This window comes from Mesorhizobium bavaricum (genome assembly GCF_056781655.1).
The window spans coordinates 3,572,272-3,629,942 of sequence record NZ_CM165566.1 but is presented as its reverse complement, the minus strand read 5'-3'; the positions used below and the strand labels follow the sequence as shown (position 1 = coordinate 3,629,942).

At 63.5% G+C, this 57,671-nt stretch carries 48 protein-coding genes (1 of these 48 running past the window's edge); 12 read left to right on the top strand and 36 right to left on the bottom strand.

Annotation, left to right across the window (positions count from 1 at the left end; translation table 11 throughout):
- Nucleotides 1-70 precede the first annotated feature (70 nt).
- Nucleotides 71-973, top strand: a complete 903-nt coding sequence (locus tag AC1RZR_RS17750; RefSeq protein WP_481825440.1) for an EamA family transporter — start codon at nucleotides 71-73, stop codon at nucleotides 971-973.
- Between the two features lie 5 nt (nucleotides 974-978).
- Here the strand turns inward: AC1RZR_RS17750 and AC1RZR_RS17745 are convergent, their stop codons facing one another.
- Nucleotides 979-1,866: a dienelactone hydrolase family protein gene (locus AC1RZR_RS17745; protein ID WP_481825439.1), complete on the bottom strand. Its 888-nt coding sequence runs from the start codon at nucleotides 1,864-1,866 to the stop codon at nucleotides 979-981.
- A 428-nt stretch (nucleotides 1,867-2,294) separates the two neighbouring features.
- On the opposite strand from AC1RZR_RS17745, the gene AC1RZR_RS17740 reads away from it, so the two are divergent.
- Nucleotides 2,295-2,732: an HU family DNA-binding protein gene (locus AC1RZR_RS17740; protein WP_481825438.1), complete on the top strand. Its 438-nt coding sequence runs from the start codon at nucleotides 2,295-2,297 to the stop codon at nucleotides 2,730-2,732.
- Nucleotides 2,733-2,772: 40 nt separating this feature from the next.
- Here AC1RZR_RS17740 and AC1RZR_RS17735 read toward each other — a convergent pair whose 3' ends face one another.
- The gene (locus AC1RZR_RS17735; RefSeq protein ID WP_481825437.1) at nucleotides 2,773-5,088 is read right to left on the bottom strand and encodes a glucose/quinate/shikimate family membrane-bound PQQ-dependent dehydrogenase; all 2,316 of its coding nucleotides are present in this window, start codon (nucleotides 5,086-5,088) and stop codon (nucleotides 2,773-2,775) included.
- Between the two features lie 193 nt (nucleotides 5,089-5,281).
- Between AC1RZR_RS17735 and AC1RZR_RS17730 the strand changes: the two genes are divergently transcribed.
- A complete protein-coding gene (locus AC1RZR_RS17730; protein ID WP_481825436.1) occupies nucleotides 5,282-6,109 on the top strand; it encodes a DUF2059 domain-containing protein in 828 nt (275 codons plus the stop codon).
- A gap of 81 nt (nucleotides 6,110-6,190) precedes the next feature.
- On the top strand, nucleotides 6,191-8,848 hold the full coding sequence (locus AC1RZR_RS17725; RefSeq protein WP_481825435.1) for an ATP-dependent helicase: 2,658 nt from the start codon (nucleotides 6,191-6,193) through the stop codon (nucleotides 8,846-8,848).
- Nucleotides 8,849-8,850: 2 nt separating this feature from the next.
- Here the strand turns inward: AC1RZR_RS17725 and AC1RZR_RS17720 are convergent, their stop codons facing one another.
- The 6 genes from AC1RZR_RS17720 to AC1RZR_RS17695 all read right to left on the bottom strand — a co-directional run bounded on the left by AC1RZR_RS17720 (nucleotide 8,851) and on the right by AC1RZR_RS17695 (nucleotide 15,932).
- Nucleotides 8,851-10,698, bottom strand: a complete 1,848-nt coding sequence (locus AC1RZR_RS17720; RefSeq protein WP_481825434.1) for a P-loop ATPase, Sll1717 family — start codon at nucleotides 10,696-10,698, stop codon at nucleotides 8,851-8,853.
- A 271-nt stretch (nucleotides 10,699-10,969) separates the two neighbouring features.
- Nucleotides 10,970-12,013 (bottom strand): ABC transporter permease, encoded by a 1,044-nt coding sequence (locus tag AC1RZR_RS17715; RefSeq protein WP_481825433.1) that lies wholly within the window; start codon nucleotides 12,011-12,013, stop codon nucleotides 10,970-10,972.
- Nucleotides 12,010-12,807 carry an ATP-binding cassette domain-containing protein gene (locus AC1RZR_RS17710; protein ID WP_477274633.1) on the bottom strand — a complete coding sequence of 266 codons (798 nt, stop codon included), beginning with the start codon at nucleotides 12,805-12,807 and terminating at the stop codon, nucleotides 12,010-12,012. Before AC1RZR_RS17710 ends, AC1RZR_RS17715 begins: the two co-directional genes overlap by 4 nt.
- 72 nt (nucleotides 12,808-12,879) lie before the next feature.
- Nucleotides 12,880-13,887, bottom strand: coding sequence for a substrate-binding domain-containing protein (locus AC1RZR_RS17705; protein WP_481825432.1), 1,008 nt, complete (start codon nucleotides 13,885-13,887; stop codon nucleotides 12,880-12,882).
- Nucleotides 13,888-13,992: 105 nt separating this feature from the next.
- Nucleotides 13,993-14,898, bottom strand: coding sequence for a sugar phosphate isomerase/epimerase family protein (locus AC1RZR_RS17700; protein ID WP_481825431.1), 906 nt, complete (start codon nucleotides 14,896-14,898; stop codon nucleotides 13,993-13,995).
- Nucleotides 14,898-15,932 carry a Gfo/Idh/MocA family protein gene (locus tag AC1RZR_RS17695; RefSeq protein ID WP_481825430.1) on the bottom strand — a complete coding sequence of 345 codons (1,035 nt, stop codon included), beginning with the start codon at nucleotides 15,930-15,932 and terminating at the stop codon, nucleotides 14,898-14,900. The genes AC1RZR_RS17700 and AC1RZR_RS17695 overlap by 1 nt, the downstream gene beginning before the upstream one ends.
- Nucleotides 15,933-16,129: 197 nt before the next feature.
- Here AC1RZR_RS17695 and AC1RZR_RS17690 point away from each other — a divergent pair, with 197 nt between their 5' ends.
- Entirely contained in the window at nucleotides 16,130-17,155 is a 1,026-nt protein-coding gene (locus tag AC1RZR_RS17690) for a LacI family DNA-binding transcriptional regulator (RefSeq protein WP_481825429.1), read from the top strand.
- Between the two features lie 31 nt (nucleotides 17,156-17,186).
- Here AC1RZR_RS17690 and AC1RZR_RS17685 read toward each other — a convergent pair whose 3' ends face one another.
- From AC1RZR_RS17685 to AC1RZR_RS17670, 4 genes are all read right to left on the bottom strand, one after another.
- The gene (locus tag AC1RZR_RS17685) at nucleotides 17,187-17,501 is read right to left on the bottom strand and encodes a ferritin family protein (protein WP_477274623.1); all 315 of its coding nucleotides are present in this window, start codon (nucleotides 17,499-17,501) and stop codon (nucleotides 17,187-17,189) included.
- Nucleotides 17,502-17,555: 54 nt separating this feature from the next.
- On the bottom strand, nucleotides 17,556-18,311 hold the full coding sequence (locus tag AC1RZR_RS17680; RefSeq protein WP_481825428.1) for a bestrophin-like domain: 756 nt from the start codon (nucleotides 18,309-18,311) through the stop codon (nucleotides 17,556-17,558).
- A 106-nt stretch (nucleotides 18,312-18,417) separates the two neighbouring features.
- The gene (locus tag AC1RZR_RS17675) at nucleotides 18,418-19,971 is read right to left on the bottom strand and encodes a trimethylamine methyltransferase family protein (RefSeq protein WP_481825427.1); all 1,554 of its coding nucleotides are present in this window, start codon (nucleotides 19,969-19,971) and stop codon (nucleotides 18,418-18,420) included.
- A 12-nt stretch (nucleotides 19,972-19,983) separates the two neighbouring features.
- Nucleotides 19,984-22,395 carry a GcvT family protein gene (locus tag AC1RZR_RS17670; protein ID WP_481825426.1) on the bottom strand — a complete coding sequence of 804 codons (2,412 nt, stop codon included), beginning with the start codon at nucleotides 22,393-22,395 and terminating at the stop codon, nucleotides 19,984-19,986.
- 312 nt (nucleotides 22,396-22,707) lie between these two features.
- On the opposite strand from AC1RZR_RS17670, the gene AC1RZR_RS17665 reads away from it, so the two are divergent.
- Nucleotides 22,708-24,189 carry an esterase-like activity of phytase family protein gene (locus AC1RZR_RS17665; RefSeq protein WP_481825425.1) on the top strand — a complete coding sequence of 494 codons (1,482 nt, stop codon included), beginning with the start codon at nucleotides 22,708-22,710 and terminating at the stop codon, nucleotides 24,187-24,189.
- Nucleotides 24,190-24,277: 88 nt separating this feature from the next.
- On the opposite strand, the gene AC1RZR_RS17660 is transcribed toward AC1RZR_RS17665, so the two are convergent.
- Nucleotides 24,278-25,066: a L,D-transpeptidase gene (locus AC1RZR_RS17660; RefSeq protein WP_477274613.1), complete on the bottom strand. Its 789-nt coding sequence runs from the start codon at nucleotides 25,064-25,066 to the stop codon at nucleotides 24,278-24,280.
- 135 nt (nucleotides 25,067-25,201) lie between these two features.
- Here AC1RZR_RS17660 and AC1RZR_RS17655 point away from each other — a divergent pair, with 135 nt between their 5' ends.
- Nucleotides 25,202-26,674, top strand: a complete 1,473-nt coding sequence (locus AC1RZR_RS17655; protein ID WP_481825424.1) for an MATE family efflux transporter — start codon at nucleotides 25,202-25,204, stop codon at nucleotides 26,672-26,674.
- Nucleotides 26,675-26,744: 70 nt separating this feature from the next.
- The gene (locus AC1RZR_RS17650; RefSeq protein ID WP_481825423.1) at nucleotides 26,745-27,320 is read left to right on the top strand and encodes a TMEM175 family protein; all 576 of its coding nucleotides are present in this window, start codon (nucleotides 26,745-26,747) and stop codon (nucleotides 27,318-27,320) included.
- A gap of 88 nt (nucleotides 27,321-27,408) precedes the next feature.
- Here the strand turns inward: AC1RZR_RS17650 and AC1RZR_RS17645 are convergent, their stop codons facing one another.
- Nucleotides 27,409-27,690, bottom strand: coding sequence for a hypothetical protein (locus AC1RZR_RS17645; protein ID WP_109668212.1), 282 nt, complete (start codon nucleotides 27,688-27,690; stop codon nucleotides 27,409-27,411).
- 237 nt (nucleotides 27,691-27,927) lie between these two features.
- Here AC1RZR_RS17645 and AC1RZR_RS17640 point away from each other — a divergent pair, with 237 nt between their 5' ends.
- A complete protein-coding gene (locus AC1RZR_RS17640; RefSeq protein WP_481825422.1) occupies nucleotides 27,928-28,794 on the top strand; it encodes an SDR family NAD(P)-dependent oxidoreductase in 867 nt (288 codons plus the stop codon).
- 34 nt (nucleotides 28,795-28,828) lie between these two features.
- Here AC1RZR_RS17640 and AC1RZR_RS17635 read toward each other — a convergent pair whose 3' ends face one another.
- The 3 genes from AC1RZR_RS17635 to AC1RZR_RS17625 all read right to left on the bottom strand — a co-directional run bounded on the left by AC1RZR_RS17635 (nucleotide 28,829) and on the right by AC1RZR_RS17625 (nucleotide 30,799).
- Nucleotides 28,829-29,254, bottom strand: a complete 426-nt coding sequence (locus AC1RZR_RS17635) for a low affinity iron permease family protein (protein WP_477274605.1) — start codon at nucleotides 29,252-29,254, stop codon at nucleotides 28,829-28,831.
- A gap of 325 nt (nucleotides 29,255-29,579) precedes the next feature.
- A complete protein-coding gene (locus AC1RZR_RS17630) occupies nucleotides 29,580-30,221 on the bottom strand; it encodes a DapH/DapD/GlmU-related protein (RefSeq protein WP_477274603.1) in 642 nt (213 codons plus the stop codon).
- A 71-nt stretch (nucleotides 30,222-30,292) separates the two neighbouring features.
- Nucleotides 30,293-30,799 carry a CreA family protein gene (locus tag AC1RZR_RS17625; protein WP_477274601.1) on the bottom strand — a complete coding sequence of 169 codons (507 nt, stop codon included), beginning with the start codon at nucleotides 30,797-30,799 and terminating at the stop codon, nucleotides 30,293-30,295.
- 189 nt (nucleotides 30,800-30,988) lie between these two features.
- Between AC1RZR_RS17625 and AC1RZR_RS17620 the strand changes: the two genes are divergently transcribed.
- From AC1RZR_RS17620 to AC1RZR_RS17610, 3 genes are all read left to right on the top strand, one after another.
- A complete protein-coding gene (locus tag AC1RZR_RS17620) occupies nucleotides 30,989-31,564 on the top strand; it encodes an SCO family protein (protein ID WP_477274599.1) in 576 nt (191 codons plus the stop codon).
- 8 nt (nucleotides 31,565-31,572) lie between these two features.
- Complete coding sequence (locus tag AC1RZR_RS17615; RefSeq protein WP_481825421.1) at nucleotides 31,573-32,445, top strand: 50S ribosomal protein L11 methyltransferase; 873 nt, start codon at nucleotides 31,573-31,575, stop codon at nucleotides 32,443-32,445.
- Nucleotides 32,446-32,587: 142 nt separating this feature from the next.
- Nucleotides 32,588-34,432, top strand: coding sequence for an aminopeptidase P family protein (locus AC1RZR_RS17610; protein ID WP_481825420.1), 1,845 nt, complete (start codon nucleotides 32,588-32,590; stop codon nucleotides 34,430-34,432).
- Nucleotides 34,433-34,616: 184 nt separating this feature from the next.
- On the opposite strand, the gene AC1RZR_RS17605 is transcribed toward AC1RZR_RS17610, so the two are convergent.
- The 19 genes from AC1RZR_RS17605 to AC1RZR_RS17515 form a co-directional block, all read right to left on the bottom strand.
- Nucleotides 34,617-34,913, bottom strand: coding sequence for an AzlD family protein (locus AC1RZR_RS17605; RefSeq protein ID WP_477274593.1), 297 nt, complete (start codon nucleotides 34,911-34,913; stop codon nucleotides 34,617-34,619).
- Nucleotides 34,910-35,638 (bottom strand): AzlC family ABC transporter permease, encoded by a 729-nt coding sequence (locus AC1RZR_RS17600; RefSeq protein WP_477274591.1) that lies wholly within the window; start codon nucleotides 35,636-35,638, stop codon nucleotides 34,910-34,912. Before AC1RZR_RS17600 ends, AC1RZR_RS17605 begins: the two co-directional genes overlap by 4 nt.
- A 211-nt stretch (nucleotides 35,639-35,849) precedes the next feature.
- Nucleotides 35,850-36,542, bottom strand: a complete 693-nt coding sequence (locus tag AC1RZR_RS17595) for a DUF2461 domain-containing protein (protein ID WP_477275009.1) — start codon at nucleotides 36,540-36,542, stop codon at nucleotides 35,850-35,852.
- Nucleotides 36,542-38,746 (bottom strand): NAD-dependent DNA ligase LigA, encoded by a 2,205-nt coding sequence (gene ligA / locus AC1RZR_RS17590; protein ID WP_481825419.1) that lies wholly within the window; start codon nucleotides 38,744-38,746, stop codon nucleotides 36,542-36,544. Before ligA ends, AC1RZR_RS17595 begins: the two co-directional genes overlap by 1 nt.
- A 112-nt stretch (nucleotides 38,747-38,858) precedes the next feature.
- Nucleotides 38,859-40,532, bottom strand: a complete 1,674-nt coding sequence (gene recN, locus AC1RZR_RS17585) for a DNA repair protein RecN (RefSeq protein ID WP_481825418.1) — start codon at nucleotides 40,530-40,532, stop codon at nucleotides 38,859-38,861.
- A 202-nt stretch (nucleotides 40,533-40,734) separates the two neighbouring features.
- A complete protein-coding gene (locus tag AC1RZR_RS17580; RefSeq protein ID WP_477275007.1) occupies nucleotides 40,735-41,607 on the bottom strand; it encodes an outer membrane protein assembly factor BamD in 873 nt (290 codons plus the stop codon).
- Between the two features lie 264 nt (nucleotides 41,608-41,871).
- Nucleotides 41,872-42,822 (bottom strand): UDP-3-O-acyl-N-acetylglucosamine deacetylase, encoded by a 951-nt coding sequence (gene lpxC / locus AC1RZR_RS17575; protein ID WP_477274585.1) that lies wholly within the window; start codon nucleotides 42,820-42,822, stop codon nucleotides 41,872-41,874.
- Between the two features lie 282 nt (nucleotides 42,823-43,104).
- On the bottom strand, nucleotides 43,105-44,784 hold the full coding sequence (gene ftsZ, locus AC1RZR_RS17570; RefSeq protein WP_379106734.1) for a cell division protein FtsZ: 1,680 nt from the start codon (nucleotides 44,782-44,784) through the stop codon (nucleotides 43,105-43,107).
- 66 nt (nucleotides 44,785-44,850) lie between these two features.
- Nucleotides 44,851-46,158, bottom strand: coding sequence for a cell division protein FtsA (ftsA, locus tag AC1RZR_RS17565; protein ID WP_481825417.1), 1,308 nt, complete (start codon nucleotides 46,156-46,158; stop codon nucleotides 44,851-44,853).
- Nucleotides 46,155-47,096 carry a cell division protein FtsQ/DivIB gene (locus AC1RZR_RS17560; protein WP_481825416.1) on the bottom strand — a complete coding sequence of 314 codons (942 nt, stop codon included), beginning with the start codon at nucleotides 47,094-47,096 and terminating at the stop codon, nucleotides 46,155-46,157. Before AC1RZR_RS17560 ends, ftsA begins: the two co-directional genes overlap by 4 nt.
- Nucleotides 47,084-48,010 (bottom strand): D-alanine--D-alanine ligase, encoded by a 927-nt coding sequence (locus AC1RZR_RS17555; RefSeq protein ID WP_379106731.1) that lies wholly within the window; start codon nucleotides 48,008-48,010, stop codon nucleotides 47,084-47,086. The genes AC1RZR_RS17560 and AC1RZR_RS17555 overlap by 13 nt, the downstream gene beginning before the upstream one ends.
- A 299-nt stretch (nucleotides 48,011-48,309) precedes the next feature.
- Nucleotides 48,310-49,275 carry a UDP-N-acetylmuramate dehydrogenase gene (gene murB, locus AC1RZR_RS17550; RefSeq protein ID WP_477274579.1) on the bottom strand — a complete coding sequence of 322 codons (966 nt, stop codon included), beginning with the start codon at nucleotides 49,273-49,275 and terminating at the stop codon, nucleotides 48,310-48,312.
- Nucleotides 49,272-50,678, bottom strand: a complete 1,407-nt coding sequence (gene murC / locus AC1RZR_RS17545) for a UDP-N-acetylmuramate--L-alanine ligase (protein ID WP_477274577.1) — start codon at nucleotides 50,676-50,678, stop codon at nucleotides 49,272-49,274. Before murC ends, murB begins: the two co-directional genes overlap by 4 nt.
- Nucleotides 50,675-51,802, bottom strand: coding sequence for an undecaprenyldiphospho-muramoylpentapeptide beta-N-acetylglucosaminyltransferase (gene murG, locus AC1RZR_RS17540; RefSeq protein WP_481825415.1), 1,128 nt, complete (start codon nucleotides 51,800-51,802; stop codon nucleotides 50,675-50,677). The genes murC and murG overlap by 4 nt, the downstream gene beginning before the upstream one ends.
- A gap of 1 nt (nucleotide 51,803) precedes the next feature.
- The gene (ftsW, locus tag AC1RZR_RS17535) at nucleotides 51,804-52,955 is read right to left on the bottom strand and encodes a putative lipid II flippase FtsW (RefSeq protein WP_379106723.1); all 1,152 of its coding nucleotides are present in this window, start codon (nucleotides 52,953-52,955) and stop codon (nucleotides 51,804-51,806) included.
- Entirely contained in the window at nucleotides 52,955-54,355 is a 1,401-nt protein-coding gene (gene murD, locus AC1RZR_RS17530; RefSeq protein ID WP_477274572.1) for a UDP-N-acetylmuramoyl-L-alanine--D-glutamate ligase, read from the bottom strand. The genes ftsW and murD overlap by 1 nt, the downstream gene beginning before the upstream one ends.
- Before the next feature lie 8 nt (nucleotides 54,356-54,363).
- Nucleotides 54,364-55,446 (bottom strand): phospho-N-acetylmuramoyl-pentapeptide-transferase, encoded by a 1,083-nt coding sequence (mraY, locus tag AC1RZR_RS17525; RefSeq protein WP_013894667.1) that lies wholly within the window; start codon nucleotides 55,444-55,446, stop codon nucleotides 54,364-54,366.
- A 19-nt stretch (nucleotides 55,447-55,465) separates the two neighbouring features.
- A complete protein-coding gene (locus AC1RZR_RS17520; protein ID WP_477274570.1) occupies nucleotides 55,466-56,896 on the bottom strand; it encodes a UDP-N-acetylmuramoylalanyl-D-glutamyl-2,6-diaminopimelate--D-alanyl-D-alanine ligase in 1,431 nt (476 codons plus the stop codon).
- A protein-coding gene (locus tag AC1RZR_RS17515) for a UDP-N-acetylmuramoyl-L-alanyl-D-glutamate--2,6-diaminopimelate ligase (protein WP_477274568.1) crosses the window boundary here: on the bottom strand, nucleotides 56,893-57,671 show its 3' portion. The gene runs 670 nt beyond the window's last position; only the last 779 of its 1,449 coding nucleotides appear in the window; its start codon lies beyond the right edge, outside the window; it ends in the stop codon at nucleotides 56,893-56,895. The genes AC1RZR_RS17520 and AC1RZR_RS17515 overlap by 4 nt, the downstream gene beginning before the upstream one ends.

The following is a 57,671-nucleotide window of genomic DNA, read 5'->3' as shown; positions in this document are numbered from 1 at the left end:
GGCGAAAGATAGCCAGAAGAGCCAACCATCATCCATGTAAATCAGCAAATCTGCCTGCGATACTGATCCGATGGACAACCAAACGCAAGCTCTTGAGGCAAGCCTTTCCCCTGCTGGCCATGTGCTTGGCGGGCTGGAGGCAAGGCTGCCGCCGCATGTCTGGTTCGGTGTCAGCGCCGTCTTCCACTATCTCGGGCCGGCCTTTGCCGTGCTGCTGTTCCCGCATGTCGGCGTGCTTGGCATGGCATGGCTGCGCATCGCCACGGCCGCGATGATCTTCGCGCCGTTGACCCGTCCATGGCGAACCTTCGCCCGCGCCGATCGCCCGACGCGGCTGCTGCTGCTGGCCTTCGGTGCCTGCCTGGCGGTGATGAACTGTTCTTTCTATCTGGCGCTCGACCGCTTGCCGATCTCGCTGGTGGCGGCGATCGAATTTGTCGGCACCATCGGCATTGCATTGATCGGCCTCAGGAGCCCGCGCAATCTTGCCGCCCTTGCCGTTGCCGTCACCGGCACTTTGCTGCTCATCGACATAAAGTGGTCGAGCGATCCGGTCGGGCTGTTCTGGGCCTTCCTCAACGGCGCGCTGTTCGTCGGCTACATCGTGCTCGGCCACCGCGTCGGCCGCGCAGGCGCAGGCGACGGCATCGCCAGCCTCGGCGCGGCCATGGCGATCGCCTTTGTTGTCGTGCTGCCGATCGGCTTCACCGATGCGCTGCCGGCCTTTTTCTCACCGTTGCTGCTTCTCGCCGCCATCGGCGTCGGCATCTGCTCGTCGGTCATTCCTTACATCTGCGACCAACTCGCCTTGTCGCGTTTGCCGCGGGCCAGCTTTGCACTGATGCTGTCGCTGCTGCCGGTCACCGCGACGCTGATCGGCGTCATCGTGCTGCGCCAGATTCCAAGCCTCAGTGATTGCCTCGGCATTGCGCTGGTGGTCGCCGGCGTTGCCTTCCACAAGCCGGCGCGCTGAAACAACTACGCCAGCTTCTCCTTCAGGAAAGCGATCGTGCGGCCCCAGGCTAGGTCGGCCGCTTTCTTGTCGTAGCGAGCCGCCGAGGTGTCATTGTTGAAGGCGTGGTTGGCGCCTTCGTAGACAAAGACCGTGTATTGGACATGCGCCGCATCGAGCTCCTTCTTGAAGGCGTCGATGCCGGCATTGGTGCGCTCGTCCAGCCCGGCATAGTGCAGCAGCAATGCCGCCTTGATCTTCGACACATCGGCGGCCTTCGGCTGCATGCCGTAATAGGCGACGCCGGCGCTGAGATCGGGTGCGTTGACGGCCAGCGTGTTGACCGTGCCGCCGCCCCAGCAGAAGCCGACGGCACCGACCTTGCCGTTGCCGTCCTTGTCGCCCTTGAGGAAAGCGACCGTTGCCACGCCATTGGCGGCCGTCTGCGCCGGATCGAGCTTGCCAAACATGTCCCGCGCCTTGTCCTCATCATCAGGCGTGCCGCCGAGCGGCGACAGAAAATCCGGCGCCAGTGCCACGAACCCTTCCAGCGCCACGCGTCGCGCCACGTCGCGGATATGTGGGTTGAGGCCCCTGTTCTCGTGCACCACGATGACGGTGCCGAGCTTGCCAGTCTGGTCGGCCGGCCTGACCAGATAGCCTTTCATGTCGCCGCCGCTGCCGGGATAGCTGATGTCCTCACCCTTCACGCGCGGATCGTTGTCGGCGACGATTGCCGCTTGCGCCGAATTCGCCGCCAAAAGCGGCGCGATCGCGGCGGCCGCCGCGCCCGACCCGGCAAGCCTGGTCAGCTGTTCCATGAAGCGCCGGCGGTCGAGCGTCAGATGCGTGTATTCGTCATAGGCGTCGATCATCGCCTGAGTGATGGCAGGCTTGGTGTTGACGTCGGTCATGGGGCGCTCCTTCGATCTCGGATCTCGACTTCGGTGTCCTTGTCGTCCGCAAGATAGGGGCGAGCTTCGCATCGTCCAGTCACGGCTCGGTGACGCCGTGTATCGCGATGGCCTGAAAGCGGTGGATCATCACATTTTGGTCATCGGCGACCAATCTTGATGGCGTTGCCACATTAGTGGGGGAGACTGCTGGACCTCGGCCGCGTCATGGCGCGCGGGTCACGGTCCTGATCTGAAATGCCGATCTGAAAGGAACGATGCCGATGACTATGCCTTCCCCGATCCTGGCAACCGCTGTCCTGGTTGCCGCGGCTACCATTCTGGCGCTGCGCGCGACAATCGTTGCCGCAAGCCGGAGGTCCATGGTCAAGGCTCGCAGCCGCCAGCGCCATCCGGCAAGCACGAAAACCCAAGGTTGAGGTCTGACCATGAACGTCCAGGATATCGTCAACACCGTCTCGCAAAAGACGGGCCTCGACCAGGCGACGACGGAGAAGGTCGTCGGCACAATTTTCTCGGTGCTCGAACACGAGACGGAAGGCACGAGCGCCTCATCGTTTTTCGCCAAGATCCCCGGCGCCGACGACCTTGCCCATCAATATGACGTCATGGCCGCCGCCCCGGCCGGCGGCGGCGGTGGCTTCCTGTCGTCGCTGCAAGGTGAGCTTGGCGGCGTTCTCGGCGAAAAAGCCGGCGCGCTGGTCAACGGCCTCGCCGCGCTCAAGGCATCGGGCCTCGACATGGCGCAGATCCAGAAGGCCGGCACGACGCTGATCCAGCAGGCCGAGGCGGCCGCCGGCCCCGACCTGACCAATGAGGTGCTCGGCTCGGTGCCCGGCCTGAAGAGCCATCTCGGGATTGGCTGAGGCGATGACCCAAGCCAAACTGGTCCTGAAGTAGCCTTCCCTATTTCGGCAGCGCGTAGGCCATCACATAATCCCCCGGCTTGGTGCCGACCGAGCCGTGGCCGCCGGCGACGATGACCACGAACTGGCGCCCGTCGGCGACCGTATAGGTCATCGGCGTGGATTGCCCGCCGGCCGGCAGCCTGGCCTGCCAGAGCTGCTTGCCGGATGTCAGGTCATAGGCACGCAGATAATCGTCAACGGCCGCGCCCAGGAACGCGACACCGCCGGCGGTGATCATCGGCCCACCGATGCCCGGCACGCCGACCTTCAGCGGCAACGGCAGGGGCGTCATGTCGTAGACGGTGCCGTTGCGATGCTTGTAGGCAATGGTGCCGGTGCGCAGATCCACGCCCGCGACATAGCCCCAGGGCGGTGCCTGGCAAGGGATGCCGAGCGGTGACAGGAACGGTCCCATCACCACCGCATAGGGCGCGCCTTCGTTGCGGTTCAACCCTTGCTCGCTGCCGCGCCCTTCGTCCGGCGGCGGCACCTGATCGCGCGGAATGAGCTGCGACTTGAATGCCAGGTAGGTCGGCATGCCGAACATCACCTGCCGCACCGGATCGACGGCGACGCCGCCCCAGTTGAAGGTGCCGAAATTCCCGGGATAGATCAGCGAGCCCTGTACGGACGGCGGCGTGTAGCGACCCTCATAGCGCAGGCCCTGGAATTCGATCCGGCACGCCAACTGGTCGAACATGGTGATGCCCCACATGTCGGCACCGGTAAGCGGCTTCGGATTGAACGAGAGATCCGATTCCGGCTGTGTTGGCGACGTGTGGTCGCCCTCGATGGCACCGCCGGGCGCCGGCACTTCCTTGACCCCAATCACTGGCTCGCCGGTGCGCCTGTCAAGCACATAGAGGTCGCCCTGTTTGGTCGGCCCGACCAGCGCCGGCACCACCGTGCCGTCGGCCTTGGTGATGTCGATCAGGCTAGGCTGCGCCGGCACGTCCATGTCCCAGAGGTCGTGGTGGACGGTCTGCCGCACCCAGCGCAACTGCCCGGTGTTGAGGTCGAGCGCGGTGATCGACGACGAAAATTTCTCGACATTGTCGCTACGCCCGGCGCCGAGCTGATCCGGCGTCTGGTTGCCGAGCGGCACGTAGAGCAGCCCAAGCTTCTCGTCGGCGCTTGGCGTCGACCACATGTTGGGCGAGTTGGCGGTATAGGTCTGGCCCGCCGCCAGCGGCGTCGTCTGGTCCGGGTTGCCGGAATCCCAGTTCCACACCAGGGCGCCGGTGCTGACATCATAGGCACGGATGACGCCCGACGGCTCCTGCGTCGAATAATTGTCGTTGACCGCGCCGCCGACGATAATCTTGCCGCCTGATATCAGCGGAGCCGAGGTCGAGTAGTAATAGCCCGACTTCGGATAGGGCATATTGGTCAAGAGGTTCAGCGTGCCGCCCTCCGCGAAGGCCGGGCAGACCTGCCCATTGGCGGCGTCGAGCGCGATCAGCCGCGCGTCCGAGGTCGGCAGGTAGACGCGGGTCGCGCAGGGCTGGCCGGCGGCGATGGCGGCATCGGCATAGTAGGACACGCCGCGGCAGGTCTGGTGCTGGCGGTCCTTGTCGAGCTTGATCTTGGGATCGTAGCGCCATTTCTCCTTGCCGGTCGCTGCATCGACCGCGATGGCGAAATTGTGCGGCGTGCAGATGTAGAGCGTGTCGCCGATCTTCAGCGGCGTCACCTGATAGGTGGTCTCGCCGATATCGTCCGGCCCCTTCACGTCACCGGTGCGGTAGGTCCAGGCCGGCTGCAGCTTGGCGACATTGTCCGGCGTGATCTGGTCGAGAGGCGAATAGCGCTGGCCAAACTGCGTGCGTCCGTAATAGTGCCACTCGCCGGCCGGCACATCGTTGCCGAGGTTGGCATTGGCGACCACCTTGTCTGTGCCGAGTTCGCCGGCAATGTCCTTCGGATCAGCGGTCATCGAATATCCGGCGACGGCAAGCGATGCGAGCACGGCAAGGATGAGCGGCGCACGCGCGTCGGGGCCGGCAAGACCCTGCCTTGCCCACGGCGTCAGCAGCCACAGCGCCACCAGCACGATGATGCCGCCGCGCGGCCCGAGTTCCCACCAGTCGAAGCCGGTTTCCCAGACAGCCCAGGCCAGCGTGGCGAGCACGATCGCTGCGTAGAGCCACAGCGCGGTGGATCGGCGCCGATAGAGCAGCCAGGCGGCGATCAGGAAGGCGAGACCAGCAATGATGTAGTACCAGCTGCCGCCCAGCGAAGCCAAGCGAATGCCACCGCCGCCAAGCGCCAGACCGATCAGGAAAAGGATGAGGGAGGTGATGGTGACAGCCAAGATGATACTCCTTCGACTGTTGCGCTTGCGACGCCCAAGGACAGCCCGATGCGCCGTTCCTGCCCTGGGCACAACTTTCTCCTGCCCGCCCCGCCTGTCAAGCTGGCCCACACGCCAAGGTGGCAATCCAGCTTGCCTGCAGTCGACTTTTCTAGCAGTCTCTTTTGGATCATTTCTACTCTGGAGCAAGCAAATGACGTCATTCGTTCCGCCGCTGACGCGCCTGGCGTTTGCGCTCTGCTGCCTTGTCTCCCTCACCGTGGCCGCGCCGGCGCAGACGCTGCATGAGATCAACAAGGCGAACGGCTTCCACGAGATGCTGACGGCTATCGGCCCGGGTTTCGTCGCGGCCGTGAAATCGGCGCCGGAAACGCCGCCGCAAAAAGTCCAGGACGCCCTGGCGGCGGCCATGGAAGGCGCCTTTGACGCGAACAAGATGGAAGCAGCCATCGAAGCGCGAATGGTGGACAAACTGCCCGCCAAGGACCTGTCCGACCTGGCCTCATTCTATGCGTCACCCCTCGGCAAACAGGTCACGGCGCTGGAAATTCAGGCCTCCACTCCGGCAGAAAGGGAACGCAAGACGATCGAAGGCCCCAAAATCCTGGGCGAGCTTCCGTCCAGGGATCCGGACCGGCTCGCACAGTACAGACAAATCGTCGATGATCTCAGCGCTGTCGACACCGGAGAAGCCGTGGCCTTGAACATGGGCTACGCGATGCTTTCCGAGATGTTGGGAGCGGCCGGAAAGGCCCTGCCCGACGACCAGATCATGGCCCTGCTGCGCCAGCGGTCCGAAGGGCTTCGCCATGACATTGAAACGGATGTCATGGTGTCGGTGGCCTACATCTACCGGGACCTGCCGCTTGACGATCTCAAGCTTTACGCGACGTTCCTGGCATCACCCGCCGGCCGCCACTATTACGACCAGATGCAGGTCGCCCTCGGCGCCGTGATGACGGACGAGGCGCGCTCGTTCGGACATCGATTTTTCGTCGCCCTCGGTTACCGCAAGGCCTGAACAGCCCATATCAGGCACTTTAGCGGAACAAAACGTAGACACTTCTGGCCTTTCGCCGCCGAATCACTACATTCGGGGGAGATGTCCGGCTTTTCCGAAGACATGCCCTTTTTCGACGAACCCAATGCGCGGCCCACGGCCCCGTCGGGCATTGCCGCGCGCGCCATGGCTGCCCGCAGCGGCCACACCAATGCGCCCGACTATCTGAAGGGGCTGAACCCCGAGCAGCGGCTGGCGGTTGAAACAACGGAAGGCCCGGTTCTGGTGCTGGCCGGCGCCGGCACCGGCAAGACGCGTGTGCTCACCACCCGCATCGCCCACATCCTCGCCACCGGCAAGGCCTTCCCCTCGCAGATCCTCGCCGTCACCTTCACCAACAAGGCCGCGCGCGAGATGAAGCAGCGCATCGGCATCCTGATCGGCGAAGGCAATGTCGAAGGCATGCCGTGGCTCGGCACCTTCCACTCCATCGGCGTCAAGCTCTTACGCCGCCATGCCGAACTGGCCGGCTTGAGATCCGACTTCACCATCCTCGACACCGACGATGTCGTGCGGCTGATCAAGCAGCTGATCCAGGCCGAGGGGCTGGACGACAAGCGCTGGCCGGCCAAGCAGTTCGCCCAGATGATCGACGGATGGAAGAACAAGGGGCAAGGCCCGGCCGACATCGCCGAGGGTGACGCCCGCGCCTTCGCCAACGGCAAGGGCCGTGAACTCTACAAGGCCTATCAGGCGCGGCTGCAGACGCTGAACGCCTGCGACTTCGGCGACCTTTTGTGCCATCCGATCCGCATCTTCCGTGCCAATCCGGATGTGCTGAAGGAATACCACAAGCGCTTCAAATACATCCTCGTCGACGAGTACCAGGACACCAACACCGCGCAGTACATGTGGCTGCGCCTCCTGGCGCAGCGGCCCGATGCCGGGCGCGCTTCAACATCTACGGATCTGCGACCGGCCGAAGGCCGCAAGCCCGACCGGGCGTCGGCCGGCCAGGCCGCCCCCGCGGAGGCCAGCGAGCAAAGCTCGCCTGCGGCCGTGAGCGACAACAAAGTCAACATCTGCTGCGTCGGCGACGACGACCAATCCATCTATGGCTGGCGCGGCGCCGAGATCGACAACATCCTGCGTTTCGACAAGGACTTTCCCGGCGCCACCATCATCCGGCTGGAGCGCAACTATCGCTCCACCGCGCATATTCTGGGGGCTGCCTCCCATCTCATCGCCTACAATGAGGGCCGCTTCGGCAAGACGCTGTTCACCGACCGCGACGAACCCGAGGACGACAAGGTGCATGTCCACGCCGCCTGGGATTCCGAGGAGGAGGCCCGCGCCGTCGGTGAGACCATCGAGGCCTACCAGCGCCAGAGGCACAATCTCAACGACATGGCCATTCTCGTCCGCGCCTCCTTCCAGATGCGCGAGTTCGAGGACCGCTTCGTCACGCTCGGCCTCAATTACCGCGTCATCGGCGGCCCGCGCTTCTACGAACGCATGGAAATCCGCGATGCGCTGGCCTTCTTCCGCGTCGTGGCGCAAGGCGCCGACGACCTCGCCTTCGAGCGCATCGTCAATGTGCCCAAGCGCGGTCTCGGCGAAACCACCATCCGCCAGATCCACGACACCGCGCGCGCGCTCCGCGTGCCGATGCTGGAAGCCGCCGCCAAGCTCGCCGAGAGCGACGAACTGAAGCCGAAGCCGCGCGCCGCACTGCGCGAAGTCGCGGCCAATTTCGAGCGCTGGCAGAAGGCGCTGGAAACCACGCCGCACACCGAACTCGCCGAGACTATCCTGGAAGAGAGCGGCTACACCGACATGTGGAAGAACGACCGCTCGGTCGAAGCCCCCGGCCGGCTGGAGAATTTGAAGGAGCTGATCCGCTCCATGGAGGAGTATGAGTCGCTTCGCTCCTTCCTCGAACATGTCGCCCTGGTCATGGATGCCGAGCAGAATGCCGAGCTCGATGCCGTCAACATCATGACGCTGCATTCGGCCAAGGGCCTCGAATTCGAGACCGTCTTCCTGCCCGGCTGGGAAGAAGGCCTGTTCCCGCATCAGCGCGCGCTCGATGAAGGCGGCCGCTCCGGGCTGGAGGAAGAGCGCCGCCTCGCCTATGTCGGCCTGACCCGCGCCAAGAAGAACCTGCATTTGTGGTTCGTCTCCAACCGCCGCATCCACGGCCTGTGGCAGTCGACCATCCCGTCGCGCTTTCTCGACGAACTGCCGGAAGCCCATGTCGAGGTCGCCGAAAGTGGCAACTCCTATGGCGGCTACGGCAATTCCTATGGCGGCGGTTCTTTTGCCTCCGGTCGCGGAGGCCGGCAAAACCCTTATGGCGCCTCGCGCTTCGACAATGTCGGCGCCGACACCGAAAAATCCGGCGCCTTCTCCAACACCTACGCGACGCCAGGCTGGCAGCGCGCCCAAGCCAACCGCACCGAGGCGACCGACCGCAACTGGGGCTCGCGCTCTGGCCATCAGGTCGAGCGCATCGGTTATGGCGAGACCGACTCCGGCTACGGCGCCGGCCGCACCTCCGTCAAAGGCCGCACCATCGATGGCGAACTGGTCGCCAAATCCGTCGCCGACAAGCCATCCCCCTTCAGCGTCGGCGACCGCGTCTTCCACCAGAAATTCGGCAACGGCAACATCTCAGCCATCGAAGGCAACAAGCTGACCATCGACTTCGACAAGGCCGGCCAGAAGCGCGTGCTGGACGGGTTCGTCGCGGCGGTGTGACATTAGCGCTCCCGCTTGACTGCGGTTGCTCTCGGTTTTGCGTACTTGGTGCTGACTTCAAACGACACTTTGTCCGCCAGTCGCATTTGAGATTTTCCAACGTAGTCCGCTATTTTGAAGTAGTAATCGGCATGGTTCTCACCACCGCGAATAAAGCCAAACCCCTTTTCAGGAACGAGGCTTATAACAGTGCCGATACTGCGAACCTTGTTTGATTTCCTTATTCTTATAGGCCGTCCGACGTTTAACGCTTTGCTTAGACCGTAGAAGATTTCGTACTCCATACCAGAGCGAACCTTAGGCGCTACGTTTGATAGCGTCCTCTCCCTAAAACACCATCGTATGAAAGGTTCTGACTCCTGCCGATCGTCTCCATCACGCTCTTTGTAGCAAATAACGTTTTGATCGTAAAGAAACTGCAGAAAGACACCTTCATTCTCAAAAAATTGCGGCAAAACCTTCCCGGAAGAGTCGCATTCAGATATAAATTCATTGAATGCAGCTAAATATTCTTCAAAAGTAAACTTCCTTTTCCCCTTCAAATAAAGAAAGAACTGCAAAAAAACATCGTATTCGTCTTGCGAATAGTAAAATAATAACTGATCCCTAATTTCTCCAAGCAAGTACTCAGCATGAGCGTCACGAAAAGAGGAATCGTTAAAATCAGCCTCCGATACATACTCAGATGGATTTGCCTTCTTTTTCAAAATATCCTGAATTGTCGCTATCATACTAGTAATGTCCCGAGGACGATAGTAACTAAAACGAAGAAACGAAAGGAACGAGTTCGTCCCGCTTTCCCCCGAGACCGATCCGGACTTAACGTTTTCTGCGAAGAAAGGAAAATAATGATCCCAAGCCTGCCCCAACTTCAATAATGGATCATCCTGCTGAGCAGATAAAAGGCGATCTGCAACCTTAAAAAGTAGTGAACTGCGATAATCCTTATATGTAGTCATCCAATTAAGAAAAACAGAATTATCTCTTAGTTTTGTATTTATGTTGTGTAGTCCAGTCCTAAGTAATATATCAGGCCTAACCAATAATACTACCTTAATTCTTCCTTTGCTGTCCTTTATATTCGAAAGGAAGTCGTTGTTGATAGACCATACGGCCTCCACCAGGCCTCTAACGCAGTCAAAATAGTCAGGATACGCAATGTCCGACGGCCTAACGTCGATGCCATCTATAAATATTATCATGTTTTCATCTAATTTTACGCCACTTAGCGCAGCTTCGAACGCTTTGCGTATCTTTAGTAGGTTCGTCTGAAAAACAGAATTTGAATCACCGGCCTGATAACCACTTTTTGCCGAAATACCAGATTCAATACCAGAGTATTTGGCCAACAGCGATGACGCTACCTCTCCAGACTCCACAAAAGTAAGCATTTTAACAATTTCAGGCACAAACGCTTTCTGGTAAAAATCGTCGATAACTTTCTTCAAAGCACCTAATTTTGTAAAACGTCGGAGAAATTCAGGCGTACCAGACTGCGAGATTACACTAGATGCGCTCGCCATAAGAAGCAGTGTACGCCAAACTTCGACATACTGGCTCAGAGGCAAGTGGCCTTGGCGCTTTAACTCGATGAATTTCTGATATTCTGTTTGACGGACATCGAACGTCGACACCCTATTATTTTTGTAAATATTGTTAGCCAAGTAGGTGGCATAGGCAGTTTTTCCAGTCCCCTTTTCTCCAACAACATAATATATATTAGGATCAATAATTCTATCTAAGAACTGATCTCCAACAAAATATTTTGATAACAGCGCTTTATTTTCCCGACGCCGATAGTTCTCAGCATTGCTAAATCCAACATTCAGATCCACAAATGGCTTGTACATGGGCATGATTCCGCCTCGTCGGTTTTGGAGAACGTGTCAGATGTTTGTCTGACTGTCAAAATTGCCACTCTGCGGTGACGTCCGACGGCTGTGTTGCACTCTTTGCCCTCACCAATCATTGCAAACAGACATGGCGGCATGCCGCCTGCGGGTCCTTCTCCACCTACATGCGCTGTTCGTACCAACTGATTGCTTCCACTTCGGGCTGTGACACCTTCCTAACTGTCGCCGACAAAGTCTCCGTTCACAATTCGGCCAAGATGGCGGCCCCTCACCGGTACCGCGCCTGGTTCCACTTATGCCCCAGCAGCGACAGGATGATGATCAGTCCGTTGAAGAACTGGACGTAGAAGCCGCTGAGGCCAGCCGCCACGACGCCGGTCTGGATGAACGACACGGTGACGGCGCCGATGGCGCCGCCGACGACGGTGCCGATGCCGCCCCAGGTCGGCGTGCCGCCGACGAACACCGATGCCAGCACCGGCAAGAGATAGCCATCCCCGGCGGTCGGCCACCAGGTGAAGTTGATCATCACCGAGAAGGTGCCGGCGATCGCCGCACCAATGCCGACGAAGACGAACACCTTCACCCGCACGCGCTTGACGTCGATGCCCATCTGCTGGGCGCTGTCGGGATTGTCGCCGACCACTCTCACCTGCGCGCCGAAGCGGTGGCGGTTGTAGAGCATCGCCGACAGCACGACGAAGGCTATGGCCCAGAAGATCTGCACCGGGATGCAATAAACCTGGCTGGAGAAGATTTTGTAGGCCCAGCTGTCGGCGAGGCCGGTCAGCGACATCGACTTGCCCTCGTTGACGATCTGGATCAGGCCGCGCAGCAGGAAGTTCATGCCGAGTGTGGCGATCAGTGACGACAGCCCGCCATAGACCACCAGCGAGCCGACCAGGAAGCCGAGCAGCATGCCGGTGACGAGTGCCGCGGCAATGCCGAGGAACGGATCGTAGCCGGCCTGCACGACCAGCGCGAAGACCCATGAAGCAAAACCCATCGTCGCCGGAAACGACAGGTCGATCTCGCCGCAGGTGACGACGAAGACCAGCGGCACCACCACGAACAGCGCCACCGGCAGGGTGGTCAGCACCGAGCTGTAGAGATACCAGGTGGTGAAGACAGTCGGGTTGGCGATCATGAACACCGCCATCATGACGATGAACACGCCGAGCGTGCCGAGCGAAGCGCGGTTGTCGAGGATGAAGCCGCGCAACCATTGATCGGACGGGTGCTTCCATTCTTTCTGCGAGCGAGGAATGGCGGCTGACGGTTCGTGCAGATCGGGTTCCATAGTCTTGCTCATCGCATTGCCCCCTCGGCGTCGCCGGTGTCGTGCAACCCGGCCAACCCGCCGGGGTGGGCGACATCCTCCATGAAGTTGATGAGGTCTTCCGCCGACTTGATCTCGCTGCGGTCGGCCGTCAGCGCCACCTTGCCGCGATCGAGCACCACGAAGCGATCGGCGATGTCGAAGACATGATGGATGTTGTGGCCGATGAACAGGATCGAGCGGCCGCTCGCCCGCACCTGGCGCACGAAATGGAAGACCTTGGCGGTTTCGGTCAGCGACAGCGCCGTCGTCGGCTCATCGAGGATGATCAGTTCCGCCTGCTTGTAGATGGCGCGAGCGATCGCCACACCCTGGCGCTCGCCGCCCGAAAGCTGCCCGACGATCGACTGCGGCGTGAACACTTTCGAGGTGAAGCCGATCTCGCGCATCAGCCGGCTTGCCTCCTCGATCTCCTTGTTGACCTTCAGCCAGCCGAGGAAGCCGGTGAGCTCGCGGCCCATGAAGATGTTGCGCACGATGGTCTGCTGCACGGCCAGCGCCCGGTCCTGGAACACCGTCTCGATGCCAGCGTCGCGCGAACGCGCGGCACTCCAGCCGGTCACCGGCTTGCCGCGCACGAGGATCTCGCCGCTGGTCGGTTTGACCACGCCGGACAAGATCTTGATCAGCGTAGACTTGCCGGCGCCATTGTCACCGATCAGGCCGACCACCTCGCCGCGGTCGACGCTGAGATTGACTCCCCCCAGCGCATAGACCTGACCATAGGACTTGCTGATGTCGCGCAGTTCGATGAGGCGTTCGGCCATGGCGATCCTCGCTTGGTTTGCCGATATTTTGCCGATCGGGATCGAGCCCGACCGGCATGCCGAGATCACAGGTCAGCGCAGCGCCTGCTTGGCGAGTTCGGCGACGATCTCGTAGTTCTCAGGCGTGACGAAGCCGGCGCCGGTGTCGACATTCATCGGCGCGAGACCCAGCACGACCTGCTGGCAGAGGCTGAGGATCGGCAGATAGCCCTGCAGGAAAGGCTGCTGGTCGGCCGTCAGCTGCACCCAGCCGCCCTTGAAGGCCTCGACGATCTGCGGGCTGGTGTCGAAACCGAAGTTGAAGATGTCGCCGGCCTTCCTCCCTGCGGCCTGCATGTAGGTCGGCACATTGCCGAGCATCTGCCCGCCGGGATAACCGACCGCCTTGACGGTGGGATTGTTGAGCAGCGCGGCGGTGATCACTGGGATCGCGAGATTCGGATCGGCAGCCCACTCGGGCACCGAATTGATTTGAATGACGTCGATGCCGGCCTCTTTCAGCGCCGCGACTGTGCCACGCTCGCGCGCGCCGCGACTTTCGTTATCGAACGGACCGATCATGATCGCCTTGTCACCGCCCTTCAGCTTGGCCAGCTTGAACGCCTCGGCGCCGAGCGCGCGGCCCTGCTGCTCCTGCTGGGCGCCGACATAGCCGCCACCGAACGCCGCCGTCACCTTCGGCACCGGCACGTTCTGGTACATCATCTTGATGCCGTCCTTATGCGCCTGTTCGGCCAGCGGCATGATCGCAGCGTCGCCCGGATGACCCATCATGGCGATGCCGCCAGGCTTGACCGCGACTGCTTCGCGCAATTGCTGCACCATCTTTTCGACGTCCCAGCCGGAGAAGATGTAGTCGACCTTGGGTCCGAGATCGGCCGCCGCCTGCTTGGCGCCATTGTAGACGATGGTGCCGAAGGCGTCGCCCTCGGCGCCGCCGACGAAGAAGCGGATGTGGACGTCCTTGCACCATTGGGCGTCGAGCGCCTGCGCTGGCAAGGTGGAGATCGCAGCGGCGAGTGTCGTGGCGGCGGCCACGATGGTCGAGCGCAGAAGTGTCCTTCTCATCGTCATGCTCATGCACTTATCCTCCCTTTTTTCCCTGGCCAAGCCGAGGGGTTTTCGACGATCGCTTCGGCAGTGCGCCGCAATCCTGGCTGGCCGGCACCTCCCGCCGGCCAGCCCTCACACCGGGTTGGGCAGGTAGCTGGCGCCTCCCCGGCATTGCTTCAGATAGTCGAGCGCGCGTACCTGCCCGGTGATCTCCAGCTCGTTGCGATAGACCGGGTCGTGCCAGCCCTCGATGTCGATGGCGCCCTTGTAGCCGGCCAGCCGCAATTCGCTGATCACCCGCGTCCAGTCGCTGTCGCCGAAGCCCGGCGTGCGCATCTGCACGAACGGCAGCCGGCCGAACACGCCGTGTTCGCGGATCACGTCCCAGCGCACCGTCGCGTCCTTGCCGTGGACATGGAAGATGCGCGGCGCCCATTTGCGGATCTGCGGCAGGGGATCGATCAGGTAGACGAGCTGGTGGCAGGGCTCCCATTCCAGGCCGAGATTGTCGTCCGGCAATTCGTTGAACATCAGCTCCCAGGCGTCCGGATTGTGGGCGATGTTCCAGTCTCCACCAGCCCAGTTGCCGTCCATCGCGCAGTTCTCGAAGGCGATGCGCACGCCCTTGTCAGCGGCGCGCCTGGCCAACGGCCCCCAGACTTCTTTGAAGCGCGGCAGGCTTTCGGGCAGCGGCTTGCCGCGGAGGCGGCCGGTGAAGCCGCTGACCATCGAGGTGCCGAACAGATGCGCGTTGTCGATCACCGTTTCCCAGGCCTGCAGCACGCCGCGATCGACATCGCCACCCTCCAGCGGATTGCCGAACACGCCGATCGAGGACACCGTGACGTCGGCATCGCCGATCGCCTCGTGGATCTGGCCGGCAAGCCGCGGCAAGTCCTTGCCGCCCAGCGTCTGCCAGAAGAAGGGCTGGATGCTCTCGAAGCCGAGCGGCAGGATCGCCTTGATATAGGCGGCAGGGTCATCGAGATTGGCCCTCACCATGGTGCCGATCCTGATGTCGAGAAGCGGGTTTGGCATCATTGTCCATCCTGTGTGGAGATCGCTACCCGGCGCCCGGTCTCGGCGCTCTCGATGGCGCCGAAGACCATGGCCAGGCTCTTTATGTTGTCGGCGCCGCATGTCTCCGGCTCGGTGCCGGTCTCTATGGCACGCATGAAGTCCTGGATGATGCCGAGATGGCCGCCGACACGGTCGGCGGGATCGAGCGACGGCACGGCGATCGGCTCGGTGCGGCCAAACAGGCCGTCGCGGTCGGATAGGAGTACCTCGGCCTTGAGATCGTCATTGCCGTCCCAGACCAGGCTGCCGCGCTCGGCAACGATGCGCCAGCTGCCCTCCCAGCTGGTGCGGAAGCCGTCGGCGCACCACGAGCCGGCATAGGTGAAGACCTTGCCGTCGCCGAGATCGAAGACCGCGCTGGCCGACGATCCCTGCCGGTACCAGGAACTGGCTGGCTCCCATTCCTGGCAATAGACGCCAGCCGGCTCGCCATTCACCATGTAGCGGGCGGCGTCGAAGGTGTGGATCGCCATGTCGAGCAGCAGCACATGGGCCATCTCCTCGCGAAAGCCGCCGAAATGCGGAGCGACGAAGAAGTCGGCATGGATGCTGGTCGCGGCACCGATGGCGCCGGAAGAGAGAAAGCGCCTGATGCGCCGGACATTGGCGACATAGCGGCGGTTCTGGACGACGGCATGAATGCGCCCGGCCAGGCGGGCGGCCTCGACAATGGCGCGCGCATTCTCCGGACTGTCGGCGAGCGGCTTTTCCGTCAGGAGATGGCAATGATGGGCAAAGGCGGAAAGCGCGACCTGGCGGCGGGCAGCGGGAACCACCACGTCGAAGACCACGTCAGGCCTGGTCTGGTCGAGCACGGCGTCGAGGCTGGTGCCGATGACGACATGGGTGAGGTTGTATTCGCGTGCCCTCGCCCGCGCCCTCTCTGCGTCGAGGTCGACAAGGCCGACAATGGCAAGCCCGTCGATCTGCCTAATGGCGTCGAGCCAGTGCTTGCTCATCGCTCCGCAGCCGACCAGGACGGCATTGATCATCCAGCACTCCTCCTCCGCTCGGTCCCTCCAGACCGATCGTCACGGCATTCACGGCATGACCGTAAACGTTTGCCCGTAAACGTTTACGAGAACACACCCGAAGGCGTAGAATGTCAATTGGCCGCTCGCGAAAATCGTCGTTGTCGCTTGGCCTGAGCGGCTACCGGTGCTAGCCAAGCAAGGGGGAGAACAGTCACTTGGCGTCCAGCATTCACGACCTTGCCCGTCACCTGAACATTTCGATCGGCACGGTGTCGCGCGCCCTCAACGGCCGCGCCGACGTCAATGCCGACACGCGCCAGCGCGTGCTCGAGGCCGCCAGGACGCTCAACTATTCGCCCAACCAGTCCGGCCGCAGCTTGCGGCAAGGCGCTACCCATTCGATCGCCTTCATGCTGCAGCCGCATCCGGGCGACCAGCAATATGGCGAGCCGTTCTTCATTCCGTTCCTGATCGGGCTGCAGGCGAAACTCGCCGAGAGCGGGCTCGACCTGATCGTCGTCATGGGCGCGCCTGGCGACTACCAGCAGGAGCGCCTGCGCCGTGTCGTCGAGACGCGCCGCGCCGACGCCGTGGTGCTGGCCTGGACGCGGCGCGAGGACGAGCGCATCGATTATCTTACGCAGGCCGGCTTCCCATTCGCCACGCTCGGTCGCAGCCGCTCCGGGGCCAAGTCCTACCCCTCACTCGATCTCGATTTCGAAAAGGCCGGCACTGAGGCGGTCGACCGCCTTGTGGCGCGCGGCCACCGCCGTATCGCCGCCATCCGCCCGTCGCTCGATCTCAACTTCGGCTACCTGTTCCTCGACGGCTATCGCAAGGAGTTGCGGCGGCACGGCATCGAAGTCGACCCCGAACTGATCGCGTCCGGCTTCATCAACGAGGCCGGCGGCTACGAGGTGACGCCGCAGGTCATGCGTTCCAGGAACCCGCCGACCGCCATCATATTCAACAATGATGCGATGGCGCTTGGCGGCTGCAAAGCGCTGGCCGAGATGGGCATCAAGCCGGGTCAGGACATGGCGGTGACTGTCATCGTCGACACGCCGCTCTGCCGCTATTTCTCGCCGGCGCTGACCGCCTTCCGCCCGGCGCTGGAGCCGATGGGGCAGCGGCTTGCCGAAATGCTGCTGGCCTCAATCCCGGCCTTCGCCGGCCCGGAAGGTCCACGCATCATCCGCGAGGTCTGGCCGCTGGAGTTGGTCGCGCGCGACAGCGATTGATCTGACGGGCGGTCGCCAAAGGCTCGTCGCCTCAATCCGCCTTCTTCTCGCCTCTCTCGCCGGCCTTCACGATGTCGCCCGTGGTGAACAGGATTTCCTTCAGTTCCGCCCGCCAGTCCTTCTTCTGGCGCAGCAGGAATTCGAGATCCATGCCGAAGTGCTTGAACTCCTCGCCCTGCGCGTTCTTCATGATGGCGCGCGCCTGCGGGTCCTTCTCCACCGACATGCGCTGTTCGTACCAGCCGATCGCTTCCGCCTCCTCGATCAGCGAGGTGATCATGCGAGCAAAGGTCCGCACCTTCTGCGACAGTTCTTCAGGCGGTTCGTGATACTGGTCGAAACCCATGTCGTCCTCCGTGGTTCATCCCATGAATGCCTGGGAATGCCGCCCGGTTCCGCATCATCGCTGCAATTCCGCCAACGCCCTTTCCAGCGGCACCGGCGAAATCTGGATCGGGCCGGAGAACGGAACGTCCATGTCAAGGATCAGGTAGATCGCCCCGGCGATCAGCGCGGCCGAAACAACGTAGGTTGCCAGGGTGATGGCATTTTTCGGCGCCCTGAACCCGAAACTGGCGAAGATGAGCACCAGCCATGCAACCAGCATCGCGATCAGCGGCCAGGGGATCGCGCCCTCCGATTGCTCGATCAGAATCCATCGCAATTCCACCACTTTCTGCAGACGCTGACTGGCATCCTGCAACAGAGCGCTATGCGCCGCGTCGTTCGGCACCAGCGCGCTCAGCCGGGTGCCGATCTCCGTCAGCAGATGGTCGGACAGCCGGTTGGCGGCCACCGGCGTCTCACCGGTCGGCGAGGCATTGCCCGCCACCCTCTGCACATAGACGACCAGCGGCTGGCGCACAGCGTCGGTTTCAGCCCCGTACTCGCGCAAGATCCTGTCGAGCAGGATCAGTTCCGTCGCATAGGCGTGCACATTGTGGTCGATTGATTCGAAGGTGTTCTTGGCCGAGTTGATCATCAGCCCGAGCACCAGAGAGGTCATGACGCCGAACAGGTTGGCGGCGAGCCGAACCACATTGTTCGTATCGTCGTCGCGATGTCTGGCCGGCAGCCTGGGCCATATCGCCGTGCTGACCAGCGGCGCCACTGTCAGGCAGAGGAAAATCGCGGCCGCGATGAGAACTTCCTGCATGCCCGCTATTTCTGCACGGGATGCGCCGGTTGCCAATGACCCTGGCACCGATCACATGCGAAAGTTTGCGGCAAGCGCCAGGCGTCTCGCGCGACTCCGCGACCTCTCACGACACCGGCGCTGCTCCGCCCTCTTGCGTGCGCCGGGCGATGAACTCGTCGAGCACGCCGGCGGTGGCGACGGCCGAAGCGGGAGGCACGAAATCGGCAAGCGCCCGTCTCCAGACGCCGATGGCGCGCTCGCTCGCCGTCTTCGAGCCGCTTTGCGTCCAGTTGCCGAAATTCGACCAGTCGGCGACCAGCGGCTCGTAGAAGGCGGTCCGGTAGCGCGCCATGGTATGGCCAGCCGAGAAGAAATGGCCGCCCGGCTGTACCTCGGCGATCGCCTCGTAGCCGATGGAATCGCTGTCGCCAGGCGTCGCGGCGCAGAGTTCCGCGACCGTCTGCAGCGCCTCGACATCGGTGACCAGCTTCTCGAAGGAAACGCTCAGGCCGCCTTCCAGCCAGCCGGCGGCATGGATGCACATGGTCGCCCCGGCCAGCACCGAGCCCCACAGCGCGAACTGCGTCTCATGCGCCGCCTGCGCGTCCGAAATATTGGCCGCGCTGCCGCCGCCGGACCGCCACGGCAGTCCGGTGAACCGCGCGAGTTGGCCGGCGCCCAGCGTCGCCTTGACATGCTCCGGTGTGCCGAAGGCGGGCGCTCCTGACTTCATGTCGACATTGGAGGAGAAGGAGCCGTAGACGACCGGCGCGCCAGGCCGCACGATCTGCGCCAGCGTCAGCCCGGCCAGCGCTTCGGCATGCTGCAGTGTCAGCGCGCCGGCGACCGTGATCGGCGCCATCGCGCCCGCCAGGCAGAAGGGCGTGATGACCGAGACCTGTCCCGCCCTGGCGAAATCGATGATGCCTTGCGCCATCGGGATGTCGAGCTGGCGAGGCGAGTTGGTGTTGATGACGGTGTAGCAATGCGCATTTGCCAGAAACTCATCCTCCGACAGGCCACGCGCCAGCCGCAGCATCTCGAAGCCGTCCTCGACCTGCGGCGTACCGCGCGCGAACACGAACGGAAGCTTGTCGGACAGCGTCAGCTGCGCGCGGTTGACGGCATAGTGGCGGAAGCGGTTGTCGACATCCTGCGGCTCGATGCAGGGTCCGAGCATGTGCAGCACGTCGAAATGCTGCACCAGCCGCATCAAATCCTCGAAATCGGCCAGTGTGCCCGGCCGCCGGCCGCGCTCGAGATCGGTGACATTCGGCGCCCCGCATCCGGCCAGGAAGGTCATCGAGCCGAGCTCGAGAGTCAGATCGCGGGTACGAGAACCGGCATGGACGTGGATCGACTTCGGCGCCGAGGCGAGTGCCGCCGTCATCATGTCGCGGCCAAGGCGCACCATGTCGGTGTCCGGATCGACCAGGGCGCCGGCACGGGCGAACTGCTCACGCGCCTGCGGCAGCAGCACCTTGATGCCGAGCTCTTCCAGCACGCGCAACGCCGTGTCGTGGATCGCGGCGACCTGATCATCCGAAAAGATCGGCTGCGGCAGGAACGGGTTCTTCAGCGAACGGTAATCGGGCCGGCGGCTGGTTTCCGATCCGGCCTCGCCCGTCCGTCCACGCCGGCGCTCGCGCCTGCTGTCACGTGCCGCGTCATCGACCATCAGAAATCCTCCTCATTGCCGCATCGCTTTGCCCAGGGGATCGTAGGGCGAGGCCGCGATGACGCGCGCCGGCCGCTCCGTGCCGACGACATGCACCGACAGCGCGGTGCCCTCCCCTGCGAAATCACGGTCGACGAGCGCCAGCGCCAGGCTTTTGCCGACCGTATAGCCATAGCCGCCCGACGTGACGAAGCCGACGCGCCGGCCGTGATGCCAGACCGGCTCGAAGCCGCTGGCGTCGGCGTCGACGGCATCGACCTCCAGGGTCACCAGGCATTGGCCGCTACCGACCTCTCGCTGTTTCAATGCCGGTTCGCGGCCGGTGAAGTCGCCCTTGCCGAAAGCGATGAAGCGGTCGAGACCGGTCTGACCAGCTGTGTAGCCCTGCGTGAATTCGCGTGACCAGATGCCAAAACTCTTTTCCAGCCGCAGCGCGTTCAGCGCATAGTAGCCAGTCTCGGCAAGGCCGAGATCCTCGCCCACGGCCAGCAGCGTTTCGCGCAGGCTGCCATGCATGGTCATGGGGCAACTGATCTCGAAGCCGAGCTCGCCGGCGATGGAGAGGCGGGCAACCCGCGCCTGCACCATGCCGATGTCGAATGCGCCGCAGGCCATGAACGGCAGCGCCGCAGCCGATATGTCCTGATGAGTCGTGCGCTCCAGGATTTTGCGCGCGTTCGGCCCGGTCAGCAGGAAGCCGCTCATCGTGTCGGAAAGGTCTGTGACCGTGACGCCCTCCGCCACATGGGACTCGAACCAGCGCATGTGGAATTCTCTGAGATAATAGGAGCCCATCAGCCAATAGTCGCCACCGCCCCAGTTGAAGACGGTGAGGTCGCCCTTCAGCCGTCCATCGTAGCCGAGCATCGGCGCCAGCCTCGCTTGTCCCGGCTTTGGCAGCCTGCAGGCAAGCAGGCGGTCAAGCCATGCTTCAGCGCCAGGCCCCGAGACCGCGTAGCGCGCATAGGCCGAGATATCGACCAGACCCGCCGCCCGCCGCACCTGCAGCGCCTCGTCGCCGACGATATCGAAGGCGTTGGAGCGTTTCAGCGCGGTGTTCTCGCGAAATCCCATCGGCGCGAAATAGGCGGGGATTTCCAGCCCCCAGGACGCCGTCCATTCGCACCCCGCCGCCGTCATGCCGTCATAGGCGCCGGGGCGTTTCAAGGGCCGGCCGGCGGGCAGCCGCTCATTGGGAAAGGTCATGACGAAACGGCGCGAATAGAACTGGCGCGTCGTCTGCCTGAGATATTCGCGGTTGGCGGCGAAGGCGCCATAGCGGGCGATGTCCATGCCGAAGATGTCGGCCTGCGGCTCGCCATAAATTATCCACTCGGCCAGCGACTTGCCGACGCCGCCGCCCTGGCTGAAGCCGGCCATGACGCCACACGCAAGCCAGTAATTCTTCAGTCCGCGCACCGGCCCGACGATCGGATTGCCGTCGGGGGTAAAGGTAAAGGCGCCGTTGACCCATTTGCGGATACCGGCCGTCCTCAGGCACGGAAAGCGCTCATAGGCCTTGGACAGTTCCGGGCTGATGCGGTCGATATCTTCGGGGATCAGTTCGATGCCGTAATCCCATGGCGCGCCATCCATGTTCCAGTGCTTCGGGTTCTGCTCGTAGACGCCGAGCAGCACGCCCTTGCGCTCTTGCCTGAGGTAGGAAAAGCCGTCGAGATCGACCGCAAGCCCGAGTTCCTTGTCGAGGGCGGCAACCTCGGGAATGTCCTCGGTGATGAAATAATGGTGCTCCATCGGCGTCACCGGCAAGTCGACGCCTGCCATTCGGCCGAGCTGCTTTGCCCACAGCCCGCCGGCGTTGACGACATGTTCCGCGATGATGGTGCCTTGCTCGGTGACGACGTCCCAGCGCCCGTCGGCACGCGCCTTCAGTTCGACGACCCGATTGCGCAAGATGATATCGGCGCCACGCTTTTTCGCTGCACCGGCATAGGCATGCGTCGTTCCATAAGGGTCGAGATGGCCTTCGTTGGAATCGTAGAGGCCGCCGAGTACGTCGCTGACATCGACGATCGGGCAGATCTCCTTGATCTCTTCCGGTGTCACCAGGCGAGCCGTTTCGATGCCGACCGACTGGAACACGGCCCAGGCCGATTTCAGCCATTCCCAGCGCTGGGGATCGCTGGCCAAGTTGACGCCGCCCGTCATGTGCAGGCCCGCGTTCTGGCCGGATTCGGCCTCGATCTCGCGATAGAGCTTGATGGTGTAGTCCTGCAGCGCCGCGACGTTGGGATCGGCATTGAGTGCGTGGAACCCGGCCGCCGCGTGCCAGGTCGAACCGGCCGTCAGTTCGGCCCGCTCGATCAGCGCCACATCGCTCCAGCCGAACCGTGTCAGATGATAGAGCACCGAGGCTCCGACCACGCCACCCCCGATGACGACTGCGCGGTAGTGCGACTTCAAGGCTTCCCCTCCACGGTTGGTCCGAAGGCTGCACCTTATATCTACTGGACATAAGTGTCTAGTGCGTTGCGAACACACCGCGCTTCGTAGACCTGATGTGTGATGGGGCGATCAATTCTTTCGCGCGGCCACGCGTTTTTATCGGCGTGGGAAGAAGCCGACGGGCGGGCACCGCCCGCTGTCACGCAAGCATCATGTTCGCGCCGTAGACCGCTTTTCGGGGAGGCGCGCGCGGCATCATCGATGCCCCACCTCTTTCAGTCTTTCGTCCATCGGCCGCTCCGGCATGCTTTGTCACAAAGAGGATTGTCCATGAAACACCCGTACCGAACCGCGTCGCTAGGCGTCGCGCTGGCATTGTTCACCGCCTTGACGGCGGCGCTCGCCAACAGCACCGCGACCGTCGGCGGCACCAGCTTCGTCAACAAGGGACTGGTCGGCGTCGGCCGCATCCCGGCCAGCCAGAAGGACAAGTTCGGCGAGACGTTTGGCTCCGGCTCCGGCATGGCGATCGACACCGCCGGCTGGACGCATGGCGCCGACGGCTACAAGGGTTCGCTCTGGCTGCTGCCGGACCGCGGCTACAATGTCGTCGGCACCACCGATTACCGGCCACGCCTCAACACCATCGGCATCGAGTTCGCACCGGTCGCGCCAGGCGCGGCACCCGCTGCCGGCAAGGAGCAGTCCGGCGTCAAGGCAACACTCGCCGACACCATGCTCTTGACCGACGACAAGGGCGCCGACGCCACCGGCCTCGACCCGCTCAACGGTGTGCGCGCAGCAAGCGGCGACATGCCGATCCTGCCCGAGGCCAACGGCAAGCTCGCTCTCGACAACGAGGCGATCGTGCGGCTGCCCGACGGCTCGATGTTCATCTCCGACGAATACGGCCCGAACATCTACCGCTTCTCGGCCGACGGCCATTTGCTGTCGGCGACGCAGCCGCCGGCTGCCCTGGTGCCGATGCGGCACGGCACGCCGAACTTCGCCTCCGACAATCCGGGGCCTGGTGCGGCCGAGCCCGATCCGAAGGATCCCGACACCGGCCGCCAGAACAACCAGGGCCTCGAAGGCATGGCGATGACGCCGGACGGCAAGTTCCTGATCGCCGTGCTGCAGTCGGCGCCCCGGCAGGATGGCGGCGATTCCGGCGCGACGCGCCAGAACACACGCGCGCTGGTTTATGACGCTTCCGACCTCGCCCATCTCAAGCTGGCGCATGAATATGTCGTGCCTCTGCCGGTGTTCAAGGATGCCAAGGGCAAGACCAAGGTGGCGGCGCAAAGCGAGATCGTGGCCCTTTCGGACCTGACATTCCTGATGCTGACCCGCGACAGCGGCAACGGCCAGGGATTGAAGGGCGACACCTCGCTGCTTCGCCAGATCAACATCGTCGATCTCTCCGCCGCGACCGACATCGCCGGTGGCGCCTTCGACGCCGCCGACAAGCCGGTGGCGCCCAAGGGCGTGCTCGACCCATCGGTTACGCCGGCCAAACTGACGCCGTTCATCGACCTAAACGACAAGGGCGAGCTTGGCCGCTTCGGCCTGCACAACGGCGCGCCGAACGACAAGAACAACCTCTCGGAAAAGTGGGAGGCGATGTCGGTGGTCAGCGTGCTCGATCCGAAGCTGCCCGACGACTATTTCCTGTTCGTTGCCAACGACAACGACTTCCTCACCCAGGACGGCTTCCAGGTCGGCGCGCCCTACAAGGCCGAGGACGGCGCCGATGTCGACACCATGTTCCTGGTCTATCAGGTCACGCTTCCCGGGCTCGCCAGGAAGTAATCGCACACACCCTTGCGGACGCACCAACCGCGTCCGCAAGGGTGCATCTCGATTCGGTCTGCGAGCGTTCTACAGATCGTGAAGGGACTTACTTCAATATCTCCGCGTCCCTTGGTACGCCCGCATCGATCGGCTCAGCTGTCCTGTTCGACACGGCAGTGATCTTCGCGGCGGCCGACAGGTTCGCGCGAACGAAGACCGGCGCGACGCTGTTGACGCGGCTGTAGAGGTCGATGATGTCCTGGTTCATGAAGCGCACACAGCCGGATGAAGCGTTCTTCCCGATGGAATCCCACTCCGGCGTGCCGTGCAGCCGGTACATCGTGTCCTTGCCGTCGCGGAAGAGATACAGCGCCCGGGCACCTAGCGGGCTCTGCGGGCCAGGCGGCATGCCGTCCTTGTATTTCGCCAGTTCCGGCCGGCGCTGGATCATTTCCGGCGGCGGCGTCCAGACCGGCCACTTCTTCCTCGCCTGAACAACGGCGCTGCCGGTCCATCCGAAGCCGGCCTTGCCGAGGCTGACGCCATAGCGGATAGCCTTGCCGCCGTCGCGCACCAGATAGAGAAAGTGCTCGGAGACATCGACGACGATCGTGCCGGGTTTTTCCCCCGTCGGGTCGGACACGACCTGGCGCACGAACTTCGGATCGATCTTGGCTACCGGGATTGCCGGCAGTTGATAACCCTCGTCGACGCGCGCCGCATACATGCTTTCGACATCGCCGAAAGCCGGATCGCTTGGCGCCGCTGCCACTGGCGGCGTCACCACCTCCGTCGTGGTGCACGCCGAAAGAGCCACGGAGGCCGCGCCCAGCGCGGATGCACCGAGAAACGCGCGCCGGTTCAGGCGCTCAGACAACAGCGGAATATCGGACATGAACCCCCCGGCTTATCCATAAGTTCTAAAGGAATGCGGTCCCCACGCATCAGGATCAATATCCGATTTCGGAGGCTTTGAGAACATGATTAGATCAAGGCACGGACTCAGACGCCCGTCGCCGAGTTGCCAGCCATGGACGAAAAATTGCCCACGCGCCGGCGTACCGCCGACCTGACTAGCGGGCCGATCCCCCGCACGCTTCTGCTGTTCGCCCTGCCCGTGCTCGGCTCCAACGTATTGCAGTCGCTCAACGGGTCGATCAACGCCGTCTGGGTCGGCCGTTTCCTCGGCGAATCCGCGCTGACGGCCACCTCCAACGCCAACCTCGTCCTGTTCCTCATCCTCGGCACGGTGTTTGGCATCGGCATGGCGGCCACCATCCTGGTGGCCCAGTCGGTCGGCGCCCGCGATCTCGGCGAGGCGCGCCGCATCGTCGGCACCAGCGCCACCTTCTTCTTCCTCGTCTCGGTGGTCTTGGCGGTCTGCGGCTGGATCTGGGTCGACGCCATCCTGGGCACGCTCGGCACCCCGGCTGATGCCTTGCCGCTGGCGCGCTCCTATCTGCGCATCATCTTTGTCGCCGTGCCGATGATGAACCTTCTGTCCTTCGTCATGACCGTGCTGCGCGGTGCCGGCGATTCGCGCACGCCCTTCTTCTTCATGGCGCTTGCCGTCGTACTCGACATCGTGCTCAACCCGCTGCTCATCCGGGGCATCGGGCCGTTCCCGGAGCTCGGCATCGCCGGATCGGCGACCGCGACGCTGATCGGCCAGGCGGTGAGCGTGATCGCCATTCTGATCGTGCTCTATGTGCGCAAGCACCCGCTGCGGCTGGCCGGCGCCAATCTCGCTCTGCTGCGGCCCGACCCCACCTTGCTGCGCTTCGTCGTCTTCAAGGGCGTGCCGATGGGCCTGCAGATGATCGTCGTCTCGGCGGCGGCGCTGACGGTGATGGGCATCGTCAACTCCTACGGTTCGCAGGTCGCCGCCGCCTACGGCATCGCCGCGCAGCTGTGGACCTACATCCAGATGCCGGCCCTCGCCATCGGTGCGGCGGTCTCCGCGATGGCGGCGCAGAATGTCGGCGCCGGCCGCTGGGATCGGATCGGCCGCATCGCCGCCTCCGGCGTCGGCTTCAACCTGGTCCTGACCGGCGCACTGGTTGCGGTGTTGTCCGTTTTCGACCGCTCGGTGTTGAGCCTGTTCCTGAGCAGCGACAGCGCCGCGATCGACATCGCCGTCCACATCAACAGTGTCGCATCGTGGTCGTTTATCCTGTTCGGCATCACCATCGTGCTGTTCGCCACAGTGCGTGCCACCGGCGCCGTGATGCCGCCGCTGATCATCCTGGTGATTTCGGTGCTGGTCGTGCGCACCGGCTTTGCCTATTTCATGCGCGGCGTGATCGGCGAGGAAGCACTGTGGTGGAGTTTTCCGGCCGGCTCGATCACGTCGCTCGTGCTGGCCGCGGCCTACTACCGCTTAGGCCGCTGGCGCACCATGCACATGATCGAGGACAGGCCAGCCGCCGGCGAGCCGCCGGACACCGGCCTCGGCGTGCCGCGCCAGCGCGCGAACATGGCGCCTGAGACGCCGAACGGCTGAGAACAGACCTCCACTTTCCCGATACCGCTCAGCAAATCTAGACTGGCAACCGCGCCGCAAGGAGGCTCCATTGGGCAAAGGCAGGGTCGAGGCGTTCACCGATGGCGTCGTGGCCATCATCATCACCATCATGGTGCTCGAGCTGAAAGTGCCGCATGGCGAGGATGTTTCCGCCCTGTTGCCGTTGTGGCCGATCTTCTTCTGCTACATCCTGTCCTTCATCAACGTCGGCATCTACTGGAACAATTTGCACAACATGTTCCACACCGTGCAGCGCGTTGACGGCCGCGTGCTGTGGGCGAACCTCAATCTGCTGTTCTGGCTGTCGCTGATACCGGCGACGACGGCCTTCATGGGCGAGAACCACTTTGCGCCGGTGCCGGTCGCCGTCTATGGCGCCGATCTCGCGCTATGCGCCATCGCCTACATTATTCTGGCCGCCGCGCTGCATCGACTGCATGGCAACAACACCGCCTTTGCCAGGGCACTGGGCAATGACCGCAAGGGCAAGATCTCTCTAGCCCTCTACATTGCAGCCGTCCTGCTGACCTTCGTCAATCAGTGGATCGGCGTCGCACTTTATGTGCTGGTCGCGATGATCTGGCTCGTGCCGGATACGCGCTTCGCACGGGTGATCGAAAAGTAGCTGTCATCTAGTTTTTGACGCAATTCTCAAGGCAAAGCGCTACGCGCTTTTCCCGGGAAAACCGCGACACACTTTTCCTGGAATTGCTCTATTTGCGCATCGCCTTCAGTTTTTCCGCCACCGAAGCAGCAAGGTCGGCATAGCGCTCCTCCAGCCGTTCCGCCGCCTTGATGATCGAGAAATCATGGCCGAACTTCTCCAGCGCCATGCGCAGCTTTTCGACGAACTCGGCTTGTTTCTCCAGGGCGGAAAAGAGCGTCTTCACCTGCACTTCGCTGATGTCGGGATTGGCCAGCATCTGCGGCACCTCGCGGCCCATCTGGTCGCCGGTAGCGGTCTGTTCCTTCAGAATTGCAACCCAGTCCGTCAATCAGGAAGTCTCCGTTTGCCACGGCAACATGCGCAGCCTCGACCGGGCTGGTCAACCCGAGCCACTGCATGTCGCCCAAAGTGCACGGCGGTTTTCGGACGACGACATGCATGAAAACAAGGCCTTGAGAACCCGCATGTTTCCCTTCAAACCCGATGCGCTTTGGGCGCAGAGAGGCTTGCGCAAGCCTGTTCCAACGCTAAGTTCGGCGCCATCGAAAGAAGGAACCCATCGCCCATGATCCCCGACGCCGAAATCCAGACCGCCCTGCCCGCGCTTGGCCCGGGCAACACCGCCGTCATCACCGGCGCCGCCAGCGGCATTGGTCTTGCGGCCGCCAAGCGGCTTGCATTGATGGGCATGAAGATCGTGCTCGCCGACATCGGCGGCGCGCGTCTCGACGACGCCTCCCGCGCCGTCTCCGCGATTGCCGGCGAGGATGCCATGCTCGCCGTTGCGGCCGACGTTTCGAAGGCGGATGAAATGGACCGTCTCGCCGAAAGGGCGTTCGGCGCCTTCGGCGACGTGTCGCTGCTGATGAACAATGCCGGCGTCGGCAACAACCCTGGAAAGCCGTGGGAAAATCGCGACGCCTGGAAGCGGCTGCTGGACATCAATTTCTGGGGTGTCGTGCATGGCGTCGAAGCCTTCGCGCCGCGCATGCTGGCCTCGGCCAAGCCGGGGCTGATCATCAACACCGGCTCCAAGCAAGGCATCACCACGCCGCCCGGAAACCTTGCCTACAATGTCTCGAAGGCCGGGGTGAAGACCTACACCGAAGGCCTGGCGCATGCGCTGCGCAACGAACCCGGCGCCCATCTCGCTGCCCATCTGCTCATCCCGGGCTTCACCTTTACCGGCCTCACAGAGGGTGCGACGGAAAAACCGGCCGGCGCCTGGACCGGGGAACAGGTCGTTGATTTCATGCTGGAATCCCTGACCAGGGGCGATTTCTACATCCTGTGCCCGGACAATGAAGCGGCGCGGCCGCTGGATGAAAAGCGCATGGCCTGGGCGATCGGCGACATCATCGAGAACCGCCCCGCCCTGTCGCGCTGGCACCCGGACTACAAGGAGCCTTTCGCGGCCTACATGAAGCAATGAGCGTTCTCGGAGACTGATCCTGAATTTCAGCCTTTCAGGCCGCGTGCTTTTTCGGCCCGCGCTTCTGCGCCACGGCCTTCTTCGCAGCCAAGGCGGCGATCTTCTCGTCATGCCGCCTGGCCGCACGCTCGCATTTGTCGCGAATCTCCTCGACCTCGGATTCGGTCAGATGTTCGATGCCGATGAAGGTGTTGTGGCCCTCGCTGACCCGGATCAGTTCGTCGAGCTTGGCCTGGATCGCCGCGCCGTCGCGATTCTGGGTGTTCTGGATGAGAAAGACCATCAGGAAGGTGATGATTGTCGTGCCGGTGTTGATGACGAGCTGCCAGGTGTCCGAGAAGCCGAAGAACGGCCCACTCACCGCCCAGACGACGACGATCAGGCAGCAGGCGGCAAATGTCAGCGGCAGGCCCGTTACATGGGCGACCCAGTTGGCGATCTTGGTGAAAAGCTTTTCCATCTATCGAAATCCCTCAAGGCTGCGGCGCAATGAGAAACAACCGGCAGCCGTTTGAGGTTCCCGGCGCAAACAAATACGTCAGGCGCAATTGGACACACGCATGAAGGGAACAAGGCGGCAAACACACCTTATGGCTTCAATGCCACTGTAACCATGCAGGCGAGAGAACCTGTTCCTTCCGCTTCACGGCGGTTTACCTCCGGCCCCTTCCGCCGCGCCACCCCCGCATGGCGGAAGGGGCTTCAGTCCGCAGAGCGCGGAACATGGTTTCCCGAAAGCGCCGACCGGCACACAGACTGCGGTCGCTCCGCTTTCGCGACGCATGTCAGACGGCGTCGTTTTCCCAGCGGTCGAGGAAAGCCTCGATCGGCATTGCCTGCATGTCCGGAACCGCCCTGGCGAGCTTTGCGACCGGCCAGTCCCACCAGGCGAGAGCTTCGATCCGTGCCGCGACAGCAGCCGGGAAGCGTGACCTGAGCGGTCCGGCGGGCACCCCGGCTACGATGGCGTAGGGTGGTACGTCATGTGTCACCACCGCATTGGCACCGATGACGGCGCCATTGCCGATGGTGAGCCCGGGCATGATCACCGCGCCGTGGCCGACCCAGACATCATGGCCGATGGTTACGGCTTTCGCCTGCCGCCGCTCGCGGAAGGCGGCGTCGACGCCCAGCCAGCGAAAATACTCGTTCGGCCGGTAGCTGACCTTGTGCTGGGTCAGTCGTTCAATGGGATGCTCGAGCGCGTTGATGCGGCTGTTGGCGGCGATCGAGCAGAATTTGCCGATCGTCGTGTAGATCGCCTCCGAATGGCGTTCGAAATAGGAAAAATCGCCGACCGTCACCTCGCGCAGCACCACCCGCTCGCCGATCGAGGCATAACGGCCGAGCTTGCACGCCTTCAGTTCCGCGGTCGGATGGATACGCGGCTCGGAATCCTTCGGGACGAGATTTTCGGAACGGTCCATGCCGGGGGCTTTACCCCCGAGCAATTGCTCCCGCAAGACGGGAGCAATTGTCCGTCTGCGAACGACTTCCCTTATTTCGGCTTGCCGTTGGTCCACACCACGTTCTGGCCGTAGAGCGGCACGGTTGTGACCGACATCTTGGCCGAGCCGTTCTGCACCTGGCGCGAGTGCGACAGATAGATCAGCGTCTCGTTGGCCTTGTCGTAGATGCGGTTCACCACCTGCTTCTTCCAGATCAGGCTGATGCCCTGCTTGAACACTTCCTCGCCGCCCTCGCTCATGTCGATGTCGCCGATGGTGATCGGACCGGTCTGGCGGCAGGAGATCGAGGAATCGGAGGGATCCTCGAACCAGTTGCCCTTGTGCAGGCGATCGATGATGCCGCGATCGAAATAGGAGACGTGGCAGGTCACACCCTCGACCTTCGGATCCTTGATCGCCTCGACGATGATGTCGTTGCCGAGCCAGTCGACACCGACCTTGCCGACTTCATCGGCGATTGCCGTGCCAGCACCAAGGACAACGCACGCGGCCAGCGCGCCGCCGATCAGTTTTCGCCCAATCAGTCCTTGCAACATAGCCTCCTGCGGTTCGAGCTTGCCGGTCACAGGTGGGGCGAGCAGCCCGGCTTTGCAAGCAGATACATGGACACCACCGCAGTTGCGGCAACGCGGCACTTTGCCTGGGCGGGGTCGAACCGCTAAGACTAGGATGCTGCGCGGCACGTGGCCGGCGCCCCTGATGATTCCTGTGGACGGACCCTACTGATGATGCGTTCTATTCTGGTCGGCATTCTCGTCCTGATGGCGGCCGGCATTGGCTGGCTGACCTTCGACTGGTACCGCGGCCACTATGGCGGCGAGCCCTTCGGCGCCGCCTTTACGCTGGTCGACCAGAAAGGCGCGCCGATCACCGAGGCCGCCTTCAGGGGCCAGCCAAGCGTCGTGTTCTTCGGCTTCACCCATTGCCCCGAGGTTTGCCCGACCACGCTGTTCGAACTGGCCGGCTGGCTGAAGACGCTCGGCAACGACGGCAAGAACCTGCACGCCTATTTCGTCTCGGTCGATCCGGAGCGCGACACGCCCGATGTCATGAACGCCTATGTCAGCAATTTCTCCGACCGCGTCACCGGCATCACAGGCGACCCGGACAAGGTCCACGCCATGGCCAAGGCGTTCGGTATCTACTGGAAGAAGGTCGACACCGGCGACGGCGACTACACGATGGACCATACCGCCTCGGTGCTGCTGCTCAACGCCAGGGGCGACTTTGCCGGCACCATCGCCTATGGCGAAAGCTCCGACACGGCAATCGCCAAGTTGAAGCGACTGGCCGCAGGCTGACGCAGGTCATGACCCAGACGCGACTCTATTTCACTGCCGGAAAGCTCGGCGCTGACCGCATTTTCGCGGCGTTCGAGGCAGCCTTCGAGGATGAAGGCCTGCCGATCGCCGTGCTGGAGGTCGACGAGGATCGCGACCTCTACGAAGTGTCGCTCTATGCCGATGGCGACGTCGATGCCGTCGAGGCGCGGGCCAAGGACATCCTCGCTGGTCTTTCCATAGCGAAGCCGATCGAGCGCGAATCCCTGCCCGACATCGACTGGGTGGCGCGCTCGCTGGAAGGCTTGAAGCCGGTGCGCGCCGGCCGTTTCTTCGTCCACGGCGCGCATGACCGCAGGAAGCGCCACAGCGGCGAACTCGCCATCGAGATCGAGGCGGGCCTCGCCTTCGGCACCGGCCACCACGGCACCACCGCCGGCTGTCTCGAAATGCTGGAAAAGGTCATGCGCCGCGAGCACCCGCGCAATGCGCTCGACCTCGGCACTGGCAGCGCGGTGCTGGCCATCGCCGTCGCCAAGCTGGCGCACATTCCCGTGCTGGCCACCGACATCGACCCCGTGGCGGTGAGGGTAGCAGCCGCCAATGCGCGGCTCAACCACGTCAAGGCGCTGGTGGAGACGGTGACCGCGCCAGGCTTTCACCACCCGATCTTCGGCAAGCGCGCGCCTTTCGATCTCATCGTCGCCAACATATTGGCGCGGCCGCTGATGCGGCTGGCCCCGCAAATGGCCAATCACATCACACTCGGCGGCTCGATCGTGCTGTCAGGCATCCTCGAGCGGCAGCGCGACGCCGTCGTCTCGGCCTATGTCGGCCAGAACTTCCGCCATGTGCGCACCTTGCATCGCGAGGGCTGGGTGACGATCCACCTCAAGCATTGAGGCCGACACGCCGGCAACGAGCTTGGACCAAGCCCGCCCGGTTGTCAGGCAGGCAGCGCTGTAGCAGGTTGCGCCAGCCGGAAATCGATTCCGATTTTCGGGGTCATGCGCTACGGTCGCACCGAATTCAGGGAGGCTCATAATGTTCCAGACCTTCGATTCCGCGGGCGACCCGGCCGTCGGCAAGCCACGCGTTGCGCTGCTGCGCCAGTGGCTGGCGGCCAACGGGCTGGACGGCTTCATCGTGCCGCGCGCCGACGAGCACCAGGGGGAATATGTCGCCGACCGCTCGGCGCGGCTGAAATGGCTGACCGGCTTCAGCGGCTCGGCCGGGGTCGCCATCGTGCTGCGCGACCGCAGCTTCGTCTTTGTCGACGGACGCTACACGCTGCAGGTGCGCCACGAGGTCGATCTCGACGTCTTTTCGATCGAAAGCCTGGTCGACAAGCCGCCAGCCGTCTGGCTGAGAGACAATCTTGGCAAGGGCGCACGGCTCGGCTTTGACCCGTGGCTGCACACGGTCAGCGAGGTCAAGGCGCTGCAAGCCTCGGCCGACAAGACCGGCGCGGTGCTGGTGCCGCTCGACAGGAACCCGATCGACATCATCTGGAAGGATCAGCCCGAGGCGCCGGTGGCCCCCGTCGAGCTTCACCCGATCGGTTTTGCCGGTGAGCTCGCCAAGGACAAGCTGGCGCGGCTGGCAACCGCGATCGCCAAGGACGGCGCCACCCACGCGGTGCTGACCGACCCCTCCTCCATAGCCTGGACCCTCAACATCCGTGGCGGCGACGTGCCGCACACGCCGCTGGCGCTCGGCTTCGCCATCCTCGCCGCCGACGGGTCGCACCAGCTGTTCATGGACCGGCGCAAATTCTCACGACAGGTCGCGGCCTATCTCACGCAACTCGCCGAGCCGCACGAGCCCGGCGAGTTCGAGGCGGCGATCGTGGCTCTTGCCAAGGGCGGTGCGAAAATCGCGCTCGACCCGGTGCTGGCGGCCGACAGGCTACGCATGCTGGTCGAGGACAATGGCGGCGCCGTGATTGCCGCGCCCGATCCCGCCCGCATCCCGCGCGCCACCAAGAACCAGGCCGAGATCAACGGTTCGCGCGCCGCACATCGCCGTGACGGTGCCGCGATGGCCAAGCTGCTGTGCTGGCTGGAGCGCCAAAAACCCGGCTCACTCGACGAGATTGCCGTGGTGACCAGGCTGGAAGAGACGCGCCGGCAGACCGGCGAGGAAACCCAGATGCCGCTGCGCGACATCTCCTTCGACACCATTTCCGGCGCCGGCCCGAACGGCGCCATCATGCACTACCGGGTGTCGCGCGCCACCAGCCGCAAGCTGCAGGCAGGCGAGCTGTTCCTGCTCGATTCCGGCGGCCAGTATCAGGACGGCACCACCGACATCACCCGCACAGTGCCGGTCGGCCAGCCGACCGAGGAAATGCGGGAACGCTTCACGCTGGTGCTGAAAGGCATGATCGGCATTTCGACGCTGCGTTTCCCCGCCGGCACGCGCGGCTCGGAAATCGACGCCGTCGCGCGGATGGCGCTGTGGAAGCACGGCTGCGACTTCGCCCACGGCACCGGCCATGGCGTCGGCTCCTATCTGGCCGTGCATGAAGGCCCCCAGCGCATCGCCCGCACCGGCACCGAAAAGCTGCTCGAAGGCATGATGCTGTCAAACGAGCCCGGCTATTACAAGGAAGGTTCTTACGGCATCCGCATCGAAAACCTCATCCTGGTGACGCCGGCGACACAGGTCGAAGGCGGCGACATCGCCATGCACGGCTTCGAGACATTGACGCTGGCGCCGATCGATACCCGCCTGGTGCGCACCGATCTCCTGACGCGCGACGAGCTTCACTGGCTCGACACGTACCACGCCCGCGTGCTGGCCGAGATCGGGCCGATGCTCGACGGCGAAACGCTGGCCTGGCTGGAAAAGGCCACCGCGCCGCTGCCGCATGATGCGAAGATTTGATTTTCTGAAGCGCCCGAAGGCGTGTCGAGATTCAGGTCAGGACGAGCCGGAGTCGAAGAAGGGCGCGAAGCGACCAACCAAGGTGGGTCCGAGAACCGGAGCGGAGCGTACTTTTTGTACGTGAGCTCCGGAAGCGCAGGAAACCGCCGTTTACAGGCCGTCATCACCTGAAATTCGACATGCCCTACCCGACGAACTGCCGAGCGACGATCAACACCGCCGCGCCCGCCAGAAACATCGCCATCAGTCCGCCGCGCAGCGAAACCACGGCGGTGACGACCAGTGCTGCCCATTCCGCCGGTCCAGCATTCAACAGCTCCGGCGCCACCAGCGTCGTCAGCACCGCCGCCGGCACGGCGTTGAGGCCGGCCTCGACGCGCGGATGGATGTTGTCGAAGCGGGAGATGACCAGATGCCCGCCGATGCGCGTCAGATAGGTCGCGATCGCAGCGGCGATGATGATCCAGAATGTCGTGCTCATGGCCGTGCCTTCACGCCGCTGTGGTGAGGCGGCAGGATGACGGCAAGCAGCACGCCGGCAACCGCACCGATCGAGACGTGCCAGGGCGAGCCGACCGTCTTGTAGGCGATGATCGAGGCAGCAGTGCTGGCAATGACCACCGGCAACCACAAGGGCCGCTTGCGAAAGCCCAGCACAAGGCCGAGGAAATAGATCGGCAGCAGGAAATCGATGCCGAGCGCATGCGTGTCGGGGATCAGCTTGCCGAACACCGCGCCAAGCGCGCTTTCGATCACCCAGAACACGTAGACGGGCAGGCCAAGTCCCAGATACCAGGCGAAGCCGACCGTCTGGCCGGATTGCGCCCTCGCCTCGGCAACAGCGAACTGCGGGTCGGTGAGGATGAAATAGCCAAGCGCCTGCTGGATGACAGGCCAGTGCGCGATACGCCGGCCGATGCCCGCGGAATAGAGCACATGACGGAAGTTGACGGCGAAGATCGAAAGCACGATCAGCCACGGCGCCACATGCTGGCCGAACAGCTGGATGCCGACCATCTGGCTGGCGCCGCCGAACACCAACGCGCTCATCAGGAAGGCTTCGAACACCGAGAAGCCATTATCGACGGCGAGCGCGCCAAACAGCACCGCAAACGGCGCCGATGCCACCACGACTGGCATCGACAGCCGCACGCCTTGCCAGAAATCGCTTTTCGCGCTGCTTTCGGAAATTGCGTCCGTCGCCATCGACCACTCCTCGGGAACGGCGGATGTAGGTGGCGTGGCCTGTCTTGTCACACGAATTCGCTTGAGCCAAACGATCAGCGAAAATGATCGTCGTGGCGCCTTGTCGAAGGCTAGATCGGCTTACCGTTTCACAGAAACGGCGAACCGCTCTATCTCTTTGTTCTGACACAATTTCGGACGGAAACCGTGTCACACTTTTCCTGGAATTGCTCTAGCCGGCGAGGACTTTGCCCTGGATCGCCCTGCCCCAGTCGAGCAGCGGCTTGGCGCGCAAAGTGAAATCGACGAGTTCGTCGACCAGCGCCGGACCGTGGATCCCAGCCGGATCGATCGCATGCCGGACGGCGAAATGCCGGTTGCGGATGGCCGCGACGAGATCGGCATCGTCGACATGCTCGAAGCCGCGCGGTGTCCGCTTCATGCCCCCTTCGGCATCCAGTTCGAGGCCGTTTTTCACCAGCGCTTTTACCATGGCGCGAAATCTGTCAGGCCACACTTCGATGGCCCGGCGCATCGCCAGCAGCAGAGCCGGCTCGGGTTGCCACCAGGCGACGCCGGCAAAGCAACCCTCGAGCCCGATATGCACGTAGAAAACGCCCTGCTCCATCTTGGTGCCGTCGGGCGACAGGATCGCCGACAAATGGCGGTTGTAAGGCCGCTTGTCCTTGGCGAAGCGCACGTCGCGATTGATGCGGAATAGCGATTTCTTGCGGTCGCCGCGCAGCCCGATCCCTGCCTCCGCGAAACGCTGCGTAAGCGTTTCGACCAGATCGCCAAAGGGGTCGCGCAACTCCTTTTCGAACAGGTCGCGGTTTTCCAGGAACCACTCCCGGCTCTGATGGAAATCCAGCGCCTTCAGGAACGGAATGGCCTTCTGCCCGAACCCCTTGAATGCGCCCTCCATCACGCCTTGCCAATCCGCGCCAGCCAGGCGTCCTCGTCGATCACCTCAATGCCGAGCTCGCTGGCGACCTTGAGCTTGGAGCCGGCACCCGGCCCGGCCACCACAAGATCGGTCTTGGCGGACACCGAGCCGGCAACCTTGGCGCCAAGGCGTTCGGCCATCGCCTTGGCTTCCGAGCGCGTCACCTTTTCCAGCGTGCCCGTGAACACGATGGTCTTGCCGGCGACCGCGCTGTCGGCCGAGATGGTCACGACATACGGCTTCGGCCTGACCTGCACGAGAAGCGCGTCAAGCACGTCGTCATTGCGCTCATTGCCGAAGAAATCCCGAAGTGCATCGATCACCGTGTCGCCAATGCCGTTGACCGATGGGAATACCGTGTGTGGATCGGCCGCCGCTGCCGTTTCCTTGCCGACGCGGATCAACTCCTCGATGGTCGAGAAGGTCCGGGCCAGCACCGCCGCCGTCGTCTCGCCGATGTGGCGGATGCCCAGCGCGAAGATGAAACGGTCCAGTTCCGGTTCGCGGCGCGAGTCGATGGCAGAAAACAGCTTGTCGAGGCCTTCGTAATTCCGATCCTCGACGCTGCGCACATTCTTGCGCGTCTTGCCCGATGCGGCCTCGCGCTGCCTGGCCTGCTCCTCGCGCCGCTCGGCCAGCGCCCTGGTGACGGCAGGGCGGCGATCCCTGAGCGTGAAGATATCGGCGGCTGTCTTGATCAATCCCGCATTGAAGAAAGTGTCGATGTTTTCAGCGCCGAGGCCTTCGATGTCCAAGGCACCGCGTGACACGAAGTGGCGCAATCCTTCCACCGCCTGCGCGGGGCAGATCAGTTCGCCGGTGCAGCGGCGGCGGGAATCTTCCTTGCCGGTCTTCTCGTTGATCTCCCGCGTCGCCGGCGAGCCGCAGATCGGACAAATGTGCGGGAACTCGTATGGCGCGGCATCGGACGGACGCTTGTCGATGACGACGCTGACGATCTGCGGAATGACGTCCCCGGCGCGCTGGATCACCACCGTATCGCCGATGCGCACGTCGATGCCGTCGCGGATCGGCTGGCCCGTGCTGTCCAGCCCCTTGATGTAGTCTTCATTGTGCAGCGTGACATTTTCGACCACGACGCCGCCAACCGTGACGGGTGCCAGCCGCGCGACAGGCGCCAGCGTGCCGGTGCGTCCGACCTGGATGTCGATCTTCTGCACGGTCGTCATCGCCTGTTCGGCGGGGAATTTGTGCGCAACCGCCCAGCGCGGCTCGCCCGTGACGAAACCCCATCTGCGCTGCAGTTCCAGTTGGTCGACCTTGTAGACGACGCCGTCAATGTCATAGCCCAGCGATGAGCGCTGCTCCTCGATCCGATGATAATGCGCGATCAGGTCCTCGGCCGACTTCGCCCGCACCATCAGCGGACTGATCGCAAAACCCCAATCCTTGAACTTCTGCACGGAATCGTACTGGGTCGGAGCGGGATCCTCCGATGTATAGCCCCAGGCATAGGCGAAGAATTTGAGGTTGCGGCTAGCGGTGACGGATGCATCCTTCTGGCGCAAGGAACCAGCCGCCGTGTTGCGCGGATTGACGTAGTCCTGGCCACCAACCGCCGCCGAGCGTTGCTTCAGCGCCTCGAATTCCGCGTAGGTCATATAGACCTCGCCGCGTATCTCGATGACCTCAGGCCAGCCCGAGCCTTTCAGCTTCGCGGGGATGTCAGCGATCGTCCTGAGATTGGCGGTGATGTCCTCGCCGACGGTGCCATCACCGCGCGTTGCGCCTTGCACGAACACGCCACCCTCATAACGCAGCGAAGCCGACAAACCGTCGATCTTCGGCTCGGCCGTGAAGGCGATGTCGAGATCCTTGTCGCGATCGAAGAACCGCCGGCCGCGTTCGATGAAATCCGTGACATCCTCGTCGGTGTAGGCCTTGGCGAGGCTGAGCATCGGCACCGCGTGACGCACCTTGGCGAAGCCTTCCGCCGGCGCAGCACCAACCCTGCGCGACGGTGAATCCTCGCGTACCAGCGCCGGGAAGCGCTGCTCGATGGCAAGGTTGCGCCGTGTCAGCGCATCATATTGCGCGTCGGTGATGATCGGCGCGTCCTCGGTATGGTAGCGCCGGTCGTGCTCGGCGATCTCTTCCGCCAGGCGCATCAGCTCGGCTTCGGCCTCGCTTTCGCTGAGCGAATCGACAGGTTTTTCGGCCATGCTTTTCTTCCCTGAACTGTGGCGCGTCACAATAGATCAGGATTTTGGGAAAATCATTCCTGAACAGCAGGATGGAGCCATATCCTGACTCGGTCCATGACGCCGGTTATTCTTATGCCGCCGTAGTGTTTTCGCGCAACAGCCGTTCGGCTGCCGCGCGCGCCTCGTCGGTGATGGTGGCGCCGGCCAGCATGCGCGCGATCTCTTCCTGCCGCGCCGGCCGATCCATTTCGGCAATGCCGGTCGCAACGCGATCGGTGCTGCCCGATTTGGAGATCAGGAAATGCGTCGCCGCGCGCGCCGCCACTTGCGGCGCATGCGTGACCGACAGCACCTGCACGCGCTTCGACAGCCGCGCCAGCCTCTGGCCGATGGCATCCGCCACGGCGCCGCCCACACCAGTATCGATTTCATCGAACACCAGCGTCGGCGCCGAGCCACGGTCAGCCAGTGCCACCTTCAGCGCCAAGAGGAAGCGCGAAAGCTCGCCACCGGAAGCAACTTTCATCATCGGCCCGGGCCGTGTACCGGGATTGGTGCGCACCCAGAACTCGATCTGGTCGATGCCCTCTTCCATGCGGCTCTCGGCCTCGCTCTTCATCTCGACGATGAAGGCGGCGCGTTCGAGCTTCAGCGCAGGCAATTCGGCCATCACCGCCTTGGTCAGGCCGATCGCCGCCGCATGACGAAGCGAGGACAGCTGAGCAGCGGCGATGTCATAGGTCTCACGCGCCGCGGCGGCCTGCTTTTCCATCCCGTGCAGGCGCTCCTCGCCGGCATCGAGATCGGCGAGATCGGCCGACATCGTATCGCGCAACTGCGCCAGGTCGTCGACAGGGACGCTGTGCTTGCGCGATGCCGCGCGCAGCGAAAACAGCCGTTCCTCCGCCTTCTCCAGCCGCTGTGGATCATATTCGGTGGCGCGAAGTGCCGCCTCGACACCCGACTGCGCCGCATCGAGCGACAGCATCGCCTCGTCAAGCGATTTGACCACGTCGTCGAGCAGGCCCGGCGCTTCCGTCACCTTGCGTTGCAGCCGTCTGAGCAGGCTCGCCAGTTGCGGCAAGGGCGACGACGGGCCGGACAGTACATCCTGCGCGTCATGGATTTCGGAAGCGATCTTCTCCGCCCGCATCATCGATGCGCGCAGTTCGGCGAGATCGGTCTCCTCGCCCGGCTGCGGATCGAGCTTCGTCAACTCCGCGACCGCCGCACGCAGATAATCGGCCTCGCGCGCGGCAGCCGCCACCTTGGTGCGGTGACGCGACAGTTCCTGCTCGCAGGCGCGCCAGTGCCGCCATGCCTCGCCGGTCGAGCGAACGGCACCAAGATGGCCGCCGAAAGCGTCGAGCACCTCGCGATGGGCGCCGGGATCGACCAGAGCGCGTTCGTCATGCTGGCCGTGGATCTCGACCAGCGCGCGACCCACATCGCGCATCAGCGTGACGCTCGACGGCTGATCGTTGACGAAGACGCGCGTGCGGCCATCGGCCGTCTGCAGGCGGCGCAGGATGATGTCACCGTCATCGTCGATGGCATTTTCGGCAAGCAGCGCGCGGGCCGGATGGTTGCGTGGCACGTCGAAGACGGCGATCACCTGGCCCTGCGCCGCACCATGGCGCACCAGCGACGCATCGCCGCGCGCGCCAAGTGCTAGCGACAGGGCATCGAGGAGGATGGATTTGCCGGCACCGGTTTCGCCGGTCAGCACGGACAGACCGGGCTGGAAGTCGATATCCAGCTTCTCGATCAGGACGATATCGCGGATCGACAGTCTGGAAAGCATCGGAGCCCGGACCTATTGCGTGTCGCCGAAAAGTGGACCCGGTTTTGGGACTGCGGCATGCACAAAAACAAAAGACTTAAAGCGCGACGCGCCTTAAGGCGGCACGCGACCATCTGGAGTCGCAGCGCCGCACTATCTTTTTGTTTGAGCGTAGGATCAATCCGAAAAAGCGTTTTACACGCTTCGGTCCAATGCTCTGGGGTCAGGCGCCGCCGGTGATCATCTTCCCGGCCTTGGATATCCACGACCCGGCATTCTCGCGCGGCGCAAGCCCATTGCTCTGCAGCAGCTTGTAGGAATCCTTGTACCACGGGCTGTCGGGATAGTTGGTGCCGAGCACGGCGGCGGCGGTCTGCGCCTCCGAGGTCAGGCCCATCGCATAATAGCTTTCGGTCAGGCGGGCGAGCGCTTCCTCGACATGGCGCGTGTTGGAATAGTTCTCCACCACGGTGCGGAAGCGCTTGACGGCGGCGATGTATTCGCGGCGCTCGAGATAGTAGCGGCCGATCTGCATTTCCTTGCCGGCCAGCTGATCGTTGGCGAAGCGGATCTTTTCCTTGGCGTCGTCGACATATTCCGATGTCGGCCAGCGCGTCACCAGGTCCTGCATCGTCTGAAGGGTCTGGCGCGCTTCCTTCTGATCCTGCGTCACGTCCTTGATCTGGCGGTAGTAGCTCAAGCCGATGATGTACTGCGCGTAGGCAGCGTCATCGGTCGACGGATAGAGCGTGAGATAGCGCTTGGCCGAGCCAATCGCCTCGTCGTAGTTACCCTGGCGATAGTCGGCGAAAGCGCCCATCACCATCGATTTGCGGGCCCACTCCGAATAGGGGTGCTGACGATCGACCGCATCGAACTTCTTGCTCGCCTCTTCCAGGCGTCCGGCATTCAGGTTGGCAAGGCCCTGATTGTAGAGAACATCGGCCGGCTCGGTCTGGTCGACATAGGTCGACAGGTCGATATCTTTCTCCGACGACATGCAGGCCGACAGGAAGAGCGATGGAACAACCACCGAAAGCGCCAGGAAAACAGCCCGCTGCGGCGCTTTCGATTGACCAACTCGCTTGAAGAACATGATTGGATTGCGCCCTTTCGGCGTTATTTCAATGCGCGTTTGCATGCCGTTGTCCCAAAACTGGTCCCCACTTCTAGGCGGCATGCACTAATCGACGGCAGCAGCCATAAACCATAACCGCCTTGCCCGGCAACGCTATCGCCGGCCAATCGCACATTTTTGTGGCGGTCGGACAGGGCTTGAACATCCGTGCAATTTCACCAACGGGTGATGCATTCGTGCAACACCCGCTGCCTGCCATGGAATTCGGAAAAGTCAGGAGAATCAGATCATCCAGGGCGCGTAGAGCGGCGCGTTGACGGCGTTCATCTCGGCGGAGCGGCCACGCTCTCGGCGCGTCGTCTCGACGATCTCGAACGCCGTGCGATCCGACAGCAGGCGGCGCAGTGCCGCCGCATTCATCCTGTGGCCGCCGCGATAGGAGCGGAAGCAGCCGATGAAACGGGCACCGGCCAGCGCCAAGTCGCCCATGGCATCCAGCGTCTTGTGGCGCACGAATTCGTTGGGATAGCGCAGGCCGCCCATGTTGATGACGCGGTTGTCGTCACCGATCACCAGCGAGTTCTCCAGCGAGGATCCGAGCGCGTAGCCGGCGGCCCAGAGCCGCTCGACGTCCTTCATGAAACCGAAGGTGCGGGCGCGCGCGATGTCGCGGCGGAAAATATCGGCGTTGAGGTCGGACGCGAACAGCTGGCGGCCGATCGCCGGGCTTTCGAAGTCGATCTCGATCTCGAAACGGGTGCCGTCATAAGGCTTGAACTCCGCCCACGAGGCGCCGTTCTCGATGCGGACCGGCTTGATGACCCTGATATAGCGCCGCTTGACCGGGAGCGTCTCTATGCCCGCCTGGTCGATGGCTTCGACGAATGGCATGGCGCTGCCATCGAAGATGGGAACCTCGGAACCGTCGATCTCGATGGCGACATTGTCGATACCGAGCCCGAACAACGCTGCCATGATGTGCTCGACCGTGGCGATGTGCTCGCCAGCGGGATCACCAAGCATGGTGCAAAGATCAGTGGCACCGACTTCGGAAACCAGGGCGCGGAACTCGCGGCCCTGCTCTGCGCCTTTGAAAAGCTGGAACACGATGCCGGTATCGGCATCCGCCGGCATGAAGCTGATGGACACTTCCTTGCCGCTGTGGACGCCGGTGCCGGTAAGCGACGCGCGCGTCTTCACTGTCGTCTGATAGTCGTGCAAGACAATCCCCATAAGCCCGTAGTGCCTAGGTCCGCTTCTCCAGCCCGAGGGCGCGGCTCTTTGTTGAAATCGGCAGACGGGGCGACTTCCCCCGAAATCCCGGCAAACCGACTATGGTAGGCAGCGAAGATAATGTCGCGGGAGGGAGACTCCAAATCACGGTTTCTTACTCTTTGTAACTGCGAAACGGATCCTTTACGGCTCTGTAACTACTTGAAATCACATCGTTTAAAACGTTAACAGGCAAGCAATTCCTTGCCTGCCTGTTAACAATCGTTAAAGCCTGTTTACGGATCAGTTGGCCTGGCGGCGCAGGAACGCCGGAATCTCCAGCTGATCGTCGTCCTGAGTCGCCCTTACCTGCGGTGTCAGGCGGCCCTGCTCGTCGAGTTGACCACGGCGCGGCGCGTAGAGCTGCGCATCCTGGCTGGCAAGACGGCGCACTTCAGGAGCGGCTTGGCGCAGCTTGGGTTCGCGCGGCTGCGCCGGCTGCAGCCGTGCAGGCTCTTCCTCGCGACGGGTCAGGCCGTTGGTCAGGCGCTTCAGCAAGCCCATAGGTCCGCTGTTGTTCTCGTGGTCGACCGGGCGGCTCTTGGCATCCACCTCGGCCTTGACGACGGGCGGAAAGTCCTCGACGCGCGGCATCCGCTGCGGCGCCATGGCAGGCTGAGGGGCTTCGCGCTGCAGCATTTCGCGCGGCTGCGGAGCCGGCTGCATCTGCTGGACGACTGGCTGCGGCATCGGCTGTGCTGGCGGCGCCTGGAAGATCTTGCTCTGCGGGCGGAAATCGTCGGCGTGGGCGACCGGAACCGGGCGAGCCTGTGCCATCGCCGCTGCGTTTGCTTCGGCCAGCTGGATGGCCTCGGCGACCGGGTCGATGGCGCGCGGCTCATAGGCGGTCTGCTGAACCGGCGCCGGGCGGCTTTCCACCGCGGCAACGGCCGGACGGCTGGCCGGCTTCGGTGGCGCCGTGCGGATCGAGATCGGCGCGGCGGCGATTTCAGCCGCCGACTTGTCGATGCCGGTGGCAACCACCGAGACGCGGATGACGCCTTCGAGTTCCTCGTCGAAAGTGGCGCCCAGGATGATGTTGGCGTCCTGGTCGACTTCCTCGCGGATGCGGGTCGCAGCTTCGTCGACCTCGAACAGGGTCAGGTCGCGGCCGCCGGTGATCGAGATCAGCAGGCCTTTGGCACCCTTCATCGAGGTCTCGTCGAGGAGCGGGTTGGCAATCGCCGCTTCGGCGGCGGCCATCGCGCGGCCCTCGCCGGAAGCCTCGCCGGTGCCCATCATCGCCTTGCCCATCTCGCGCATGACCGAACGGACGTCAGCGAAGTCGAGATTGATCAGGCCTTCCTTGACCATCAGGTCGGTGATGCAGGCAACACCGGAGTAGAGCACCTGGTCGGCCATCGCGAAGGCGTCGGCGAAGGTGGTCTTGTCATTGGCCAGCCGGAACAAGTTCTGGTTGGGGATGACGATCAGCGTATCGACGCATTTCTGCAGTTCCTCGATACCGAAATCCGCCGTCTTCATGCGGCGCTGGCCTTCAAAATGGAACGGCTTGGTGACGACGCCGACGGTGAGGATGCCTTTTTCGCGGGCGGCGCGCGCTACGACCGGAGCCGCACCGGTGCCAGTGCCGCCGCCCATGCCGGCGGTGACGAAGCACATATGGGTGTTGGACAGATGATCGATGATCTCATCGATGCATTCTTCCGCCGCCGCGCGGCCGACTTCCGGCTGCGATCCGGCGCCCAGCCCCTCGGTGACATGTGCGCCGAGCTGGATCAGCCGATCGGCTTTCGACATGGTCAGCGCCTGCGCGTCCGTGTTGGCCACCACGAACTCGACACCGCGCAGACCTGCGGTGATCATGTTGTTGACGGCATTGCCGCCGCCGCCGCCGACACCGAACACGGTGATGCGCGGCTTGAGCTCGGTGATGTCCGGCTTCTGCAGATTGATGGTCATTGTCTCCGTCCTTTGCCTTTCACGCCGCTTCGCCGCCGCGGCCGCCTATGGGGCTGTCCCCGTCAATTAGAAACTGTCTCTCAACCACTGACTCATGCGATGCAGTTTTCCACCCGTCCCAGTCATTCTCAGACCGGAAATTCCTTTCGCCGGATGGCTCTCGAAGCTCGCCATCTGCGGATAGATCAGAAGCCCTACCGCGGCCGAGAAGGCCGGTCCCTTTGCCGCTTCCGGCAGGCCGGCCACGCCGAGCGGACGGCCGATGCGTACATTGCGTCCCAGGATGCGGCGTGCCGCTTCCGGCAGGCCGGCAAGCTGGCTGGCGCCGCCGGTCAAGACGACACGCTTGCCCACCGCATTGCCGTATCCGGACTTGTTCAGCCGGTCGCGCAGCAGTTCGAGCGTCTCGTCGATGCGGGCGCGCACGATGCGCGTCATCACCGAACGCGGGATCTGCAGCGGCACGTCGCCATCGTCGCCGATCGGCTGGATCGAGACCAGGTCGCGATCGTCGGCACTGCCCGGCAGCGCCGAGCCATGCATCACCTTCAGCCGCTCGGCGGCATCGAGCGAGGTAGACAGGCCCTTGGCCATATCCAGCGTGACGTGGTTGCCGCCGATGGCGATAGCATCGCCATGAACGAACTTGCCTTCCGAAAACACCGAGATCGTCGTCGTGCCGCCGCCCATGTCGATGCAGGCCGCACCCATTTCCAGCTCATCGTCGACCAAGGCTGCCAGTCCGCTTGCATAGGGCGTCGCCACCATGCGCTCCACCGACAGGTGCGAGCGGTTGATGGAAAGCTCCAGGTTGCGCATTGGCGCGGCGTCGCCGGTCAAGACATGCATGTCGACGCCGAGTGCGTCGCCAACCATGCCGCGCGGATCACGCACGCCGCGCTCGGCATCGAGCGAGAAGCCGACCGGGAGCGAATGGATCACCTCGCGTTCGGCCTTCAGTGCCTGTTTGGCGCCGGCGCCGAGCACGCGCTTGATATCGGCTTCGTCGGCCTCGTGGCCGCCAAGATTGATGGTGGCCGAGAAGGCTTCGCTCTTCAGCCGGCCGGCCGTCATGTTGACGATGAGCGAATCGACCGTCAGCCCGGCCATGCGCTCGGCGGCGTCGACGGCGAGACGGATGGCATGCTCTGCACGGTCGAGATCGACGACGACGCCCGACTTTACACCTTGCGACTTCTGATGGCCGATGCCGATCACCTGGATCCGATGCGAACGGCCGCGCAACAGCTTGCCGTCATCGCTCGGCTTCAGCTTGGCCACCATGCAGCAGACCTTGCTCGAACCGACATCCAGCACCGTCAGGGTGCCGGACCGGCGCGACGAGGCATCGCCATGACCGCCAAGCCAGCTCATATCTTCGTCTCCGGCTTGCGCTTCAGGCTTTTCGGTTTTTCGTTGAGGGCTGCCTCGCGCTGCGTCGCCGCTTCCGGCGTCAACTGCACGACCAGCCTGTCGGTCAGGCGCATGTCGACGGCGGTGATGTCGCGCGACAACAGCCCCTTTTCCTTGTCCATCTTGACGAGTTCGGCGATCGCCTGGTCCTCGCCATCCTCGGGAAGCTTGATGGTGATGCCGTTGTCCAGCTTGAGGTCCCAGCGCCGCTCGCCGACGCGGATGTAGCCTTTGATCCGGGCCGCGAACTCGGGGTATTTTTCGACTTTGGCCAGGAAGTCCGGCGCCTTGGCCGGCGCGCCGACGCCGATCAGCAGCGGCAACAGCACCTGCTTGCCGCCGGAGAACGGCGCGATCACGGCGCCATCCCTCTCGATGACCGAGAGCTCATCGCCTTGCTGCCAGAGCGCGAAGGCCTCGCGCTCCTCGACACGCACTTCCAACGTGTGCGGATAGACCTTGCGCACCGCCGCGACCTCGATCCATGGCAGGCTGGAAATCCGTTCGCGCGCCGCCTCGGCGTCGAAACCGATCAGCGAGGTCCAGCCGTCGAGCTCGAGTCGGTCGAGGATGTCGATCTCGGAGGTCTGGCGATTGCCAACCACCTTGACCTGATCGACGGCAAAGCCGGTGCGGGCTGTGATGCTCTGTACGATGCCGTCGACATGGCCGCCGAGATAGGCGCCATACGCACTGCTCGAGGCAACCAGCACGGCCGACATCATGGCCGCGGAGAAGCGCGGCGCCTGGAATTCACCCACGCCCAGGCGCGCCAGAATGCGCACCGGGCGGCGAAGCACACGCGGCAGCACGAAATGGTCGAACGACAACGGCAGGCCGAACAGCGCCGGCCCGGCCGCGCCCTTCCCCTTGCCTTGTCCCCATTTCAACGCAGACACGAAGCGTCCTCCACCATCCAACTCAACAAATCGCCAAACGAGTGCCCGGCCTGGGCGGCGATTTCAGGCACCAAGGACGTCGGCGTCATACCCGGCTGGGTGTTGACCTCGAGCCACACAACCTCGCCGTTTTCGGAATGCCGATCGTCATAACGGAAGTCCGATCGGGAAACGCCCCGACAGCCGATCGCTTGGTGAGCCTTGAGCGCCAGTGTTTGTATTTTTTGGTAAATATTCGGTGAAACTTTTGCGGGGCATTCGTGCTTTGATCCCCCGGCGACATATTTTGAATCATAGTCGTAGAAGGAATGGCCGGTCGGAATGATCTCGCAGACCCCCAGCGCCACATCGCCCATCACCGCGCAGGTCAACTCCCGCCCATGGATGTAGCGCTCGACCATGACGGTATCGCCATATTTCCACTCCGACGAGCCGATGATCTGCGGCGGATGCGATTGCCCCTCATGCACGATGACGACGCCGAAGCTCGAGCCTTCATTGACCGGCTTGACCACATAGGGCGGCTTCATCGGGTGCTTGCTCTGGATGGCGAAGCGGCTGGCGACCTTCGATTCGGCGACAGGGACGCCGACCGACCTGGCAACCCGCTTGGCCTGCTCCTTGTTCATGGCCAGCGCCGAGGCAAGCACGCCGGAATGGGTGTAGGGCATGCCGAGATATTCAAGGATGCCCTGGATGGTGCCATCCTCGCCAAACGGGCCGTGCAGTGCGTTGAAGGCGACATCGGGCCGGAGTTCGGCAAGCACCGAGCCGACATCGCGCCCGACATCGACGCGCGTGACCTGGTAGCCTTCCTTCTCGAGCTCATCGGCACAGGCCTTTCCCGAGGACAAAGACACGGGCCGCTCGGATGAGAAACCACCCAGCAGGACGGCCACATGCTTGCTTTTCATTCCCCGTCATCCCCTCTCATGGCGGACCAAACCCAATATTTCCGCAACATTGAGTCAGAGTCTCCCGGCAGGTTGCCCCCCAGACGGAAAACGCTGAAAACGCGTCGAACGACTCAAATCAGGAAACGCTTTGGAGCAGAGAATCAGAGAGTTGATTCACTGGCAAGCGCTTACGATTCCGAGAGATTCACTTTCTGAGAAAATGGATGAGAAAAGTGTGCCGTTGAGTCTTTGGAGCAACGGTCGCGGGCCGTTTCGGCCTCGTTGAAGTTCATGCATCACGTGAACTTCAACGCACCCTAGAGGAGTTGTCCGAGAAATTCCTGGACGGCATGCCCTGGTCGGAAATTGCCAATGCGCTTGATTTCCCATTGCAGCCGGATGCCCGAATTCTCCAACACCCGCGTGCGCACCGTCTCACCGAGATATTCAAGATCGTAGCCGGTCGCGGTTCCGGTGTTGATCATGAAGTTGCAATGCATCGGCGACATCTGCGCGCCGCCGATCATCAGGCCGCGGCAGCCCGCCTTGTCGATCTCCTTCCAGGCCGACGTGCCGTCGGGATTCTTGAAGGTCGAACCGCCGGTCTTCTCGCGGATCGGCTGCACGGTCTCGCGGTGGTTCTGCACCGCATCCATCGCCGCCTTGATCGCTGTCTTGTCCTCGGCAAAGCCCTCGAAAACGGCCGAGGTGAAGATCAGGCCGGCAGGTGCCGCCGAATGGCGATAGGCGTAGCCCATATCGGCATTGCTCAGCGTCTGGATATTGCCCTTGCGGTCGAGCGCGCGCACCTCGACGACGCGCTCGCGCGTCTCAACGCCATTGGCACCGGCATTCATCCGCAGCGCGCCGCCGATGGCGCCCGGAATGCCGTGATAGAAATGAAAGCCGCCAATGCCGGCTTCGAGCGCCACTGCGGCGACGCGCTTGTCGGGCGTGGCGCCGCCGGCCTTGATCCTTGTCGGCCCGATGGCCTCGGCCTCGCCAAAGCCTTTCGCCGAAAGCCGGACAACAAAGCCCGGAATGCCGCCGTCCCGAACCAGAAGGTTCGAGCCGACGCCGACGATCGTCAGCGGTATGTCTTCGGGAACGGCTTTGAGGAACGTGGCAAGGTCCTCCTCATCGGCCGGCTGGAACAGCACCTCGGCCAGCCCTCCGGCGCGAAACCAGGTGATCTTGTCCATCTCGGCATTCGGCGTGAGGCGGCCACGCAGGCCGGCAAGCCGGTCGCCAAGTCTGTCGATCAGGTCCTGGCCGTGCATCATGAGACCGTCCCGCCAAGCTCCTTGGGCAGCGCATAGGCCCATTGGGTAATGTTGCCGGCGCCGAGGAAGACGACGAAGTCGCCGGGCTTGGCCAGATCGCGGATGATTGGCGCGATTGCTGCCGGACCCTCGATGTAGCGCGCGTCGCGATGGCCGCCGGCACGGATTCGCGACACCAGCGCATCGGATGTCACGCCTTCGATCGGCTCTTCGCCGGCCGCGTAGACCGGCGCCACCATCACCGTGTCGGCGTCGTTGAAACAGGTGGAAAACTCGTTGAACAGGTCGTGCAGCCGGGTGAAGCGATGCGGCTGGGCAATGGCGATGACGCGTCCCTGGGTGGCACTGCGCGCCGCCTTCAGCACCGCCGAGATTTCGACCGGGTGGTGGCCGTAATCGTCGAAGACATCGACGCCGTTCCACGAACCGGTATGGGTGAAGCGGCGCTTGACGCCAGCGAAGGACGACAGGCCCTTCTTGATCGCCTCGGCGGACAGGCCGAGCTCATGCGCCACCGCGATCGCCGCCGTCGCGTTGGAGACGTTGTGACGGCCGGGCATCGGCAGGCGCAGGCCGGCGATCGTCGTCTGGCCGCCGCTCTTGCGGTTGCGGATCACCACGTCGAATTCCGAAATGGCACCGGCCATGCGGTGATTGGTGAAGCGCACGTCGGCCTGCGCGTTCTCGCCATAGGTGATGACGCGGCGATCCTCGATGCGGCTGACCAGCGCCTGCACCTCCGGGTGATCGGTGCACATCACGCCGAAACCGTAGAACGGCACGTTCTCGACGAACTGGCGAAACGCCTCGCGCACCTTGTCGAAGCTGCCATAGTGGTCGAGATGCTCGGGATCGATATTGGTGACGACGGCAATCTCGGCCGGCAGTTTGAGGAAGGTGCCGTCGCTTTCGTCGGCCTCGACCACCATCCACTCGCCGTCGCCCATGCGCGCATTGGTGCCATAGGCATTGATGATACCGCCATTGATGACGGTCGGATCGAGCCCGCCGGCTTCGAGCAGTGTCGCAACCATGGAAGTCGTCGTCGTCTTGCCATGCGTGCCGCCGATCGCCACCGCCTGGCGAAAACGCATCAGCTCGGCCAGCATCTCGGCACGGCGCACGATCGGCAGCAGCTTCTCGCGCGCGGCCTTCAGTTCGGGGTTGGTTTTCTTGATCGCCGTCGAGACGACGACAACCTCGGCATCGCCGAGATTTTCAGCCTTGTGGCCGACGAAGCATTCGATGCCCTTGTCGCGAAGCCGCTGCACATTGGCGCTGTCGGCCTGGTCGGACCCCTGCACCTTGTAACCGAGATTGTGCAGCACTTCGGCGATGCCGCTCATGCCGATGCCGCCAATACCGATGAAATGCACAAGGCCGATGGTCTGCGGCATCTTCATGCGTGCGTCCCCTTCCTGAAGTCTGAAACGGTTTTTTGGGACGCAATAGCCTCTGTGAGATCGGCGAGCAACCGTGCCGCGTCGGGACGGCCAGCCGATTTCGCTCCCGCCGCCATGGCCCCCAGCCGCTCGGGATTGTCCATCAGCCCACCGAGGAGGGTCGCGATGCGCTCGGGAGAAAGCGAGGATTGCGGGTGCACTTCGCCACCGCCGGCGGCGGCTAGGGCCGCTGCGTTCGCTGCCTGGTCGTGGTCGAGAGCATAGGGATAGGGCACCAGCAGCGCCGGTCGGCCGATGACGGCGATCTCCGAAACGGTCGAGGCGCCGGAGCGCGAGATCACCAGATGCGCCGCCGCCATGCGCTGCGCCATGTCGGTGAAGAAGGGCGAGACTTCGGCGGCGACGCCGAGAGCGGCATAGGCCGCCTTCACGCGCGCCACGTCATCGGCGCGCGCCTGCTGCGTGATCACCAGCCGCTTGCGTTGCGTCTCGGAGAGCATGGCGATGGCTGCTGGCACCGCGTCCGAGAAGAACTGGGCCCCCTGGCTGCCGCCGAACACCAGCAGGCGGAACGGCTCCTCCCCGGTCGATGCGGCGTAAGGCGTCTTGGCCGCTTCCAGAACGGGAGGCCGGACTGGATTGCCTGTCGTCACCGTCTTGGCGCCGGCCGCACTGGTGTCTTGCGGCAGGAAGCCACCGGCGATCGCGTCGACTCGGCCTGCCAGCGCCCGGTTGGCGCGCCCCATCACCGCGTTCTGCTCATGGATCAACGTCGGCACCTTTCGCCGTGTCGCCGCGTAAAGCGGCGGCAGGGTCGGATAGCCGCCGAAGCCGACGACGGCATCCGGCTTGATCCTGGCGATAATGGCGGAAGCCTGGCGTACGCCGCGCCAGATTTTCCAGAAGGCGCCAAGCAGGGCGATGGGATTCTTCGAGCCCATCGTCGCCGACTGGATCGGATGGATGGCGGTAGCTGGGAAATGGCCGGCGAAGCGCTCGGCACGGTCGTCGGTGGCCAGATGCACCGTCCAGCCGCGCTCGTTCAGCTCATGTGCCAGCGCTTCGGCCGGGAACAGATGCCCCCCGGTTCCACCCGCGGCAAGAAGGATGACGCCTCTCGCCATATCACTCCGCCGGCAGGGCGCGCTGCGACAGGGCAAAGCCCATCTGCTTGCGCTTTTCGGGCCGCTTGCGCGTCAGCGCCAGCACCATGCCCATCGAGATGGCGATGGCGATCTGCGAGGAGCCGCCATAGGAGATGAAAGGCAGCGTCATGCCCTTGGCCGGCACCAGCTGCAGGTTGACACACATGTTGATGACGGCCTGCAGGCCGAACACGGTGACCAGCCCGCCGACGGCATAGCGAGTGAAGTCGTCATGCTCCTTCAGCGCCGTGTTGAGGCCGCGCAGCACGATGAAGGCGAAGATCGACATGATGAAGAAGCACATGATCAGCCCGAACTCCTCGCCGGCGACCGAGAAGACGAAGTCGGCATGGCTGTCCGGGATAACCCGCTTGACGGTGCCCTCGCCTGGCCCGACGCCGAACCAGCCGCCATTGATCAGCGCCTCGCGGCCCATGTCGACCTGGAACGTGTCGCCTTCGCCGGTCAGGAACTTGTCGATGCGCAAGGCAACGTGCGGAAACACCGTATAGGCGGCAAAGACGCCGCCAACGCCGGCAGCACCCAGCGCAATGATCCATAGCCACGGCAACCCGGCCATGAAGAACATCACACCCCACGTACCGGTGACCAGCATGGTCTGGCCGAGATCCGGCTGGGCGACCAGCAGCGAGACGACCAGGGCGAGCAGCAGCATGGCGAACAGATTGCCCGGAATGTCGGGCTGGCGCTTGTGTTCGGCGAACAGCCAGGCGCACATGATGACGAAGGCGGGTTTCAGGAATTCCGACGGTTGGATCGACAGGCCGGCAAGCGACACCCAGCGGCGCGCGCCCTTCACCTCGACGCCGATGTAGAGCACCGCCACCATCAGCACCAGCATCAGGCACAGCATGATCAGCGCCATGCGCCGGATCTGCCTAGATTCGAGAAAGGACACCGCCAGCATGACGCCGAGCGCCGGCACGGTGAAAATGATCTGCCTGGTGGCGAAGTGGAAACTGTCGAGGCCGATGCGCTCGGCCACCGCGGGACTGGCGGCAAAGGACAGCACGATGCCGAGCCCCATCAGCGACAGAAACGCCGCCAGGAACCAGCGATCGATCGTCCACCACCACGTCGCAACCGGACTTTTGTCGAGACGGCTCTGCATTATCGTGCCCCTCCGATGGGTTTCACACCCTCGATAGCATTCGCAGCTTGCCTGAAGGCTTCGCCGCGGACTTCGAAATTCTTGAACTGGTCGAAACTGGCGCAGGCCGGCGACAGAAGCACAACCACCTCGCTGGCATCGTCTTGAGCCGCGTCATGCGCCGCGTGCTCGACCGCAGCGGCCAGCGTGCCGGATATCTCGTACGGCACAGCCTCGCCCAGGGTCGCCGAGAAGGCGGGCGCCGCCTCACCGATCAGATAGGCCTTGGCGATGCGCGGGAAGAAGCCGCGCAGCGGCTCGATGCCGCCCTCCTTGGGCAGACCGCCGGCAATCCAGTAGATGCGCGGGAAGCTCGACAGCGCCGGTGCCGCCGCATCGGCATTGGTCGCCTTGGAATCGTTGACGAACAGCACATGGTCCTTGCGGCCGACCTGCTCCATGCGGTGCGCGAGGCCGGGAAAGCTTTCCAGTCCCGACTGGATCTCGCCGAGGTCCAGCCCGACCTTGAGGCAAGCGGCGACCGCCGCCAGCGCGTTCTGCGCATTGTGCTGGCCGCGCAGCGAGCCGATGCCTTCGAGGAAAGCAACGCGGCTGTAGCGACCATGCACTGCTTCCATCAGATTGCCGCCGTCGGCGAAATAGCCGTCGGTGAGTGGCAGCCGCTTGGAAATGCGGATGACATGCCGCCCCGCTCGCTCCAGCCGCTCGGCGATCTGCGCGCACCAGGAATCGTCGATGCCGATGATCGCCGTCTCGCTGCCGGCCACCAGCCGCTCCTTGATCGAGGCGTAGTGCTGCATGGTGCCGTGGCGATCGAGATGGTCGGGCGTCAAATTGAGCAGGATGCCGGCCGTCGGGTTGATCGAAGGCGCGAGGTCGATCTGGTAGGACGAACATTCGACCACATAATGCCGATTGGGCCCAGGCGGATCGAGTGTCATCACCGCGCGGCCGATATTGCCGCCCATCTGCGTGTCCCGTGCCGCCGCTTTCAGGATATGCGCGGTCAGTGCGGTCGTCGTCGACTTGCCGTTGGTGCCGGTGATGGCGATGAACGGTGCTGACGGCGCGGCGAGCATTCGCTCGCGGCAGAAAAGCTCGATGTCGCCGATGATCTCGACGCCAGAACCGCGCGCCAGTTCCACCGTCCAATGCGGCTTGGGATGCGTCAGCGGTACGCCCGGCGACAGCACGAAAGCCGAGAACTTCGCCCAGTCGGCGCCGCGCAGGTCTCCGGTTGCGATACCGCTGGCCGCCGCCTTGGCGACGCTGTCGGGATTGTCATCCCACCCCAGCACCTCTGCCCCGCCGGCGATCAGCGCGCGCGCCGTCGCGATCCCCGAGCCACCGAGCCCGAAGAGCGAAAGGCGCTTGCCTGCGAAGGATGCGGCGGGAATCAAGCGGCCTCCTATCTGAGCTTCAGCGTGGACAGGCCGACCAGCGCCAGGATGACGGCGATGATCCAGAAACGGATCACCACCTGGCTTTCGGTCCAGCCGAGCTTTTCGAAATGATGGTGGATCGGCGCCATCAGGAACACCCGCTTGCCGGTCATCTTGAAGTAGCCGACCTGGATGATGACAGACAGGATTTCCACGACAAACAATCCGCCGACGATGACCAGCACGATCTCGTGCTTGGTGGCGACGGCGACCGTGCCGATCAGGCCGCCCATCGCCAGCGAGCCGGTGTCGCCCATGAAGATCGCCGCCGGCGGCGCGTTGAACCAGAGGAAGCCGAGGCCGGCGCCGATGACCGCGCCAAGCACGACCGCCAGTTCGCCGGTGCCGGGCACGAAATGGATCTGAAGATATTCGGCGAACACGGCGTTGCCGGAAAGATAGGCGATGACGCCGAAGGACGCCGCCGCGATCATGATCGGCACGATCGCCAGTCCGTCGAGACCATCGGTCAGGTTCACCGCATTGCCGGCGCCGACGATGACGAAGCAGGAGAACGGAATGAAGAACCAGCCGAGATTGATGATGAATTCCTTGGCGAAGGGGAATGTCAGCGACGACGAGAACGGCGCCTGGCCGTTATGCATGATCGCCCAGGCGGCGATGCCGGCGATGACGAATTCGAGCGCCAGCCGTGCCTTGCCGGAAAAACCGAGATGCGACTGCTTGGTCACCTTCAGATAGTCGTCGTAGAAGCCGATCGAGCCGAAGCCCAGCGTCACCAGCAGCACCACCCAGACATAGATGCTCGACAGGTTCGCCCACAGCAGCGACGAGCCGATGATGCCGGACAGGATCATCAGCCCGCCCATGGTCGGCGTGCCTGCCTTCTTGAAATGCGTCTGCGGCCCGTCGGCGCGGATCGGCTGGCCCTTGCCCTGCCGCAGCCGCAACGAATTGATGATGGTCGGTCCGAAAATGAAGACGATCAGCGCCGATGTGATCAGCGCCCCGCCGGTGCGGAAGGTGATGTAGCGGAAGACGTTGAAGACCGAGATCTTGTCCGCAAAATCGACGAGCAGTGTGAACATGCGCTTATCGTCCCCCGACCTAGGTCTGTTTGGATGTCGTTTCAGCCGGGAACTTGCCCAGCAGCGCATCGACCAGTTTTGCAAAACCGATGCCCTTCGACGATTTGATCATCACCACGTCGCCCGGCTTGAGCGCGGCAAGCAGCACCGGCTTCAACTCCTCGGCGCCGGCGCGGTATTCGGTCTTGATCTCAGCCGGCAGCGTCTGCGCCAGTGCCCGCATTTCCGGACCGCCCAGAAAAACGGTCTGCGTCCCGGTGCCGACGATGAGGTCGGCAAGGGCGGCATGCATCTTGGCAGAATGGTCGCCGAGCTCCAGCATGTCGCCGAGTACGGCGATGCGGCGGCCCTCGCCTGTCACCGGCGTCGCGTTAAGCAGCGCCATCGCGGCACCCATCGACGCCGGGTTGGCGTTATAGCTCTCGTCGATCAGTGTGATCGGCCCGCCGGGGTGGCGCAACACATGGCGCTTGCCGCGCCCGCGCTCGGCCGAAAGATCGGCCAGCGCCAACGCCACCCTGTCGAGGTCGGCGCCGACCAGATGCGCCGCACCCAGCACCGCCAGCACATTCTGCACCATATGGCGGCCGGGCGCACCGATCCGCGCCGTCACCTCGTGGCCGCCGACCCTGGCGCTGATGTCGGAATGGTCGGCGTGGAGTTCGCACTTGACCAGCTTGAAGGTCGAGCGCGCATTCTCGCCGAAGCCATACACGTGCTCGACCCCAGCGGCATGAGCCATCTTGTCCAGAAGCTTCCAGCGCGCATCGTCGCGGTTGAGGATGGCCGCACCCTCGGGCTCCAGCCCTTCGAAAATCTCGGCCTTGGCCTTGGCAATCTCGTCGAGATTGCGGAAGAAGCCGAGGTGGGCGGCCGCGATCATGGTGACGATGGCGACATGCGGCCTCACCATTTTCACCAGCGGCCGGATCTCGTCGGGATGGTTCATGCCGATTTCGAACACCGCATAGTCGCAATCCACTGGCATGCGTGCCAGCGTCAGCGGCACGCCCCAGTGGTTGTTGAACGACTGCGCCGAGGCATGCACCTTGCCGACGGCCGACAGCACGTGGCGCAGCGCTTCCTTGGTGGTGGTCTTGCCGGCCGAACCGGTCACCGCGATGATCTTGGCCTCGGAGCGGGCGCGCGCCGCGACACCAAGCTTTTCAAGCGCGGCCAGGACATCCTCGACGACGATGATCGGCGCCGTCAGCCGGCCGAGCGACGGCAGCTTGCCTTCCGCCACCACCAGCACGCCGGCGCCCGCCTTGATGGCGGCGGTGGCGAAGTCGTGGCCGTCCATCGCCTCGCCCTTGATGGCGAAGAAGGCGTCGCCCGGCTGGAGGCTGCGGCTGTCGATCGAAATACCCGATATGCCTTCCGGCATCGGCCCCAGCGGCCGCCCGTCCATGGCCACAACCAGCGCCTCGGAGGTCCACAGCAAACTCATGCGGCACACTCCACGAGTGCTGCGCGGACTTCCTCGTGGTCGGAGAAATGCAGGGTTTCGGAGCCGATCGTCTGGCCTTCCTCGTGGCCCTTGCCGGCCACGATCAGCGTGTCGCCGGCATGCAGCATGGCGACCGCGTCGTGGATCGCCTGGCGCCGGTCGCCGATCTCGATGGCGCCGGGTGCGGCGGCAAGAATGGCGGCGCGGATCGTTTCAGGCACTTCCGAGCGCGGATTGTCGTCGGTGACGATGACGACATCGGCAAGCCGCGTCGCAATCTCGCCCATGATCGGCCGTTTGCCACGGTCACGGTCACCGCCGCAGCCGAACACGACGATGACGCGGCCAGTGGTGAACGGGCGCACCGAGGCCAGCACATTTTCCAGCGCGTCGGGCTTGTGGGCGTAGTCGACATAGACCGGCGCACCATGAGCAGTGGTGCCGACGAGGTCGAGACGGCCCGGCGCGCCCTTCAGTTTCTCCAACGCCATCAAGGCTTTGGCGACAGGTGTTCCGGTGGAAATGGCAAGTCCTGCCGAAACCAGCGCGTTCGATATCTGGAAATCGCCGGCCAGCGGCAGATCGATCTCGTAAAGCACGCCGTCGGCCTCGACCTCGGCGCGCTGACGATGGCGCTCGTGCTCGACCCGCTTCAGCCTGAGGAAATCGCCATGGCGGCCAACGGTCAGCACGTCGAGCCCGGCGGCCTGCGCCGCTTTGATTGTCGGCGCCGACCACGGGTCGTCGGCGAAGATGACGGCCGGCGCGCCTTTCG

Coding starts and splice junctions, on each gene's coding strand:
- AC1RZR_RS17750 (WP_481825440.1), top strand. CDS start 71: ATGGACAACCAAACGCAAGCTCTTGAGGCAAGCCTTTCCCCTGCTGGC.
- AC1RZR_RS17745 (WP_481825439.1), bottom strand. CDS start 1,866: ATGACCGACGTCAACACCAAGCCTGCCATCACTCAGGCGATGATCGAC.
- AC1RZR_RS17740 (WP_481825438.1), top strand. CDS start 2,295: ATGAACGTCCAGGATATCGTCAACACCGTCTCGCAAAAGACGGGCCTC.
- AC1RZR_RS17730 (WP_481825436.1), top strand. CDS start 5,282: ATGACGTCATTCGTTCCGCCGCTGACGCGCCTGGCGTTTGCGCTCTGC.
- AC1RZR_RS17725 (WP_481825435.1), top strand. CDS start 6,191: ATGTCCGGCTTTTCCGAAGACATGCCCTTTTTCGACGAACCCAATGCG.
- AC1RZR_RS17720 (WP_481825434.1), bottom strand. CDS start 10,698: ATGTACAAGCCATTTGTGGATCTGAATGTTGGATTTAGCAATGCTGAG.
- AC1RZR_RS17715 (WP_481825433.1), bottom strand. CDS start 12,013: ATGAGCAAGACTATGGAACCCGATCTGCACGAACCGTCAGCCGCCATT.
- AC1RZR_RS17710 (WP_477274633.1), bottom strand. CDS start 12,807: ATGGCCGAACGCCTCATCGAACTGCGCGACATCAGCAAGTCCTATGGT.
- AC1RZR_RS17705 (WP_481825432.1), bottom strand. CDS start 13,887: ATGAGCATGACGATGAGAAGGACACTTCTGCGCTCGACCATCGTGGCC.
- AC1RZR_RS17700 (WP_481825431.1), bottom strand. CDS start 14,898: ATGCCAAACCCGCTTCTCGACATCAGGATCGGCACCATGGTGAGGGCC.
- AC1RZR_RS17695 (WP_481825430.1), bottom strand. CDS start 15,932: ATGATCAATGCCGTCCTGGTCGGCTGCGGAGCGATGAGCAAGCACTGG.
- AC1RZR_RS17685 (WP_477274623.1), bottom strand. CDS start 17,501: ATGGGTTTCGACCAGTATCACGAACCGCCTGAAGAACTGTCGCAGAAG.
- AC1RZR_RS17680 (WP_481825428.1), bottom strand. CDS start 18,311: ATGCAGGAAGTTCTCATCGCGGCCGCGATTTTCCTCTGCCTGACAGTG.
- AC1RZR_RS17675 (WP_481825427.1), bottom strand. CDS start 19,971: ATGGTCGATGACGCGGCACGTGACAGCAGGCGCGAGCGCCGGCGTGGA.
- AC1RZR_RS17665 (WP_481825425.1), top strand. CDS start 22,708: ATGAAACACCCGTACCGAACCGCGTCGCTAGGCGTCGCGCTGGCATTG.
- AC1RZR_RS17660 (WP_477274613.1), bottom strand. CDS start 25,066: ATGTCCGATATTCCGCTGTTGTCTGAGCGCCTGAACCGGCGCGCGTTT.
- AC1RZR_RS17655 (WP_481825424.1), top strand. CDS start 25,202: ATGGACGAAAAATTGCCCACGCGCCGGCGTACCGCCGACCTGACTAGC.
- AC1RZR_RS17640 (WP_481825422.1), top strand. CDS start 27,928: ATGATCCCCGACGCCGAAATCCAGACCGCCCTGCCCGCGCTTGGCCCG.
- AC1RZR_RS17635 (WP_477274605.1), bottom strand. CDS start 29,254: ATGGAAAAGCTTTTCACCAAGATCGCCAACTGGGTCGCCCATGTAACG.
- AC1RZR_RS17630 (WP_477274603.1), bottom strand. CDS start 30,221: ATGGACCGTTCCGAAAATCTCGTCCCGAAGGATTCCGAGCCGCGTATC.
- AC1RZR_RS17625 (WP_477274601.1), bottom strand. CDS start 30,799: ATGTTGCAAGGACTGATTGGGCGAAAACTGATCGGCGGCGCGCTGGCC.
- AC1RZR_RS17620 (WP_477274599.1), top strand. CDS start 30,989: ATGATGCGTTCTATTCTGGTCGGCATTCTCGTCCTGATGGCGGCCGGC.
- AC1RZR_RS17615 (WP_481825421.1), top strand. CDS start 31,573: ATGACCCAGACGCGACTCTATTTCACTGCCGGAAAGCTCGGCGCTGAC.
- AC1RZR_RS17610 (WP_481825420.1), top strand. CDS start 32,588: ATGTTCCAGACCTTCGATTCCGCGGGCGACCCGGCCGTCGGCAAGCCA.
- AC1RZR_RS17605 (WP_477274593.1), bottom strand. CDS start 34,913: ATGAGCACGACATTCTGGATCATCATCGCCGCTGCGATCGCGACCTAT.
- AC1RZR_RS17600 (WP_477274591.1), bottom strand. CDS start 35,638: ATGGCGACGGACGCAATTTCCGAAAGCAGCGCGAAAAGCGATTTCTGG.
- AC1RZR_RS17595 (WP_477275009.1), bottom strand. CDS start 36,542: ATGGAGGGCGCATTCAAGGGGTTCGGGCAGAAGGCCATTCCGTTCCTG.
- ligA (WP_481825419.1), bottom strand. CDS start 38,746: ATGGCCGAAAAACCTGTCGATTCGCTCAGCGAAAGCGAGGCCGAAGCC.
- recN (WP_481825418.1), bottom strand. CDS start 40,532: ATGCTTTCCAGACTGTCGATCCGCGATATCGTCCTGATCGAGAAGCTG.
- AC1RZR_RS17580 (WP_477275007.1), bottom strand. CDS start 41,607: ATGTTCTTCAAGCGAGTTGGTCAATCGAAAGCGCCGCAGCGGGCTGTT.
- lpxC (WP_477274585.1), bottom strand. CDS start 42,822: ATGGGGATTGTCTTGCACGACTATCAGACGACAGTGAAGACGCGCGCG.
- ftsZ (WP_379106734.1), bottom strand. CDS start 44,784: ATGACCATCAATCTGCAGAAGCCGGACATCACCGAGCTCAAGCCGCGC.
- ftsA (WP_481825417.1), bottom strand. CDS start 46,158: ATGAGCTGGCTTGGCGGTCATGGCGATGCCTCGTCGCGCCGGTCCGGC.
- AC1RZR_RS17555 (WP_379106731.1), bottom strand. CDS start 48,010: ATGAAAAGCAAGCATGTGGCCGTCCTGCTGGGTGGTTTCTCATCCGAG.
- murB (WP_477274579.1), bottom strand. CDS start 49,275: ATGATGCACGGCCAGGACCTGATCGACAGACTTGGCGACCGGCTTGCC.
- murC (WP_477274577.1), bottom strand. CDS start 50,678: ATGAAGATGCCGCAGACCATCGGCCTTGTGCATTTCATCGGTATTGGC.
- murG (WP_481825415.1), bottom strand. CDS start 51,802: ATGGCGAGAGGCGTCATCCTTCTTGCCGCGGGTGGAACCGGGGGGCAT.
- ftsW (WP_379106723.1), bottom strand. CDS start 52,955: ATGCAGAGCCGTCTCGACAAAAGTCCGGTTGCGACGTGGTGGTGGACG.
- mraY (WP_013894667.1), bottom strand. CDS start 55,446: ATGTTCACACTGCTCGTCGATTTTGCGGACAAGATCTCGGTCTTCAAC.
- AC1RZR_RS17520 (WP_477274570.1), bottom strand. CDS start 56,896: ATGAGTTTGCTGTGGACCTCCGAGGCGCTGGTTGTGGCCATGGACGGG.